This window comes from Bacteroides sp. AM37-9, from assembly GCF_003603455.1.
Classification (GTDB): domain Bacteria; phylum Bacteroidota; class Bacteroidia; order Bacteroidales; family Bacteroidaceae; genus Bacteroides; species Bacteroides xylanisolvens.
On sequence record NZ_QTNF01000023.1, the window covers coordinates 1 to 57,671 of the forward strand.

38 protein-coding genes and 4 pseudogenes (1 of these 42 running past the window's edge) are annotated in these 57,671 nt (G+C 44.0%); 13 read left to right on the forward strand and 29 right to left on the reverse strand.

What is annotated here, in order from left to right; all coding sequences use genetic code 11:
• Positions 1 to 112 precede the first annotated feature (112 nt).
• From DW862_RS15940 to DW862_RS15960, 5 genes are all read right to left on the reverse strand, one after another.
• Positions 113 to 1,639, reverse strand: a complete 1,527-nt coding sequence (locus tag DW862_RS15940; protein ID WP_120069370.1) for an arylsulfatase — start codon at positions 1,637 to 1,639, stop codon at positions 113 to 115.
• A gap of 102 nt (positions 1,640 to 1,741) precedes the next feature.
• Positions 1,742 to 3,304, reverse strand: a complete 1,563-nt coding sequence (locus DW862_RS15945) for an arylsulfatase (RefSeq protein WP_120069284.1) — start codon at positions 3,302 to 3,304, stop codon at positions 1,742 to 1,744.
• 82 nt (positions 3,305 to 3,386) lie between these two features.
• Complete coding sequence (locus tag DW862_RS15950; protein WP_120069287.1) at positions 3,387 to 4,550, reverse strand: Xaa-Pro peptidase family protein; 1,164 nt, start codon at positions 4,548 to 4,550, stop codon at positions 3,387 to 3,389.
• Positions 4,551 to 4,782: 232 nt separating this feature from the next.
• Positions 4,783 to 6,120 carry an NADP-specific glutamate dehydrogenase gene (gdhA, locus tag DW862_RS15955; RefSeq protein ID WP_008024724.1) on the reverse strand — a complete coding sequence of 446 codons (1,338 nt, stop codon included), beginning with the start codon at positions 6,118 to 6,120 and terminating at the stop codon, positions 4,783 to 4,785.
• 216 nt (positions 6,121 to 6,336) lie between these two features.
• The gene (locus DW862_RS15960; protein ID WP_120069291.1) at positions 6,337 to 8,448 is read right to left on the reverse strand and encodes a prolyl oligopeptidase family protein; all 2,112 of its coding nucleotides are present in this window, start codon (positions 8,446 to 8,448) and stop codon (positions 6,337 to 6,339) included.
• Positions 8,449 to 8,594: 146 nt separating this feature from the next.
• On the opposite strand from DW862_RS15960, the gene DW862_RS15965 reads away from it, so the two are divergent.
• The 5 genes from DW862_RS15965 (at position 8,595) to DW862_RS15985 (ending at position 16,263) form a co-directional block, all read left to right on the forward strand.
• Positions 8,595 to 9,830 carry an AAA family ATPase gene (locus tag DW862_RS15965; protein ID WP_074910696.1) on the forward strand — a complete coding sequence of 412 codons (1,236 nt, stop codon included), beginning with the start codon at positions 8,595 to 8,597 and terminating at the stop codon, positions 9,828 to 9,830.
• A gap of 5 nt (positions 9,831 to 9,835) precedes the next feature.
• Positions 9,836 to 10,477 (forward strand): HNH endonuclease, encoded by a 642-nt coding sequence (locus DW862_RS15970; RefSeq protein ID WP_008024719.1) that lies wholly within the window; start codon positions 9,836 to 9,838, stop codon positions 10,475 to 10,477.
• Between the two features lie 4 nt (positions 10,478 to 10,481).
• Complete coding sequence (locus DW862_RS15975) at positions 10,482 to 13,451, forward strand: PEP/pyruvate-binding domain-containing protein (protein WP_015531471.1); 2,970 nt, start codon at positions 10,482 to 10,484, stop codon at positions 13,449 to 13,451.
• A gap of 412 nt (positions 13,452 to 13,863) precedes the next feature.
• Positions 13,864 to 14,853, forward strand: coding sequence for a DUF4925 domain-containing protein (locus tag DW862_RS15980; RefSeq protein ID WP_229096982.1), 990 nt, complete (start codon positions 13,864 to 13,866; stop codon positions 14,851 to 14,853).
• Between the two features lie 204 nt (positions 14,854 to 15,057).
• Entirely contained in the window at positions 15,058 to 16,263 is a 1,206-nt protein-coding gene (locus tag DW862_RS15985) for a DUF4925 domain-containing protein (protein ID WP_004317271.1), read from the forward strand.
• Positions 16,264 to 16,371: 108 nt separating this feature from the next.
• On the opposite strand, the gene DW862_RS15990 is transcribed toward DW862_RS15985, so the two are convergent.
• Both DW862_RS15990 and DW862_RS15995 read right to left on the reverse strand, forming a co-directional pair.
• Entirely contained in the window at positions 16,372 to 17,157 is a 786-nt protein-coding gene (locus tag DW862_RS15990; RefSeq protein ID WP_004317272.1) for a porin family protein, read from the reverse strand.
• Between the two features lie 17 nt (positions 17,158 to 17,174).
• Complete coding sequence (locus DW862_RS15995) at positions 17,175 to 18,314, reverse strand: PCMD domain-containing protein (protein WP_004317273.1); 1,140 nt, start codon at positions 18,312 to 18,314, stop codon at positions 17,175 to 17,177.
• Positions 18,315 to 19,272: 958 nt separating this feature from the next.
• Between DW862_RS15995 and ltrA the strand changes: the two genes are divergently transcribed.
• A complete protein-coding gene (gene ltrA / locus DW862_RS16000; protein WP_120069294.1) occupies positions 19,273 to 20,679 on the forward strand; it encodes a group II intron reverse transcriptase/maturase in 1,407 nt (468 codons plus the stop codon).
• Between the two features lie 412 nt (positions 20,680 to 21,091).
• Here the strand turns inward: ltrA and DW862_RS16005 are convergent, their stop codons facing one another.
• The 13 genes and pseudogenes from DW862_RS16005 to DW862_RS16060 form a co-directional block, all read right to left on the reverse strand.
• Entirely contained in the window at positions 21,092 to 22,426 is a 1,335-nt protein-coding gene (locus DW862_RS16005; RefSeq protein WP_004317274.1) for an NADP-specific glutamate dehydrogenase, read from the reverse strand.
• Between the two features lie 247 nt (positions 22,427 to 22,673).
• Positions 22,674 to 22,850 (reverse strand): hypothetical protein, encoded by a 177-nt coding sequence (locus tag DW862_RS16010; protein ID WP_004317275.1) that lies wholly within the window; start codon positions 22,848 to 22,850, stop codon positions 22,674 to 22,676.
• Entirely contained in the window at positions 22,847 to 25,138 is a 2,292-nt protein-coding gene (locus DW862_RS16015; protein ID WP_004317276.1) for an NADP-dependent malic enzyme, read from the reverse strand. Before DW862_RS16015 ends, DW862_RS16010 begins: the two co-directional genes overlap by 4 nt.
• 315 nt (positions 25,139 to 25,453) lie before the next feature.
• The gene (locus tag DW862_RS16020; protein ID WP_120069297.1) at positions 25,454 to 27,064 is read right to left on the reverse strand and encodes a hypothetical protein; all 1,611 of its coding nucleotides are present in this window, start codon (positions 27,062 to 27,064) and stop codon (positions 25,454 to 25,456) included.
• 67 nt (positions 27,065 to 27,131) lie between these two features.
• Positions 27,132 to 28,165: pseudogene (locus tag DW862_RS16025) on the reverse strand (HlyD family secretion protein).
• A gap of 72 nt (positions 28,166 to 28,237) precedes the next feature.
• Entirely contained in the window at positions 28,238 to 29,557 is a 1,320-nt protein-coding gene (locus DW862_RS16030; protein WP_049702147.1) for a TolC family protein, read from the reverse strand.
• A 579-nt stretch (positions 29,558 to 30,136) separates the two neighbouring features.
• Positions 30,137 to 30,649: a GNAT family N-acetyltransferase gene (locus DW862_RS16035; RefSeq protein WP_087317892.1), complete on the reverse strand. Its 513-nt coding sequence runs from the start codon at positions 30,647 to 30,649 to the stop codon at positions 30,137 to 30,139.
• 8 nt (positions 30,650 to 30,657) lie between these two features.
• Positions 30,658 to 30,816 (reverse strand): hypothetical protein, encoded by a 159-nt coding sequence (locus tag DW862_RS25970; RefSeq protein WP_008024688.1) that lies wholly within the window; start codon positions 30,814 to 30,816, stop codon positions 30,658 to 30,660.
• A gap of 109 nt (positions 30,817 to 30,925) precedes the next feature.
• Complete coding sequence (locus DW862_RS16040) at positions 30,926 to 32,362, reverse strand: calcineurin-like phosphoesterase family protein (protein WP_120069301.1); 1,437 nt, start codon at positions 32,360 to 32,362, stop codon at positions 30,926 to 30,928.
• A 3-nt stretch (positions 32,363 to 32,365) separates the two neighbouring features.
• Entirely contained in the window at positions 32,366 to 32,965 is a 600-nt protein-coding gene (locus DW862_RS16045; RefSeq protein WP_170849033.1) for a hypothetical protein, read from the reverse strand.
• A 54-nt stretch (positions 32,966 to 33,019) separates the two neighbouring features.
• Positions 33,020 to 34,506 (reverse strand): annotated as a pseudogene (locus DW862_RS16050) (SusD/RagB family nutrient-binding outer membrane lipoprotein).
• Positions 34,507 to 34,516: 10 nt separating this feature from the next.
• Positions 34,517 to 37,772: pseudogene (locus DW862_RS16055) on the reverse strand (SusC/RagA family TonB-linked outer membrane protein).
• Between the two features lie 171 nt (positions 37,773 to 37,943).
• On the reverse strand, positions 37,944 to 38,792 hold the full coding sequence (locus tag DW862_RS16060; RefSeq protein WP_120069305.1) for an AraC family transcriptional regulator: 849 nt from the start codon (positions 38,790 to 38,792) through the stop codon (positions 37,944 to 37,946).
• A 157-nt stretch (positions 38,793 to 38,949) separates the two neighbouring features.
• On the opposite strand from DW862_RS16060, the gene DW862_RS16065 reads away from it, so the two are divergent.
• From DW862_RS16065 to DW862_RS16075, 3 genes are all read left to right on the forward strand, one after another.
• Positions 38,950 to 40,260, forward strand: coding sequence for an efflux RND transporter periplasmic adaptor subunit (locus DW862_RS16065; protein ID WP_120069308.1), 1,311 nt, complete (start codon positions 38,950 to 38,952; stop codon positions 40,258 to 40,260).
• A gap of 18 nt (positions 40,261 to 40,278) precedes the next feature.
• A complete protein-coding gene (locus DW862_RS16070; protein ID WP_120069311.1) occupies positions 40,279 to 43,476 on the forward strand; it encodes an efflux RND transporter permease subunit in 3,198 nt (1,065 codons plus the stop codon).
• A gap of 385 nt (positions 43,477 to 43,861) precedes the next feature.
• On the forward strand, positions 43,862 to 45,226 hold the full coding sequence (locus DW862_RS16075; RefSeq protein ID WP_120069315.1) for a TolC family protein: 1,365 nt from the start codon (positions 43,862 to 43,864) through the stop codon (positions 45,224 to 45,226).
• A gap of 126 nt (positions 45,227 to 45,352) precedes the next feature.
• Here the strand turns inward: DW862_RS16075 and DW862_RS16080 are convergent, their stop codons facing one another.
• The 8 genes and pseudogenes from DW862_RS16080 to DW862_RS26765 form a co-directional block, all read right to left on the reverse strand.
• On the reverse strand, positions 45,353 to 45,892 hold the full coding sequence (locus DW862_RS16080; RefSeq protein ID WP_227237281.1) for a hypothetical protein: 540 nt from the start codon (positions 45,890 to 45,892) through the stop codon (positions 45,353 to 45,355).
• Between the two features lie 26 nt (positions 45,893 to 45,918).
• Complete coding sequence (locus DW862_RS16085) at positions 45,919 to 46,113, reverse strand: hypothetical protein (protein WP_117684039.1); 195 nt, start codon at positions 46,111 to 46,113, stop codon at positions 45,919 to 45,921.
• Between the two features lie 148 nt (positions 46,114 to 46,261).
• Positions 46,262 to 46,561: pseudogene (locus tag DW862_RS16090) on the reverse strand (hypothetical protein); the annotation flags it as partial.
• Between the two features lie 19 nt (positions 46,562 to 46,580).
• Positions 46,581 to 47,204 (reverse strand): NYN domain-containing protein, encoded by a 624-nt coding sequence (locus DW862_RS16095; protein ID WP_117684065.1) that lies wholly within the window; start codon positions 47,202 to 47,204, stop codon positions 46,581 to 46,583.
• Between the two features lie 316 nt (positions 47,205 to 47,520).
• Positions 47,521 to 48,570 carry a DUF4373 domain-containing protein gene (locus DW862_RS16100; protein WP_117684041.1) on the reverse strand — a complete coding sequence of 350 codons (1,050 nt, stop codon included), beginning with the start codon at positions 48,568 to 48,570 and terminating at the stop codon, positions 47,521 to 47,523.
• 47 nt (positions 48,571 to 48,617) lie between these two features.
• Complete coding sequence (locus DW862_RS16105; RefSeq protein ID WP_004314038.1) at positions 48,618 to 49,061, reverse strand: N-acetylmuramoyl-L-alanine amidase; 444 nt, start codon at positions 49,059 to 49,061, stop codon at positions 48,618 to 48,620.
• Positions 49,058 to 49,813, reverse strand: a complete 756-nt coding sequence (locus tag DW862_RS16110; protein ID WP_117684042.1) for an HNH endonuclease — start codon at positions 49,811 to 49,813, stop codon at positions 49,058 to 49,060. The genes DW862_RS16105 and DW862_RS16110 overlap by 4 nt, the downstream gene beginning before the upstream one ends.
• Before the next feature lie 391 nt (positions 49,814 to 50,204).
• Complete coding sequence (locus DW862_RS26765) at positions 50,205 to 50,549, reverse strand: SH3 beta-barrel fold-containing protein (protein ID WP_008770759.1); 345 nt, start codon at positions 50,547 to 50,549, stop codon at positions 50,205 to 50,207.
• A gap of 296 nt (positions 50,550 to 50,845) precedes the next feature.
• Between DW862_RS26765 and DW862_RS16125 the strand changes: the two genes are divergently transcribed.
• Positions 50,846 to 51,313 carry a hypothetical protein gene (locus DW862_RS16125; RefSeq protein WP_008770760.1) on the forward strand — a complete coding sequence of 156 codons (468 nt, stop codon included), beginning with the start codon at positions 50,846 to 50,848 and terminating at the stop codon, positions 51,311 to 51,313.
• A 42-nt stretch (positions 51,314 to 51,355) separates the two neighbouring features.
• Here DW862_RS16125 and DW862_RS16130 read toward each other — a convergent pair whose 3' ends face one another.
• Positions 51,356 to 51,580 (reverse strand): carboxypeptidase-like regulatory domain-containing protein, encoded by a 225-nt coding sequence (locus tag DW862_RS16130; protein WP_004314034.1) that lies wholly within the window; start codon positions 51,578 to 51,580, stop codon positions 51,356 to 51,358.
• A gap of 584 nt (positions 51,581 to 52,164) precedes the next feature.
• Between DW862_RS16130 and DW862_RS16135 the strand changes: the two genes are divergently transcribed.
• The 3 genes in view from DW862_RS16135 to DW862_RS16145 are tightly spaced (at most 37 nt apart) and all read left to right on the forward strand, a layout consistent with a single transcriptional unit that may run on beyond the window.
• A complete protein-coding gene (locus DW862_RS16135) occupies positions 52,165 to 55,302 on the forward strand; it encodes a SusC/RagA family TonB-linked outer membrane protein (protein ID WP_120069322.1) in 3,138 nt (1,045 codons plus the stop codon).
• Between the two features lie 37 nt (positions 55,303 to 55,339).
• Complete coding sequence (locus DW862_RS16140) at positions 55,340 to 56,893, forward strand: RagB/SusD family nutrient uptake outer membrane protein (RefSeq protein WP_118407732.1); 1,554 nt, start codon at positions 55,340 to 55,342, stop codon at positions 56,891 to 56,893.
• A gap of 20 nt (positions 56,894 to 56,913) precedes the next feature.
• A protein-coding gene (locus DW862_RS16145; RefSeq protein ID WP_118407733.1) for a putative zinc-binding metallopeptidase crosses the window boundary here: on the forward strand, positions 56,914 to 57,671 show its 5' portion. Its footprint extends 154 nt past the window's final position; only the first 758 of its 912 coding nucleotides appear in the window; it begins with the start codon at positions 56,914 to 56,916; its stop codon lies beyond the right edge, outside the window.

Sequence of the window (57,671 nt, forward strand, 5' to 3'; positions counted from 1 at the left end):
GATTTACCACAACGTTTCCAGAATACTCCATTATTTTATTCAAAACGGTACCGAAATGAATGAAACCTTGCTTTCTAACTGCTGATTACTCATTATTTCTTTATCCGTACGTTTACTGTTTGGGTAGCGTCACCGAGAAATATGGATTGGGCGTATGTTGTTCGAAGATGATAGCTTTCATCTTTTCTACAACGTCCGGATGTTGGAGTGCTATGTCAGTATCTTCGTGAATATCCGTTTTTAAGTTGTAGAGGAACGGTGTTCCTTTTTTTACCACCATCTTCCAATCGTCCATGCGTACGGCAATCTGGTCTGTTTCATCAAATTCCCAATACAGGAAATCATGTTTCTTTTGCTTTTTCTTACCCAGCAGTGTGGGAGCAAAAGAAATCCCATCGAAATAATCGACTTCTTTTTCTTTATTGCGATATTTCTTTTCGTAGTCCTTGATGCCGATCACTTCGCAGAATGTAGGCATTAAATCATAAAAAGCACAGATATGATCGTTCACTTTACCTGCTGGTATGTGCCCCGGCCAACGCGCGATAAACGGAATACGTATTCCTCCTTCATGACACTGGCGTTTTAATCCGCGCAGCTTTCCGTCTCTGCCGAAGAAAGTAGGGTCGGCTCCGCCTTCTTCGTGAGGGCCGTTGTCACTGGAGAAAATAACCAATGTGTTTTCGTCCAGCCCTTTCTCTTTCAGCTTTTTCAGGACTTCACCCACGTAATAATCCAGCCGGGTAATCATTCCTGCAAATTGAGCATGGGTGTGCGTAATAGCATTGTATCGTGAGCCTTCGCTTCCTTTAAACTCTTTGTCCGGGTTGAATTTGGCTTTGTATTCATTCAGGATGGAATCTTCCGGTTGAACGAGTTCCGCATGAGGCAAGGTGTAAGTCAATATGCCGAAAAACGGTTGTTGGTCGTCTTGTTGGTCCAGCCACTCCAATGCTTTCTGATGAATCATGTCGGCCGAGTATTGCGGACGTTTCTGGTAGTCGGGACCATACATCGGATATTTGATGTTTTCATCCATCACCACCCGCACCACTCCGGTGTCGCCCAACGCTTTACTATAACGGTTCAGGAAATTGGGGTAGTAAAGATGAGCCTGAAATTGGCAGATGTAACCGTAGTATTCATCTATTCCCCGTTTGTCGGGAGTAGAACGCGAGCCTTCATATCCTCCCGCCCATTTGCCGAACATACCCGTGGTATAGCCATTGTCTTTCATTATTTCCGGTAAGATTACATGGTCGGAATCATAAGGGTGTTGCCCCACTATCGAATATTCTTGGTTTTGCCCATACAACACGATCGGTACATTTTTCCAGTATTCTTTGTTGCCTCGCACCTCGCAGTGACCTGAATGTTGCCCTGTCATAAATGAAGCTCTGGAAGGTGCGCTGACGGGACTGCCGGCGTATGCCTGTGTAAAACGCATACCTTCATTCGCCATCGTGTCTATATGAGGGGTGCGGATAAATGGTTGACCGTAACAGCCTAAATCTCCATATCCCATGTCGTCACAAAGAATGAAAAGAATATTGGGTTGGGTGTTCTTTTTCTGTCCGTTGGCAGTTAAGGTAGATAGAAGCAGCGTGCCGCCTATCAACGAGATTGATTTATAATTCATCATATTATGCAATTAAATAAGGTTAAGCTGGTTAGAATGAAATGCCTCTCTAAGGCTTTGTGGCTGTCTTTATGAGGCATTTCATCATTCTATATCCTGAATCTATTTTCCGATTAAATCTTTTCCTTCACGTACGCTTTGAAGGATATTTTGCAGTTCGGCCACTTTCTCCGGCATATTCTTTGCGTAGTTGGTCACCTCTTTCACTTCTTTCATTTTATAAAGCTGCGGTTCTTTAGAGTTTCCGGTTTCTATCTTCGGTCCCCACTGGATCATTTTCGGTCCGTCATTCGGTTCGATGTACTTCCAGTCTTTGGTGCGGACGGACAGCGTGTGGTTGGAAGCCTGCTCTATTACCCACGGGCGGTCTGTCTTTTCTTTACCTAGCCAACTTCCCAGATAGTTGTAGCTATCCGGTGCAGTGCTTTTAGGCATTGTAGCTCCGGTGAGGGAAGCCAGAGAAGCCAACCAGTCTACTTGCGAAACCAACAGGTCTGAAGTCATGCCTTTTTCTGCTCCCGCAGGCCAGCTGACAATGGCGGGAATACGCGTGCCTCCTTCGAAAGCACTATATTTGTTGCCCCGTAACGGTCCCGCAGGGCTATGACCGTTGAGCAGTTCTTCTGCTTTGTCGTCGTATCCGTCGTCTACCACCGGGCCGTTGTCACTTGAAAGAATGATGAGCGTATTTTCTCTTAAACCCAATTTCTCTAATGTATTCAGAATTTCACCGACACAATAATCGAACTGTACGATAGCGTCGCCTCTTAATCCCATCGGGTTTTTACCTCTGAAACGGTCGTGAGGAAAGCGGGGAACATGTACGTCGTTAGTGGCAAAGTAGAGGAAGAAAGGTTTGTTTTTGTTCTCCTCAATAAACTGAATGGCATGTGTCGTTAATGAATCAGCAATGTTTTCGTCTTTCCAGAGTGCTTTTCCTCCGCCTTTCATGAAACCGATGCGGGAAATTCCGTTGACGATAGACATGTCGTGACCGTGACTTGGCTTGAGGTTGTAAAGTAATTCAGGATTACTTTTTCCGGTAGGTTCGCCCTCGAAGTTCTTTTGATAACTTACTTCGATAGGAGCACTCGGATCGTAGTTGGCAACTTTTCCGTTTTCGATATAGACACAAGGCACGCGGTCGGCTGTAGCTGCCATGATAAAATGATAGTCGAATCCTAAATCACCTAATGCGCAAGGCAACGGAGCATTCCAGTCTTGAGTAGCGGTTTTATCTCCGAGTCCTAAATGCCATTTGCCTACTGCGGCAGTAGCATAACCGACACTTTTGAACATATCTGCCATGGTATATTGCTCGGGGCGGATAATCATCCCGGCATTTCCTGCCGCTACATCCGTTCCTTCTTTGCGCCAGGCATATTCTCCTGTCAGCATGGAATAGCGGGAAGGGGTACTGGTGGCGGCTGTTGCATGAGCGTTGGTGAAAAGAATTCCGGATTTTGCCAGCCGGTTGACATTAGGGGTTTGCACGTTTTTAGCTCCGTAACATTCCAAATCGCCATAACCGAGATCATCAGCGTAGATAAATACGACGTTGGGTGTTTTTGACTTTGTCGGTGTAGTGTTTTCCGGTGCTTTGTTAGTGGCTGTTGCAGTGCAGGCAACAGTGGACATAAGGGTTAGAATGAAAGGTTGTTTCATTGTTTTTGGGGGTTAAGTGTGTTATTATTAGTAGAAAAAGATGTGTCTGTTCTTTGCCGGACACATCTTTTTCATCGTCTGTTTAACTTAATTCAATGATTTCTTCATTGCAGTTCGTCAGCTTTTCTATTCCTTCGTTGGTTACTACCCAAGAGTTTTCAATGCCTACGGGGCCTACACCCGGAATAACGATTTTCGGTTCGAGGGCAAAGACCATGCCCGGTTCTAATTGTTGTTTCATGCGGGGAGCTAATACTGGAGCTTCATTAATTTCGAGTCCGATACCGTGGCCGATAAACTTGGCTTGTTGCCCTGTTCCCATAAATTTGTCGGCAAATCCGGCTTCTTTGGCCATTTCGGCAGCTATGTCGTAAAGCACTTCACAAGCAATGCCCGGTTTGGCGATGGAAGCTATCTTTGTTTGGATATCCAAACAAACCTGATGGGCGGTGTAAGCCTCTTCGGGCAGCTTGCCTATTGAGAATACGCGGCTCATATCGTTCATGTAGCCGTTGAAGTTACCTCCCAAGTCCACCATAACGCTCTGACCTTCCTTTAGCGGAGTTTTATTTGCTCCTCCCGGCAAAGCAGGATCAAGTCCCTGTCCACCTAAAGCAAAATCATAGGGCGAGGGGTATCCGGCATTGTCTCCGGTCAGTACGCTACCCATGAATATTTCCATGCTGCGTCCGAATACCCGGAAAATTCCGAGGCAACCTTGCAGACGCATCAGGCGTTCTATTTCAATGGAAAACTCGATGTCTGTCATACCGGGGCGATATACGCTTGGAATCTGCTCGTATGCCTTGGCGTGGGCAATGCCCGAACGGCGGAACATCTCAATTTCTACAGGTGTTTTTACGCTGCGTGCCTGACGAATCAACGGGGTGCCATTTACAACTTCTGCTTCCGGAAACAGGCTGGCCAGACGGCAATATTCCGTATAAGGGAGCTCGTCACCTTCTAACATCAGTTTGGTTGGCATCGGCAATCCTTGTTCTTTCAACAGGTCAACGATTTGTTCCGGTTTGCGAATCGAGAACGAATGTTCTCCTGTGATATTATTAGGGCGTTTGAAAAATAATAGTGCAGGCGAATGAAGGGGGAGGTAAAGATAGCCACTGACTACACAGCCATACGTGTAAATTAAATTTGCATTACAAGTGATAAGTGCGGCGTCAATGCCCTGTGACACCATCAGACTGCGAATCTTGTCACGGCGAAATTTCAATTCGGGTTGTAGCATTTTTTATTTATTACATGATTATTAATTACAAAACTATCAATGGTAAATTATTAGTTGTGAGTTATTTATCTGATATAACAAATTCACAAACCATTATTTAACCTATCATGCCACAAAGATAATTAATTCCAGCGAAAATAATGTTAATCTCAAAAAAATAGCGCTACCCGCGTCCTGTCACAGGAGGCGAGCAGCGCAAACCACAAATACAAATACAACTAAACAAAGTCTTCTAAATAACGCCTTGTCCCATCATTGCGTGAGCTACTTTCATAAATCCGGCAATGTTGGCACCCTTCACATAATTAATGTATCCGTCGGGTTCCGTGCCGTACTTCACGCATTGTGCATGGATGCCGTGCATGATTGCATGGAGCTTTTCGTCCACTTCGGCAGCACTCCAGCTTAGGTGCATTGCGTTTTGAGACATTTCCAAACCGGAAGTGGCAACACCGCCTGCGTTGACCGCTTTACCCGGAGCATACATTATCTTATGTTCAATAAAGAGGTCGATTGCTTCGGGAGTACATCCCATGTTGGAAATTTCTCCGACGCAAAGTACGTCATTTTTTATGAGATTTTGAGCATCTTCTCCATTTAATTCATTTTGGGTAGCACAAGGAAGTGCGATGTCTGCTTTCACTTCCCACGGGCGCTTGCCTTCTACAAAGGTAGCATTCGGATACTGTTCTGCATAAGGTGCAACAATGTCATTACCCGAAGAACGAAGTTCGAGCATATAGTCTATCTTTTCGCCGCTGATACCATCCGGATCGTAGATATATCCGTCCGGGCCGGAAATTGTAATCACTTTGGCACCCAGTTCGGTAGCTTTGGTAGCTGCTCCCCATGCAACGTTGCCGAAACCGGAAATAGCGACTGTCTTACCTTTTATATCAATACCTTTCGCTTGTAGCATCTGATTTACAAAATACAGACCACCGAAACCGGTAGCTTCCGGGCGAATCAACGAGCCTCCGAATTCTAATCCCTTGCCGGTGAATGTGCCTGTAAATTCACGAGTCAGTTTCTTATACATACCGAACATATAACCTACTTCACGTCCGCCTACGCCGATATCACCGGCTGGTACATCCATATCCGGTCCGAGGTGACGCCATAACTCCAACATAAAGGCTTGGCAGAAACGCATGATTTCAGCATCACTCTTACCGCGCGGAGAGAAATCGGAACCACCTTTTCCACCACCCATAGGCAGCGTGGTCAGTGCATTTTTGAATGTCTGTTCGAAACCGAGGAATTTCAGAATGGAAAGATTGACGGAAGCATGGAAACGGATACCACCTTTATAAGGACCGATCGCATTATTGAATTGTACACGATAACCGAGGTTGGTCTGCACCTCGCCTTTGTCATCCACCCACGTCACACGGAAAGTGAAGATACGGTCGGGTTCTACCAATCTTTCTATGATTTTAGCTTTTTCAAATTCAGGATGTTGATTGTATATATCTTCGATAGAAAGAAGAACTTCCTTCACTGCTTGAAGATATTCAGATTCACCGGGATGCTTAGCCTCCAAAGAGGACATGATTTTCTGGATGTTCATGATACTATATTTTAAAAGGTTAATTCTGATAAAATGTCAACTAACTCACTGCAAATATAGGAAAATTTTTCAAAGTTGCTTGTTTTAATGCGGATATTTTGATTAAATAATGATAAAATGTCAATTTCTTCTGCTGAAAAACACAAAGCCCCGCAGCCTGTAATGTAAAATACAGGTTACGGGGCTTCTATGTGTTTATAAATAGGAAGTGTCGCTTTAGAATTTTGGTTTCATTCCTAAATTATACATGATGAATCCGTAAATATCAGCTTGTTCTTCCAGTACTTTAGCCATTGGTTTGCCTGCGCCATGCCCGGCTTTGCTGTCAATACGGATCAGTGTCGGATTGGTACCGTCGTTGTCGGCTTGCAGGGTAGCGGCAAACTTGAATGAGTGGGCAGGGACTACACGGTCGTCATGGTCGGCGGTAGTGACCAGTGTTGCCGGATATTTCGTGCCCGGTTTCAGGTTGTGCAGTGGAGAGTAGCCTTTGAGGTATTCAAACATCTCTTTGCTGTCTTCGCTTGTGCCGTAATCGCTTGCCCAGTTCCAGCCGATAGTGAATTTATGGTAGCGGAGCATATCCATTACACCTACTTGCGGGATCGCTACACGGAACAGGTCAGGACGCTGTGTCATGCAGGCACCTACCAACAGACCACCGTTGGAACCTCCTACAATGGCGATTTTATCTTTATTCGTATATTTCTGGTCGATCAGATATTCGGCAGCAGAGATGAAATCGTCGAATACGTTCTGTTTCTGCATTTTAGTTCCGGCTACGTGCCAATCTTCACCGTATTCACTACCACCGCGCAGGTTTACTTGTGCGTAGATACCCCCATTTTCGAGGAATGGAATGCGCATGGCGCTGAAGCCCGGGTTGAGGCTGATGCCGAAGCCACCGTATCCGTAGAGGAATACAGGGTTTTTGCCGTCTTTCTTCAAATCTTTCTTATAAGTAAGGAACATCGGAATTTTTACGCCGTCTTTGCTGGCGAAGAATACTTGTTCGGTCACAAAATCGTCCGAGTTGAATTGTACTTTCGGGGCACGATATAGTTCGTAGGTATTCTGATCCATGTCGTATTTGTAGGTAGCACCCGGTATGGTGAATGAAGTGAATCCGAAGAAACATTCTTTGTCGTCTTTGTTGCCGCTAAAGCCTACGGAACCGAGTGACGGCAGTTGGATTTCCTGAATTTGTTTACCGTCGAGACCGTAAACGTATGCGTGGTTCGAGGCATCTTTGTCATAAGTAAGGAACAGTTTGCCACCGATCACTTCCGCATTTGAAAGAACAGCTTCCGATTCGGGTACGAGTTCTTTCCAGTCCTCCAGCTTCGGACGGTTGATGTCAGCTACCATGATCCGGTTTTTCGGTGCACCGTAGTTGGTATAAATATAAATCTGGTCGCCGATAACTTCGATTGGGTAATATTGGTAGTCGAGGTCTGTAGTCAGCTGGATGAAGGGTGAATTCGGCTTTTTCAAATCCCGTATAAACAGGTTGTTACCTCTTCCGGCGCCGGATTCCGTCAGGAAGAGAATCCATTCGTCTTCACTGGTGCTCGATGTATAGAAACGTTTCGGATAAGCAGGATTCTGATAAATCAGTTTATCTTTTGACTGTGGCTCACCGATTTTGTGATAATAGATTTTGTGATTCTCGTTCACGTTGGAGAACTCTTTTCCTTTGGACGGTGCATCATAGGCACTGTAGTAGAAACCGTCTCCCTGCCAGGCAGCACCGGTGAACTTGGCCCATTCGATGTGGTCTTCCAGCAGTTTTCCGCTTTCGGTATCCATTACATAAATTTCAGACCAGTCCGAACCGCTGCGTGAAATACTGTAAGCGGTGTACTTGCCGTCGTTTGAGAAATAAAGACCGGTCAGTGCTACTGTTCCGTCGTCCGATAGTTTGTTCGGATCGAGGAAAACACGCGGTTCGCCGTCCAATGAGTCCTGCACATAGAATACACTCTGGTTCTGCAGACCGTCATTTTTACTGAAATAATACTTTCCATGTTTCTTGATCGGGGCACTGATCTTCTCGTAATCGGCCAGTGTCGTCAATCGTTTCAGAAGGTTTTCGCGGAACGGGATCTGGCTAAGATACTCATTCGTTACTTTGTTTTGTGCTTCTACCCAGGCAGTAGTGGCTGCACTGGTGTCATTTTCCAACCATCTGTAAGGGTCGGGAACTTGTGTGCCGAAGTACACATCTACAGTGTCTACCTTTGCCGTCTCGGGGTAGACCAGCTTTTTTTGTTGGGGAGCGCATGACATCACCATGATTCCACTCATTAATAAAGTTACTTTTTTCATGTGAATAAAAAGTCTTTTTGAATAAACTTAAAGTTACAAATCTACAAAATAATAAGAGATAAACAAGTAAACTTTATAAAGAAGATGATGGAAAATGAGATTTAAAGAATTAACTTTGCAAAAGTAATCATCAAGTATAAAGGACTATGGGTAATTTTATTACGAGTATCAAGGTTAATCATATTTTTCATTTGGAGAACTTTTGTATACCAATCTCTGAAAATGAAAAAAAACATCTGATTATTACGGGAAAGAACGGAAGTGGTAAGACTATTCTGTTGAATGCAATAGTGGAGCATTTAAGTCAGGTTTGTAATGATAAGATGTTGAGTTTCTTAGATTTAAAGAAAAATTTAGAGTCTAATCAAGCATGGTTGCAGCAAGCTGAGACCACTGGTGATTCGAAAAGTATTGCTTCCGGCCAGAATAATGTTGAATATTATAAAAATAGAATTGAAGAATTTTATGGAAAAGTAGAACTTTCATTCCATGATATATACTCCATCTCTAAGGATTTTTTTAGTCAGAACTTTATTATAGCCTACTATGCTGATGAACGTAAGTCTCTTTTTGTAGAACCTAAGAATCCTGTTAAGCCGGATTTGAAGATGAAGACTGATCTGAAACATAATAAAGTAGATCAGTTCTTGAATTTTATGGTTGACTGTAAAGTGCAAGAGGCTTTAGCTCGTAATGAAGGAAAAACAGAGGATGCTGATTATATTCGTCAATGGTTTGTCGGCTTCCGAAATATTCTTCGTCAGATATTTGATGATACAACCTTAGAACTTGATTTCAATTATAAAGATTACTCTTTCCTCATTCAAACACGCGGAAAGTCGTTTAAATTCACCGAACTATCAGCAGGATATTCGGCTGCATTAGACATTGTAGCTGATTTAATTTTAAAAATGCAATCACAGAATAATGTGGTCCGTGCATACGAGAAAGAAGGAATTGTGTTGATTGATGAAATAGAAACGCATCTTCATTTGGAACTACAAAGAGTGATTTTGCCGATATTGACTACTATTTTTCCTAACATACAGTTTGTTGTCACTACTCATTCCCCTTTTATTCTTAATTCTTTAGAGAATGCTGTTGCTTTTGATTTGGAGCATCGTGAACCAATTGAAGACTTAACGGATTATTCTTATGAAGCATTAGCAGAAGGTTACTTTGGTGTTCGTACAGACTCCAGTGAGATTCAAATGCGTTTACAACGGATGGAAGAATTGATTCGTTCTGATCGGCTTTCTATTTCGGATAAAAGTGAGTTGGAAATGTATCTACAGGATTTTGATAAGATTCCGGAAGCAGTTGCTCCTGCTATTAAAGCTAAATATTATGATCTGAAAAGAGAGTGGCAAAATAAGAATTAATTAAGATGATTAGAATTTGTAAAAATGCAGATAAGCCACAAACTTTAGATAAGAGTTATAATACGGACGAGGTCTGCAAACAATTACTGATGGATCAGAATGATAAATGTTATCTATGCGAACGGCGTTTGACAACTGATTATCAAGTAGAGCATTTTAAATCGCAAGCCAATAATGGAGACTTGAAGCAAACATGGGAAAACTTATTTGTAGCTTGTGGATACTGTAACAATAAAAAGTCGAATAAGTATGATGATATCTTAGATCCGACTCAATATGATATCGAAACTATAATAGAACATTCAAATGATTTTGTTAATCAGAAAGCAATATTTGATAGTGATAATAGAACTTCTGAAGTACTTTCAACGATAAAGTTATTGAATTTATTATTTAATGGAAAACTATCTTATAGGAATTGTCGTGAGCAACGATTTTATGATGAATTTATTCAAAAAATGAATTTCTTTTCTTATGTTGTTGATGAATATATGTCAGGTAAGAAAGAATATTATTATCCGGTTATAAAAGAACAGTTGGATATTCGTAGTGAATATTTGGGATTTAAATATGCAATTATTCATAGTAACGATTTGCTGAAACATGATTTTGGAGATATGACGATTTGGAATAAGAAAGGAGAATGACTTTATGCTTAGTAAATATAAATTAAACCAGCTTTACTTCAAAGATACACAGTTCGCCAACCTGATGACAAGGCGAATTTTTAACGTGTTGTTAATCGCCAACCCTTATGACGCTTTTATGCTGGAAGATGACGGGCGCATTGATGAGAAGATTTTCAATGAATACACCTCTTTATCTTTGCGTTATCCGCCTCGTTTCTCGCAGGTATCCACAGAGGAGGAAGCATTGGCGCAGTTGGAAAATATGTCGTTCGACCTGGTGATTTGTATGCCGAGCACGGGGGATAATGACAGTTTTGATATCGGTCGTCATATAAAAGAGAAATATGAGCATATTCCTATCGTGATCCTGACTCCTTTCAGCCATGGTATTACCAAACGGATTATCAATGAAGATTTGAGTGCGTTTGAATATGTGTTCTGTTGGTTGGGCAATACCGACCTGCTGGTGTCTATTATCAAATTGATAGAAGACAAGATGAATCTGGAACACGATGTGCAGGAAGTCGGTGTGCAGTTGATTCTTTTGGTGGAGGATGGTATTCGTTTCTATTCTTCTATTTTGCCGAATCTGTATAAGTTCGTGTTGAAGCAGAGTCAGGAGTTCTCTACTGAAGCCTTGAATGCGCACCAGCGTACACTTCGTATGCGCGGGCGGCCTAAGATTGTACTGGCACGTACGTATCAGGAGGCAATGGAAATTTATCATAAGTATCAAAATAATATATTAGGAGTAATCACCGACGTCCGTTTCCCGAAAGTGGAGCGGGGGGAGAAAGACGGTCTGGCAGGTATCAAGCTGTGTGCCGAGATACGCAAGAACGATCCGTTTGTTCCGTTGATTATCCAGTCGTCCGAATCGGAAAATTCGTCTTATGCCGCTAAGTACGGCGCTAGCTTTATTGATAAGAACTCAAAAAAGATGGATGTCGATTTGCGTCGTATCGTTTCCGATGATTTTGGTTTTGGTGATTTTATATTCCGTAACCCGGCTACCGGGGAAGAGATTGCCCGTGTCCGGAATCTGAAAGAACTGCAAAACATTCTTTTTGCCGTACCTGCGGAGTCTTTCTTATATCATATCAGCCGGAATCATGTGTCGCGTTGGTTCTATTCTCGTGCCATGTTCCCGGTAGCCGAGTTTTTAAAACCGATTACCTGGAATAGTCTTCAAGATGTGGATGCTCACCGGAAAATCATCTTTGAGGCGATTGTGAAGTATCGTAAGATGAAGAACCAGGGAGTCGTGGCTGTGTTTAAGCGAGACCGTTTCGACCGTTATTCTAACTTTGCCCGTATCGGGGATGGTTCTTTGGGCGGAAAAGGGCGTGGACTGGCGTTTATTGATAATATGGTGAAGCGTCATCCGGAGTTTGAAGAGTTTGAGAACGCACGTATTGCTATTCCTAAAACGGTGGTGCTTTGTACGGATGTGTTTGATGAATTTATGGACACTAATAATCTGTATCAGATTGCGCTGTCAGATGCGGATGATGCTACGATTCTGAAATACTTTCTGAAGGCAAAGTTGCCTGACCGCTTGGTGGAGGACTTCTTTACTTTCTTCGATGTAGTGAAATCTCCGATTGCCATCCGTTCCTCATCTTTGCTTGAAGATTCTCATTATCAGCCGTTTGCAGGAATCTATAACACATACATGATTCCTTATCTGGATGATCGGTATGAAATGTTGCGCATGCTTTCGGATGCCATCAAAGGGGTGTATGCATCAGTCTATTTCCGTGACAGCAAAGCGTATATGCAGGCTACTTCGAATGTGATCGATCAGGAAAAGATGGCTGTTATCTTGCAGGAGGTAGTTGGCAATCAATATGGCGACCGTTATTATCCGTCTATGTCGGGTGTGGCTCGTTCACTGAATTATTATCCTTTAGGAGATGAAAAAGCCGAAGAAGGAACGGTTAATCTGGCTTTGGGATTAGGGAAATATATTGTAGACGGTGGTATGACCCTTCGTTTTTCTCCCTATCATCCCAATCAGGTGTTGCAAACCAGTGAAATGGAAATCGCTCTGAAAGAGACCCAGACCCGTTTCTATGCTTTGGATTTAAAAAATGCCGGACATGATTTTTCTATTGACGATGGTTTCAATTTACTGAAACTCCATGTCAAAGAGGCGGAAAACGATGGTGCCCTGCGTTATATTGCCTCTACGTATGATCCGTACGATCAGATTATCCGAGATGGTCTGTATCCTGGGGGGCGCAAGGTGATTACTTTTGCCAATATCCTGCAACATGATGTTTTCCCGTTGGCTCGTATTCTGCAGTTGGTCTTGAAATATGGTGAACAGGAGATGCGCCGTCCGGTTGAAATTGAATTTGCAGCAACGTTAAGTCGCGAACATGATAAATCCGGAACCTTCTATCTGTTACAGATACGTCCTATCGTAGACAGTAAAGAAATGCTGGACGAAGATTTGAACGAGATACCGGATGAAGATGTGATTCTCCGCTCATATAATTCGTTGGGACACGGTATCATGAATGATATTTATGATGTGGTCTATGTAAAAACCGATAATTATAGTGCCTCTAACAATCAGGCAATTGCTTGGGAGATAGAAAAGATCAACCAACAGTTCTTGAATGAAGGAAAGAATTATGTGCTTGTCGGTCCGGGACGTTGGGGAAGCAGTGATACATGGCTCGGTATTCCTGTGAAGTGGCCTCATATCTCGGCTGCCCGTGTGATTGTGGAAGCCGGACTGACCAACTATCGGGTAGATCCCAGTCAAGGAACACATTTCTTTCAGAATCTGACTTCGTTCGGGGTTGGATATTTCACTATCAATGCCTTTATGAATGATGGTGTGTATAATCAGGACTTCCTCAATGCGCAACCTGCGGTGGAAGAAACGAAATATCTTCGTCATGTCCGCTTTGAGAAACCGATGGTGGTCAAGATGGATGGAAAGAAGAAGCAGGGTGTGGTTTTGATGCCGGAGGCTTAAGGTGGAATAGGGGCCAGTTGTAAATCGTGAGAGAGATTTGGGGTGTAGCAACTGCATTTCCCTTGATAACAATTTTATAATATATGGTGTTAGAATGAAAGTGATATCCTTACATGTTCCTACCTATTAAGAAAAACTAACTATTGCTTACGAATAGACTCTATTGATATATTTATATGTGAAATTTGAATGGTAACTTTCCGCTGATTATTAAAAACAGAATATAATCAGCGGAAAGTTTTGTTTTTCATGGTTGATGTTAGATGTATTTCCTTAAAAATAGAACAGAAACATGAAATATAGACCTTGTGGATATCTGAAAATAATAGTTATTTTGCAACCGTTTAAATATTATTATCTGTGTGATGGGAATATCACACAGATGTGTTTATTAATTAAAAGCAGAATAGAAATGAGAAAGAATTTATTTTATTACTTATTTACCGTATTGTGTACAGCAACTTTGTTTATTTCTTGTAGTGATGATGAGGACACTCCCAATCCTGTAAATCCTTTGGTAGGTGTGTATAGCTTGAGTGATTATGAAACAGCAGATTTTGTGGTGGCAGAAGGAGATGACCCTATTAAAAATTTTCCGAAGGCAGGTCCTTTGTATGCAAAATGGGATGCAAAGAAAGAAGATCCGTTTACAGTAGCAGCAAGTGGAATGTTTCGTATGATGGGGGCGACTATGCTTCCTCAGGTGTTGAATACGATTGAGATGAGTGAGGACGGAAATATTATTGCTTCCTATGTGGATAAACCGACTTTGCAGGGTACAGATAAATTGATGAATTGGGCTATGGCGGGACTAATGGGTGGAATGTTTCCAGAAAAATCTGAGATTACTTCATTGGCTGCCACTTCGGGATTTGTGAATTCACCTGCCGGACTTGCTACATGGTCTGAAAGTAATGGTAAAGTAGTAGTAAAACTAAATATTACTAATATTTTGGGTGCTGCTCTTGGAGGTCAGGATGCAAGCAGTTTGGAAACCATCATCAATCAGGTACTGACAGGAGAACCTGCTGTGTTGAAAGAATTATTGAAAAGTTTGTTTCAGATTGATTTGGCGAATGTAACTGATGCTTCTATTCGTCAGTTGCAGGGATGGGCATTAAATGGTATTCCGATGAATAAGAAAGAAGAAAGTGGAAAAACTTATTTGTATTTGGATAAATCGGCTTTTGATACTTTTATGATACTCCGTGACACAGGAGAAAAAGATGATTATGGAGCCCCAATTATGAAAAATGATTTGCTTTATGTATGGGAGGCGTTGGTTAGTGCTAATTTGATTCCAGCAGAGGCTGCTCAAGCGGTTATACTGATACAAATAATTTCAGGTTACTGGAGTGAGACAAAGACCTTTGATATTGGTTTGGATTTGGTGAAACAATAATAGTAGGATTTATGTGATAATTAAAAAGGTTGGAAACGCCATTAGTCTTCCAACCTTTTTCGTTTTTAGGTATATTATGGAATGTATTGACAACTATTGATAAAAATAAGATTTGTGTAGGTAAATTAAAATTAGTTACTTTGTAAAATGAATGTTTGGTGAGGAAAATTGTTTATTATTAATCCTTTAGTAAGATAGAAATAAATGAAAAAAGAATTATTTTGCTATTTGACTTTTCTTTTATGCGTGGCAATATGTTTTGTATCTTGTAGCGATAAAGACGAAACTATAGTGTGTCCAATAAAGAATTTCACATTTACAGATGTAAGTGGTTTGGCTTTGACTTATAGTGGGAAGCCTATGTTAGGGAAGAAGGTAGAATTTATTCCGGATGCAGCAGATGCAACCAAAGCCCGATTGATATTGTCAGGAGCCTTGGTGGATTTATCTGATATTTTAGGTTCAGTGGCTATGAATAGCAGAGCCGGTATAACAGATCTGTTGAAGTTTGCGAGTCCGGGAGTTATCCCGGGAGAAAAGACAACTGAACTTCATGTTACTCTGAATATAGATGGTGACATGGTGACTTTTTCCGGAGAAGAGGAGCAGAACGGAGGTATTATTCGGTATAACGGTTCAGCGACAAAGAGCTTTTTGAAATTGGACTTGAACGTGGCATTGCCTGAAAATGGCTTTGCTGATACTTCATGGAATCTGGTGCCACAGAAGAGTGTCGAACCTGTATATTATGTTTGGAAGACTTCAGCAAATCCGATATGGGGGAGTATTTTGGTTAGAGCTATTTTTACCGCTAAAGTGGTTGATAATAAATCAATCCCCCAATTGTTATCAGCTATATTGAAGGAAGTACGTTTCCTGCCCGATGGAAATATACAGGCAGTTTATAAAAATGGTATTGCTGATGCGGAATGGAATGATTCAGATTTGAATTTGGCTATGTATAGAATGGGAGAACAGGAGAATCAGATTAAACTCTTTTTAAATCTGTCGCAAATAATGGATACGGCTATGTCAGTTACAACTTTAAGTCGAGCATCGGGAATATCTTCTGTAGACATTAAAGAGTTACTGAAATTGATTCCGATGTTGAGTGAAGGAATTCCTCTTTATTATGAGCAAGATGGAAATGGAGGTATGAAAGTCTATGTTGGAGAAGACGTGTTATTGCCTCTATTGAAAGCTGTAAAACCGTTGTTTGAGGATGAAGAGTTTGTAAACGGACTATTGGAAATGCTAGAGGCTCAAGCTGGTGATATGGCATCTTTAGTTAAAGCTTTGAAGCCAGTATTAAAAAGTCTTCCGAAGGTAATAGATGGTACAACAGAAGTTAAGTTTGGAATAATGTTTACCGCTCTGCAACCATCAGCAGAAACAAATATCTTGAAATAAAGATATAATAATAATTTCTTTTGTACAAAAATAGCATCATAAAAAGGGCAGTCCTCAAAAATGGACTGCCCTTTCTCATGGTGCTATAAAACAGGATGATATTTTTCGTTAGAATGCATACGCAAATCCTATATTCAGATAAATAGGATACATAGCGAAGCTTATCGTTGTGAAGTCTTTTTTGAAAATGTCATTCAATCCCCACGTGAGATCGGCATACACTTTTAGATGCTTGAAAGCCAACCAATCCGCTCCTGCCTGAACTCCCCATTGAAAGTGGCGAAGCTCTTCCGAGAAATCATACTTTGCGCTTTTATCGCCCTCAATTGATACTTTGTCACCAGTGGGATTTTCTTCACGCAGATATCCGTCGTACACATTTCCTGAAAATTCTCTTTCCAATATGTATGATGCATATACACCAGCTTTCATGTGCCAACGGTCGTTTATTTTGTAAGCGGCTAATACTGGCAATGTGAGATATGAATTATTTACATTCGTACTAACTTTTCCTGTCCAATTCCCTTTTAAACGTCCGCCATCGCTAGCAATGATTTCCATATTATAATTCTTTACTGTAGCATCTGTCTTCATCTTGCGGCTTTCCAAGCGAATTCCGGTAACGATACCCCACTTCTTCGTTGGCTCTATCCATTTAGTCATATTTCCTTCCAAACTGATGGCTAATGAAGGATTATAAGAGTTGATAGATCGTATTTCTGCTGGCAAAGGAATAGGAGAAGTTCCGCCGATACTGAATCCGGCTCTAACTTCATACTCCCAACCGTGAAGTGCTGCATTAATTAAGGTTTTGGTCCGGTTGGTCTGTGCAGAGACAGAATACACGCTAATAATTGTAAATATAAAAGCTATATATAGGTTTCTTTGTGTCATATTTTTCTGTTTTTAGGTTATTCTTCACAAACTAATTCTAGGTCATCTACATAAAGAGTGCTCCCTATTGCCCCTTTGAAACGATCTCCGTCTTTACTGGCAGAAAGTACGATGCTTATCTTATACTCTCCGCGTGATAAAGCTTCCATGTCTACTTCTTTTCCATATTTGTTGTAATCGAATGGTATGTTGAACTCGGTCCATTGATCAGTTTCTTTTCTTTCTTTTTCTGGAAGAAGTGCCAATGCTATCATGCGTGGATCTTTGAATTCATTGATGGCTAGATATCCGTCCATGGTACGAAGTGTTTCATCAGTTTTGTAAAAGATGCCATACACAATGAAATTGTCTTTTTGTTCTGGTATTTCGTTTGTACCATCCATATATGTGCTACCTGCCTTGTATTTGTAATATCCTTTTAGACGGAGCGGTTTTTTGTGGAATATTCTTCCGAAAGCGGTTGATTTTAAAGGATCGCTGACAGAAGAATTGAAATTGAATGTTCCGATGAAAAGATTTCCTGCTGCCAAGGGAGCGCCAACAAGGCTTCCTAATCCTCCGGTTGATTTAGTTACCAGTTTGGCACATTTACTGTTCTCAATTCCTCCGTCGGCTTGTGATGTGGGGTATTCTGTAGCAGGACTATTTCCGGATACTAGCATATATCCTTGATTGGCACTTGCCCATTCCATAAATTCACCTTTTGCTTTGTTCTCTTCATAGAAAATGTGGTATTTGCTGCTTTTGGAACTCAGTTTATCAAAATGAAACTGCTCGGGGATAATTTGCAAATCATCTGAAATACTGACGGAATAGGTGCGATGCCATTTACCATCGGCTGAGGTAACGGTATAACGTACGGGATGAGTGAAGTCTTGGATACTTCCACTTGCAGGTTCGATAGTGGCACCTTCTGTTAATACAAATTCTGGAGCCAATTGTGTAAGGGTAGCTTTGCTATTTACACTGATATAAAGGGGATAAGCATTTATGGATTCATCGTAAGGTTCGTAATAGTTTGTATTGTCATATTCGAATATTTCTTTGGGTAGAATACATTTTAAAATGTCTGCTTCGGTATTCGGTTCTTCGTTTTGTATGCATGCAGTACTCAACAAAGATAACAGGGTTGTGGCTAATACATTTGTAAATTTCATCTTATATATTATGAATTAGTAAATTATGAGGAGCAAAGATACGGATTTTGAATGAACTTCAGGTGATTTTTGATAAAAAACTCCCGCACTTCCTTTCGGAAGGAGAGGAAAGGAATGATTAAATATTCAATTAATAGGCTCAAGTTTCGTATCTTTTCATAGTATTTGGCTTGTATTTGGTTTTTTGAAGTAGATGAATCAACTGGGAGAAGTACAAGAGTTGAAGAAAATAGGTACTTGTACTGCTGTAATAAAGTACATGGAACAGATGGAAGAAGTACTTAAAATCTGCTTTTTCAGTACTAAAACGCTCCACTAAATATTTATTGTTTATTTCAAAGACATTCAAACCATAGATAATTCATTTGTAAGAATAGCGAATTTAACTGATATTGTAAATAAAGTTCTTAATTATTTTACTATATAACTGTGAAAAGATAAAGCGCTGTTATACAACAAGATGTGCCACCTGTTTTTTCCTTTAAAACAAATGCCCCGTTTCATTTAAAGGAACGGGGCGTTTCTCGGGTTCGCCCGACATGGGCATAGTCTAACGGGTGCAAGTCCCTAACGCAGCTTAATAGCGGCAAGCGTACAGCCAAAGGCAAGGGTGTTCGTAGCGATGCGGAATCTGAAGGAAGCCGTAGGCAAATCACTGACTTGACGAACAGAAACTTGATATTAAGGCACATGCTCGTGGGTAAGGTCGCACGACGGACTAAAGCCCTATAGCTATTCGGAACGAGTGGTGTAAATCAAGCAAGTATAAGTGAGAAAGATTATGTTCTTAATCGGGGAGGTCTCACGGACACAGCAAATAGTTTTTTTTTACGAAAGTTGTGGAGTAAAGCTTGCCGTGAGAAGTCAGCAGACGCCATAGTAGTGGGAAAAAAAAAGTCAATACAACCCACGAAGGGCAGAACCTAATAATTAAGCGAAAGTAATTGAAACGTACTGTATGAAAGTAAGAATGCAGAAAACATCAGCCCAAGCTAATGACTGCCCTCAAAGAGATAGGTCTGCAACCAAAAGGTATGAGGGAGTGCAGACTTTCATGTGGATATGTGAAGACAACTTCGCGGAAGTACCATTCGACAAGGCACATTTATTGGAACTCATTCTCAGTCCCGATAATCTTAACCGCGCGTACAAGGCAGTGGTAGGCAATAAGGGCAGTGGCGGTATTGACAAGATGTCGTGTGAGCAATTGCTACCGTGGCTCTTGGCCAACAAGAATGAGTTGACAAGTTCCTTGCAACAAGGGACATACCGTCCCAATCCTGTCCGCAGGGTAGAGATACCCAAAGACAACGGAAAGAAGCGGCTATTGGGAATCCCCACTGTAGTAGACCGATTAGTCCAGCAAGCCATCAACCAAGCACTGACCCCAATCTATGAGCGACAGTTCTCTCGGACTAGCTACGGCTTCCGTCCCAATCGGAGCTGCCATAGTGCGCTACGAAAGGCGCAAGAGATAATTGAGATCGGCTACCGATATGTGGTCGACCTCGACCTTGAACGCTTCTTCGATACCGTAAATCACAGCAAGCTCATAGAAATCCTCAGCCGCACGGTAACAGACGGCAGAGTAGTCAGTCTAATACACAGATATCTAAGCAGCGGAGTAATCACCCGAGGACTTTTTGAAGCGAGTGAAGAGGGCACACCGCAAGGTGGACCTCTAAGTCCGCTGTTGAGTAACATAATGCTCAACGAATTGGATAAGGAACTCGAACTCCGAGGACACCCCTTTGTCCGATATGCCGATGATGTCCTGATATTCTGTAAATCCAAACGAGCCGCACAGCGTGTAAAGTCAAGCATCACACGATTTATCGAGGGGAAACTCTTTCTGAAAGTAAATCGGGAGAAAACCGTAGTGTCCTATGTACGAGGAGTTAAATTCCTCGGCTACTCCTTTTATGTAAACAAAGGCAAATGTCTGCTTGCTGTACATCCCAAAACCAAAACCAAGATGAAAGCCAAGCTCAAAGAGTTGACGAGTCGCAGTAATGGTTGGGGCTATGAACGCAGGAAACAGAAGCTGAAAGAGTACATACGGGGTTGGATAGGGTACTATCATCTTGCTCAGATAAAACGGCTTTGTCTTGAAACCGATGAATGGTTAAGGCGACGGATACGAATGTGTATATGGAAAGCATGGAAGAAACCCAAGACGAGGGTAATCAACCTCAAACGATGTGGCATAGCCGCCCGGCAAGCCTATCAATGGGGGAACACACGTCTTGGTAATTGGCGTATAGCCGACAGCCCGATTTTGACACGAGCCCTATCAAATGAGAATCTGAAAAAGGCAGGGTATATCACGCTGACGGATAGTTATCTCGAATGGTATCCAAAATAGGAACCGCCGTATGCCGAACGGCACGTACGGTGGTGTGAGAGGTCGGAAAATGAAAGTAGGAAGAAAGCTTTCGTTTTCCTCCTACTCGATTGTGCATCGGGGCGTTCCTTTAAAAGGAACGGTGACCCGGTTTTTGCCTATGGACAAAATATAAATATATTTTCTTTTATTCATTCCGAATTTTGCTCATAACGCGGAAGAACACAATGAAGAAATAAGACTCAACTTCAACTAAGTAGCCAAATATGTGTTAAATCCCCAAGAATAATGACTGAGCCCATATTATACCCTTTTGGGTATAAATATAATGTAATTTTTCTGTTTTACACCCTTTAGGGTATAAAAACTCCCGCACTTCCTTTCGGAAGGCGGAAGCCTTTAAATAAACTATAGCTTATATATCTTTCGCTGATTATACGATACCTTGTGCCATCATTGCTTTAGCAACCTTCATGAATCCGGCTACGTTAGCACCCTTCACATAGTTTACGTATCCGTCGGCTTCTGTACCGTACTGAACGCAAGCTTCGTGGATATTCTTCATGATGCTCTTCAGCTTTTCGTCTACTTCTTCAGCGCTCCAGCTCAATTTGATAGAGTTTTGAGTCATTTCAAGACCTGATACTGACACACCACCGGCATTAGCAGCTTTACCCGGAGCGTAAAGGATCTTAGCATCCTGGAACACTTTGATAGCTTCCGGAGTAGAAGGCATGTTAGCTCCTTCAGATACGGCGATACAGCCGTTTGCTACCAGTTGACGAGCGTGGTCGCCATTCAATTCATTTTGAGTAGCAGAAGGAAGAGCGATATCACATTTTTCACCCCAAGGTTTAGCTCCTTCTACATATTTGCAACCATATTTTTCTGCGTATTCACGGATACGGCCACGGTACAGATTCTTCAGTTCCATGATGTAGTCCAGTTTTTCGCGGTCGATACCATCCGGATCGTAGATATAACCGTCAGAGTCAGAGCAAGTAACTACCTTACCACCCAGTTCGATTACTTTTTCGATTGTATATTGAGCAACGTTACCAGAACCGGAAACCAGACAAACTTTACCTTTCAGGTCAGTGCCTTTTGTTTTCAGCATTTCCATCAGGAAGTAGATGTTACCATAACCGGTAGCTTCCGGACGAATCAGTGAACCACCGAATTCGCGGCCTTTACCTGTAAATGTTCCGGTAAATTCATGAGCCAGTTTTTTGTACATACCGAACATGAAACCTACTTCACGGCCACCAACACCGATGTCACCGGCAGGAACGTCAGTTTCAGGACCGATGTGACGCCACAGTTCCAGCATGAATGCTTGTACGAAGCGCATTACTTCGGCATTTGACTTTCCACGAGGAGAGAAGTCGGAACCACCTTTACCACCACCCATCGGCAGCGTAGTCAGTGAGTTTTTGAATGTTTGTTCAAAGGCAAGGAACTTCAAGATAGAAAGGTTTACAGATGCATGGAAACGGATACCGCCTTTGTAAGGACCGATCGCGTTGTTGTGCTGAACACGGTAACCCATGTTGGTCTGAATATTACCTTTATCATCCATCCAAGTCACGCGGAACTGATATACTCTATCAGGAATACACAAACGTTCGATCAAGTTTACTTTATCAAACTCCGGGTGTTTGTTGTATTCTTCTTCAATAGTAGAAAGTACTTCTTCTACTGCTTGATGATACTCCGGTTCATTGGGAAATCTTCTTTTCAGATCGTCTAATACCTTTGCTGCATTCATAATCTTTTTTTCTTTAATTGGTTGATATAAAAATAATGTGCTAATTTGACAATTTGCTTATGTGCCGCTCGACTATGTGCTTTTCTGCCGTATAGCAATTTGCACACTTGTATATGGGTACATCGGAATTTTATTTCCGGTTGCAAAAGTAAAGATAAAAATTGAACTGGCAAACATTTTATAAAGAAAAATGCGATAAAACATCAAATTTGATATTTTATCGCATTAAAAAAAGGAAAAAAGATATTTATTTGTTCTTTTTGATCGACTTATAAACAGGAATAAATACTAATGCTGCCGAAATGACAAGCATTACTATCGTCATCCCGTCAATTCGTTCGGCTTTTGTCAGAACTAAATAGCAAAGCGCCAACCAAAGCAGGCTGATGCAAACTATTTGTGATTTGGATAACGGGCGTTTCATTTCACTCCTCTTTTCTTTTTGTCAACAATGGCGTCGATCACGGCTACGGCTGTGATATTCACAATGTCACGGACAGAACTTTCGAAATCGGTGAAGTGGATAGGTTTGTTCAATCCCATCTGGATAGGGCCGATGAATTCTGTATCCGGGTCCATTGCCTGCAACAGTTTGTAACCGGCGTTTGCTGAACTTAGATTCGGGAAAATCAATGTATTTACGTCTTTACCTTTCAAGCGGGTAAACGGATATTTGGTATCACGCAATTCGCGGTTCATGGCAAAATTAACCTGCATTTCACCGTCGATAGCCAATTCCGGATATTCTTCCTGCATGTGAGCAACTGCTTCGTGCACTTTCACTGGGCTACCTGCGGTATCAGCGCCGAAGTTAGAGTATGACAACATAGAGATAACCGGTGTGTGATTGAAGAAACGAACTGTTTTATCGGACAGTTTGGCGATATCAATCAATGTTTCCGTATCGGGGTGGCGGTTAATCAATGTGTCTGCCAGAAAGTAAGTACCTTTCTTGGAGTTCAGGATATGCATGGTACCGAAGTGTTTGAAGCCCGGTTGGATGCCGATCACTTCTTTTGCCACTTTGATCGTATTGCTATATCTTGTATAAAGTCCGGTGATGAATGCGTCTGCATCTCCTGTTTCCACCATCATCATACCGAAGTAGTTGCGTTCGAACATCTTGTCGTTGGCTTCTTCGTAGGTAAATCCTTCGCGTGCACGTTTTTCTGCAAGGATGCGGGAGTAACGCTCGCGACGATCTGATTCGTCCGGGTGACGAAGATTGACGATTTCAATACCTTCCAGACTAAGCTCCATTTCTTCTGCCAGTTTTCCGATAGCTTCGTCGTTTCCTAATAAGATAGGATGACAGATACCTTCGGCTTTTGCTTCAACGGCAGCTTTCAGCATATTCGGGTGGATACCTTCGGCAAATACGACACGTTGCGGTGAGCGGCGGGCAGTATCATACAGTTGGCGGGTCAGTTTGGATTCGTAGCCCATCAATTCGCGCAGGTGAACACAGTAAGCGTCCCAGTCTTTGATTTCTGTGCGAGCCACTCCGCTTTCCATAGCAGCTTTTGCCACTGCGCAGGAAACTTCGGTGATGAGGCGTGGATCTACCGGTTTCGGGATAAAGTATTCCGCACCGAAAGAAAGGTTGTTTACGTGGTAGGCTGCGTTGACTACATCAGGCACCGGCTGTTTTGCCAGGTTGGCAATGGCGTGTACGGCCGCAATTTTCATTTCTTCGTTGATTGCTTTAGCTTGAGTGTCCAAAGCACCGCGGAAGATATATGGGAAACCGATTACATTATTAATCTGGTTCGGATAGTCGGAACGTCCGGTAGCCATCAGTACGTCAGGACGTGCTGCCATGGCATCTTCGTAAGAGATTTCCGGTGTCGGGTTGGCCAATGCGAATACGATGGGCATCGGAGCCATGCTGCGTACCATATCTTGACTCAACACATTTCCTTTTGACAGGCCGAGGAATACATCCGCGCCCTTGATTGCTTCTTCCAGTGTGTGGATATCTGTGCGGTCAGTTGCAAAATATCTTTTCTGTTCGTTCAGATCGGTACGTGTCTTGCTGATAACGCCTTTACTATCCAGCATGACAATATTTTCGAGGCGCGCGCCCAAAGATACATATAATTTAGTACAAGATACTGCGGATGCACCGGCACCGTTCACGACGATTTTCACATCCTCGATTTTCTTTCCTGCCACCTGCAAGGCATTTACCAAACCGGCGCTGGAGATAATAGCAGTACCGTGCTGGTCGTCGTGCATTACAGGAATGTCTAATTCTTCTTTCAGGCGACGTTCGATTTCAAAACATTCGGGCGCCTTGATGTCTTCCAGGTTGATACCTCCAAAGGTAGGAGCGATTGCTTTCACTGCCGCAATGAACTTCTCCGGATCTTTCTCGTCTACTTCGATGTCGAAAACGTCGATACCGGCATAGATTTTGAAAAGCAGCCCTTTACCTTCCATTACAGGTTTGCCGCTTAATGCGCCTATATCGCCCAGTCCGAGTACGGCTGTACCGTTAGAAATAACAGCTACAAGATTTCCTTTAGCTGTATACTTGTATGCATCCTGCGGGTTCTTCTCAATTTCGAGACAAGGTTCTGCTACACCGGGGGAATATGCGAGTGATAAGTCGGTTTGTGTACTATAAGGTTTGGTAGGCACTACCTCAATCTTGCCGGGTTTGCCCTGGGAGTGATAGAGCAAAGCGGCTTCTTTCGTTATTTTAGCCATGGTATATATGTAATTTGTTAATAAGTTATCAATTGGCTGCAAATGTAGGAATAAAAGTTAGAAATTGTAGTATTTCGGAGATAATTTCTATTAATTTTATAGCAAAATGACTAAAATAATGGGTATATATGTAATTTAGCTGTAATTGTGTCTCATTTGTGAAAGGAAGGTGTGTTAAAATACTCTTATCACTTTCATTTAGGCACGGATTACACGGATTAATACGGTTCCATTAAACTAAAACTGTGTAATTCGTGCCTAAATAATATCAATCTAATAGATGATTTTACTTTTGACCCATTCTGATCCTGTTGCTTATTCTTTTTCTGACGGTGTATGCGTTGTCCGCCAAAATGTATTCTTTACTTCGCGGGCTACCTCTCTCCAACTTGGCATGCTTTTTAATGAACGGCGAACCGGAAAATCATAAAGCAATAATAATAGGAAAAGGAAGATGCAGGCATAAGCCACCCATCCATAAATTTGCTTGATGCTTATTTCCATCATCTGATTGATAAATTCTTCCATATAATGACCTATGTTGAACGGGCTGCTGCTGAAAGACACATGGTCGATGGCCGAACCGTAACGTGCCAGATTGTCGGGAACATAATAAGCCAATCCCTGCGCATAGACCGCACAGCCTAATACACCGCCAACTACCATGTGCAGCATATTGAATACACTTAATCCCTGGAAGAAATGCTGGAACGTCATGGTTTCTTCCAGACACACCATGAAGGTGGCACTCAAGACGGCATAGGCAAATCCCCTGCACACCGTTGGCAGGTAGAGCTGTGAAATATGTATATCAGTAGATAGAGTCAGGTAAAAACCGATCAGATAGCCGATCAGCCCAACGAAGCCGACAATAATCAAGCGCACATAGTTGTATTGTTTGATGTGCATCCACCAATAAGAGAATACACAACCACAAACGATACCGATAATGGCAAACCAGTCGAGTTGTGAACTGACCAGTTCTTCATATTTCATCACTTCTTCGTAAAAGACTTCTTCTAATACATGCTCGGTTGCAAGAAACGCTTCCACTAATGTGACTAGTCCTAATAAGGACCAAAAGTGGCGATAAGTCCACATTTTCGGTTCGAGAAAAGGATGGCGGATTGTCATCATACGCCAAATACAAATAGCTAGAGTGATGAAAATCACGATAGTCAGTTGGCGGATTACCGGGCTGTTCCACCAGTCGTACCAGTCTCCGTAGTTGAAGAGGAAGGCGATTTCCGCTAATAAGGCGGCCCAGAGCACTCCACCCAGCCAGTCGATACCGAACAGGGGAAATTTGCGCATGAACCTGAAATGTTTCACACAGGTAAACTGAATCAGCAGGACGATTAGCATTAATCCGGCGATGAACAGATTCATATATGTCCAGTGGTAGTGGTACATTAAATAAGTCGTAATCAGGTCGGACTGCTGAATACTTCCCAGAATTACAATATGAAGCCAAGGAAAGAAAACCGTGAAATCCCGTTTGGGAGTCATCCATAACTGAATGTTGGACATACATTCAAAAGTTCCCTGTATTTTGCACATTCCTTCGATGAAACAGATCAGCCACAACAGTGGGAGGAAGGTGATATGTGGAGCTATCAAGTTACAGAGTAAGACTCCCAGTGCTGCCGATGTGAGTAGGGTTTTATTGGTAAAACGAAACTTCATGCGAAACAATAACGGGAAATAGATTGCCATACCTGCCAGATTAGCGTACATGCACATTAAAATATCCTCACGCATCAGTGCCATGCTGCCGATCATCTGATTCAATGCACCCAGATAGACACCGCCCGATAACTGGAAGGTGACGGCAATGAAAAGATAAATCCACGGCTGCATCCTCCGTGGTACGAAGCTGCGGAACATTGGCATAACGAAAGGACCGTTCAGAACAGGAGCGCTCATAAAAATTAAAGATTAGAAATTAAAAATTAAAGCAATTGATAATTAAAACGATAAAGGGTTGAAGCGGTTAGTACTTCACTTCACATTCTACGTTGAAGCCTGCACGCATACGTTTCAAATTTTCCGGTTTGTTTCCTTTCAGACTGATGCGTACGGGAATACGTTGTCCACTTTGACGAAATTACCGGTGGCGTTATCTTGTGGAATCATAGAGAAAGCTGCTCCTGTTGCGTCGGAAATAGATTCTACTACTCCTTTGAATGTTATGTTTGGCACAGCATCCGCTGTAATTTCCACTTCTGCGCCTTCCTTGATATTCGGAAGCTGGGTTTCGCGATAATTGGCGATTATCCACAGGTCGCTGCTGTCTACGATGTCGACCATTGTTTGTCCCGGCTGTACCAGCTGACCTTCCAAAATTTCTTTCTTTCCTGTGGTACCGTCACATGGAGCAATGATGATTGTATAAGAAAGATTCAGACGGGCAAGCTCTAATGCAGCTTCTGCCAGGCGGACACCTGCCTCATTTTGTCCTAAACGATGGGTTTGCTCGCTTTTCACTAAAGATGTAGACAATTTAGCTCGTGACACCTGTTCATAACGGGCTTTGGCAGCTTCGTAAGCTGTATGCACGTTGTCATATTGTTGTTTTGTCACTGCATCTTCCTGCAATAATTTTTCGAAACGATTCAGTTCGCGTCTTGCATTTTCCATTTGTACACGCACCTCTTCAATGCTTGCGTCGCTCACGCTCAAGTTGTTTTGAGTAGTGGCGATGCCGACGGTAGTGGCCTGCCGTCCTGCGGTAGCATTAGCTAAATCAGCTTCTGCCTGTGCCACACGGAGGCGGAATTCAGTATCTTCGATGATAAGGAGCGTGTCGCCTTTGTGTACTTGTTGATACTCGTCGAAACAGATTTTTTTGATGAACCCCGGAACACGAGTGTTGATTGGCGTGATATGTTGTCTCACCTGCGCATTATCAGTATATTCAATGTTTCCAAGGTGAATGAACCGGGAACAAACATAGGTGACACCACCGATAAGAAGACAGATTATCACAATATTATATATAATCTTCTGGGTTTTTCTAGCTATCATAATCATTTATATTTTAAAGAGTAAGTAATTTCATTCTCTTAATTTACAATCCAAATTGTCTAATCGTAAAATCTATAGGGTATGTGTGATATATTTCATTTTATAGTAACTGTATATCAAGTTGATGCGTGCATTGACCAGACCGAGGTCGGCGCTTAGTTTCATGTTGCTGGCGTCGAGCATATCGGTGAGCAGAGCGAGATCATTTTTATAGCGGTTGCTGATAACATTATAATTTTGGTCGGCGAGTTCTACGCTTTTCTCCTGCGTACGTAAGTCAGTAAAAGAAGTGAGGAAGTTGACATAATTTGCCTGAACTCCGTTTTCTATTTGTTCCTGTGCCAATGAATATTCTTCCTGTGCCCTGCGTGCGTTCAATTTTGCCTGACGTACTTTTTTGTTATTTTTGAATAAAGAAGAAAGGTTGTATTTTATGCCGACACCCACATACCAGTAATTGAAGTTGTTGTCTAGTACCGGGACTTCAATCGTGATAGGACCGTCCAAATGCTCTCCGGCTACAAGAGCAATTTTGGGAAGCAGTTCCGAACGTTCCAGTTTTACTTTCTGCTCGCTCATTTGTACAGACAGCTGGGCTTGTTGCAGGCCGACATTACTTTGGGCCGCCATCATTTGCCAGTCGTTTTCTGCCAGTGCTTTTACTTCCTCATCCAACAAGGTAGGATCAGGGACGATTTCTGTTCCGGCGGGCAGGTGTAGCGTAGTCACCAGTTGGTGATTCATAATTTTGCAGGCATCTTGCACCTTTGCCAATTGCAGTTTAAGCGTCTCTTTCTGCAATTCATAACGGGTGATATCATTCTTTAAAGCTGTTCCCTGCGTACGGCGTGATTCCATATTGCGGATCACCTGTTCCGTCAGGTCCAGATTTTTTTGTAACACTTGCAACTGGTTATTCAATTTATATAAATCCAGATAATAACCGGTCAGAAGAAAGCGGATCTCCTGACGGTTCTTTTGCCAGTCTAATGCAGCCATTTGTTGCCCGAGTTCTGCCAAAGTAATGCTGCTGTTGATGGCTCCACCGGCATAAATCACTTGCTGCGCCTCCAAAGCAAAGTTATTGCCGAAGTGCGGCATAGGAATGTTTTGCCCGTTTTTGAAATCACGGTCCCACAAATATCCGTCACCCAGGTAACTGAATGAGAGTGAAGCCCCTATGTCCGGTAAACGTTGTGACTTGGCAGCTTTCAAAGCTTCTTTGGCTGCCTCTTCCCCCGTTTTATACGTTTGAATACTCTGACTGTTCTCGTCTGCCAGACGGAACATTTCGTTAATGCCCAAAACTCTCCTGTCAAGCGTCTGGGCAAACAGTCTTTGGCTACATAGCACGGCGTATAGCAGCACTATGAGCCATCTTTTTTTGCTCATAAAGTGAAATGAAATTTAATTAATAGTAGAAGTTTGAATTTTCTATGGTAAATTCTCTGTAGTGAAGACCGAATTATCAAATTTGCACTGCCACACCCCAACCGTGAAAGTCATGCATTTTGTTCTTGTAACGAATGTCGATTTGATAATATCTTAGTTTCATCTTAATACCTGTTTTCTATTTTGGATTTGCGAAATTATGAAAAAAAACAGGTAAGTTGTAACCTTATAGATGTCTAAATATAATGTTTTTTAACGATTATCGAATGGTATGTTGGGTAGAGGAAAGTAGCCTCATCCCATGGACGTAAGTTCATATATGCATGCCCTGCTATTCATGATTGTCAAGGTTATGGAACTTTAATACAAAGAAAAGAGAGGGTTGTTCTGAAAAGAGCCGGTTTTGTTCTGATTAAGTCTACTGGTAAGCCATAGAAAACGTGTACCTTTGCCCCCGAATTTAAATGATTGATTATAAATGTATAGTAAATACCCTCATATCTACCGGAGTAGTTTTGAAGGTCTACCAATGCTCCGGTTAGGTGTTTCTGATAGGAGAAACTTGGAGAGAATATGAGGTTATTCGATAAGTTGTATAAGGTCGAAATACATAGGAAGAGTGTCCTCACAAGGTTGATTTATAAGGGGATGAAAGCCGTTTTTCTCATAAAAAGAAACAGCTGACAGATATGCATCTACTGTAAGAAAACGAGTTGCTGATACAGACTGGCGATTGATAAGCATCTGTTTTACTGCAGAAATAATATCGGTACCAATTCCTTCACCACGATGGGAAGTTGCTACACCTAATCTACCGATTTTCACAGCGGGATAACTTCCAAGGTGCTTTCTGTGCGGAAATGCCTTGCGAAGTTTTCTCCAATAGTTTTTATCTATAGTTGTCTGGGATATTTTATCATTCAGCAAACTGAAGAAAGCAATTGTCTCATCATCATCTTCCATAATAAAGGTATTGGCAATTAACTTCTCTCGGTAAAAGCGGGCGTCTTCCAACAAAAAGCCATTCAAATCGTCGTTTCCGCAATTGAATGGCTTTATATTCTCTGTGTCTTCAATCTTAATCAGTCTCATCAAGGAAGTCACATCATAAACGTTGCTATTTTCTTTAATTTCTCATATGCAGCTTTGACCCGCTGCTTTTCTTGTTGGGAAGCAGGTTTAACATTCTGCATTGATGCCAGGAAACGTTTGGCATCTTCACCAAAGAGTATCGGGGTTTCTTTAATTGGTCTTGCCATATTACTTTTTCCTTTTTTACGTGAATACTCTTGCAAAGATAGTCCATTTCTTCCTTAGTTCCAAATAGTTTCTGCCAAAGAATGCTTATTTATGTTTCTCCGGAAAAACCTACAATCTTACCTCTTTCGTGAATACTTCTCCGAAACGATTCTTAACCACCACTTTGACAGACTTCGTACCTTTAGCAGGCTGTGCCCGGAAAAGATGCCGTGTATGATAGCCGGTTTTCTTCCCTTTCACCATGTTGATGTAGTCCTGATCTTCATCATCAAAAGCCTGCATGGCCCCTTTCAATACTCCGTCTTCGTACCAGTTTACCGTATACGTTCTGTCCCAATCCCAGATGTTGGCTACCACATAGTCTTTCTGGCTTTCAAATTCTCCCGGCTTGTAGAGCCGGAACTGATAATCGGGAGAACAGCCTGTCGCTTTGTAACGCCACTTCACATCGTCACCTTTCACTTCTACCACCAGATAACCGTTCGGCGCTCCGCAACGGTTCACGTGTCCTGCCCACCATGCACCGCAGGCAGCTCCGATATTATGTTCATAAATAGTAGGCGCAGGTTGCTGATTCTCATAGAAATGTGTGTGTCCCGAAAAAATATGAACCTGATACGGTCTTAATAGTTGGAAAAGCGCGTTGGCGTTGCGTGCATTTCCACCGGCCGATACCGTGTTGTTGGCTACCGGAGCGTGTACGTTCAGGAATACGGTGCTTCCTTCGGGCACATAACTTAAATCTTTTCTCAACCAGTCCAGATCTTCCGGTGTGAATCGTTCCGTGTATTTCTTATTACCATCGTAGTCGATGTCTTTCATTGCGATTACATGGATTTTTCCAATGTTGAATGAATAGTTGGCCGGACCAAACGACTGGTAATAATTCTGTTCCCCATATCCGTCTGCCGGATGATCCGTCTGTGTCATGGACTTGTAGAGCAGGTTGAAATCATGGTTTCCCATTAGTTGGAACATTGTGATACCTAAATTAGAGACGGCTTGCCGGTAAGGAGCATATAAGTTCATGGCATCCCACACAAGGTCGCCCAGTCCCATACCAACGATTTCGAAGTTCTTTAGCGAGTCGGCAGTCTGTTTCAGGTCGGGCACTGTTTCTGTGCGGAAGCGGTCCAGTTGCTTCTCGTTCCTCACTTGCGGATCGGAAATGGCGATATATACAAATTCATCCGCCGGCTTCTGCCGTTTGGTCAGAACGAAGTTGCACTGATTTTCGCTTTTCTTCGCATCCAAATATTGATAGAAGCCGTCGGCTACACCCTCTTTGGAAGGAAGCTCATAGTCTGCCGGAGTAGAGATGTAAACCATCGGATAACGTGTCGGATCGGTGTTCAAAACATAGTTTCCTTGCGCGTCGGTCGTTTTAAAATGCGCACCGTCAGTTACTACTACACCGCTGACAGGCTTACCTGTGTTATCTTTCACACTGCCTTTCACAACAGTCTGACCAAAAGCGGCAACAACATTTAGCTGGAGACATAAGATTGCCGCAAACAGCATATTTCTATTACATACTTTTTTCATTGCTTATAACTTTCTTAGAGTGACTTGATTGAATAGTGCGATAATCTCTTCCGGTTCGTCTGCCGACTTTACAGCCTCTTCGAAAGACTTGCTGTTATCGTCGAAACACATCACATTGGCACAATCCAGAATGTGTGCCATGTTGGATGTGGCAACTTCCCGGCTCACTTCTTCCTTTTTCAGTGCCTTTTTATAATATTTGTTCACCTTGTTGACTGCCTTGTAAATGGAAGGCTTCAAAATCTCAACGGAAGAATCAGTGAATCCGATCGTTACATCATACTCGTGCGTGTAATTCTGGATGAAAGTATTCCATTTTCCGGTAATGTCACTACCTAGATAATGTTCCGTTTCAAACACCGGTTTAGTTGTCGGAATCTCTCCATATACGTCGAATATAAATGTAGCTTTTGGTTTCTTCCCTACGGGAGTCGCTTCTTTCTCTGCTCTATTTTCTGCTGTATTTCCTACCGTATTCTCCGCAACGTTTCTTGAAACATTTTCCTTTCCGCGGATATTTTCGTTCATGGCAAGTTCTCCTTTCTGTGCCATTGCTGTCATTGTTATATATAACATGACAGCCATACTGATAATTTTCTTCATACACATTGAATTTTAAATTTATGGTTGATACATTTCTTTATTTGCCATATTCCGTTATTGTTGCCACATTAATCGAATATTAAAATCATCACCTCCCATATTCTGCTTGGCAGCCTGATAGTTTTTCAGGTTGGTGCGTTGCAGGGCAGCCGGATATTTGAAACGTTTGGGCATTTGGTTGTTGGCATTCGCGATGCCGGGTCCTACGGGCAACACAGGAAAGCCGGTACGGTTATATTCGAACCACTGCTGATAGTCGCAGAAGAACAGTGCGACGAATTTCTGGTTCATGATACGTTCCAAAGTATCGTCATAAGCTGCTTCCGGATTCTCAAAGTAATTGTCGGGCAATACCTGTCCCCACTGTTCGATAGCTGCCTGCACTCCTTTCTGATACGCTTCTTTGGCAGCGTTGCTTCCTCCGTCGATCACCCCTTTCTTCAGTAGTTCCGCTTTGATAAATTCAACTTCGGCATAAGGCATCATGGCAAGTTTCATGGGAGCTTTCGCCATTTCTTGATTCAGTCCCGAAGCCGTGATGGAGGGCAACGTCTGATAACCGCTGGGCAAGCCTACATAATCCTTTGTCTGGTCGGGCAGAGTGACCTGCGTTGCATACACTTGCAGACGAGGGTCGTTCCATCCTTTTAGCAGGTCGACAAAGAACTCGGAAATCTGAACGTATGAAGTGAAATCCTGTGGCCGGGTGAGCGGAGCTTCCTGCGGATAAGTTCCGCTGATGGCAAGCAGGGCGGCGTCATCGTTCGATTCGAATACCGGATAGGTGGCGGGATCGGTTAGCATCGTGCGCAATTCCTGTTTCGCGTTGAACTCCGGAACGTCGATCACGCGGAGCAATGCACGCAGGCGGAGCGAGTTGCAGAACTTCTTCCATTTCTTTATACCGGTTGCATCTCCTTTAGACGTGTTGTACAACATTTCGCCCGATTGGTTGTAGATCAGTCCGTTAGCTTCGTCAAACAGTTCGTTTGCCGTTTTCAGGTTGTCGATAATTTGTCGGTACACTTGTTGTTGGGTGTCGAACTTCGGCGCGAGTATTCCTTCATCGGCAGAGCAGGCTTCACTCATCGGGACGTCACCGAAAGCATCGGTTAGAATCTGGTACAGCCAACTTTGCAGTGTGAGTGAGATGGCGTCATAATTGGGTTGTTTGGAAGCCTCCGGGAGTTTTTCGGTGAGACGCGTCATCTCTTTGGCGTTATTGATCCATTTATAAATTTATAAAAGGTAGTCCATGTGCCGTCTCCCTGGCTGTCCGTCATATACCACCATCCGACACCGTTAGTGCTGGAAGTAGATACAGCGCATTGCATCAGGTCGTAGGTGTAGTTGTTGTAGAGTTTCCAGTTGTAGACAGACGTTTCGTAGAGAATCGGGTTGAGCAGCGTGCCGGGATTCACCTCGTCCATGCGGGTGGGGTCCGTATTCAGTTCGTCGAAGCTGGTACAGGAGGTTGTACAGAGTGTTCCGCACACTATTATTCCTCCTGCTATATTCTTTAAAAAATTACAGGTTTTCATGAGTCAGTGTTTAAAAAGATAAGTTAATATTCAATCCGAAAGTACGTGCCGTAGGCAGTGAACCTGTTTCTACACCCGTTACCATCGAACTTCCGTTGAGGGCGGCAGATTCGGGGTCAAATAAAGGATAATCCGTGATGCAGAACAAGTTGCGTGCATAAAACGCTATCGATGCTTTGCTGAAAGGAGTTTTCTTCAGTGTGCTGCCCGGTAATTTATATTCCAGTCTCATTTCACGCAGTTTGAGGAAATCGGTGCTGAAAGTGTTCGTCTCCACGTTTGCCATCCGATAGTACTCTTTATAATAGCTTTCCACGGTTACCACTTTAGTGTTTTTCGAGAAGCTACCGTCGTCGTTTTTCACTACACCCGGGGCAATCATATACATTCCGTCCTGTGGTGAAAGTCCGGCGGTGGCAATGCGCGGATCATCTTTCGACATATAAAATTCCGTTCCCGGCAGACGTCCGTTCAGGGTATGTGCCAGTTTTCCCTGTTCCGTCATTTTGTGGTGAGAGTGCGAATACATTTTTCCTCCCACTTGTCCGTCGAGCAGGACGCTAAGAGTAAAGTTTTTGTAGGAAAATTCGTTATACAGTCCGGCTTTCCATTTCGGATAGGCTGTGGCTACGTATTCAATCTCTCCCGAACGTTCGGGCAGTCCGTTGTCATTGATGACAACGTTTCCTTCCGGGTCGCGCACCAGTTTGTAGCCCCAGAGGTCGCCTGTCGTACCTCCCACGCGTCCGATGATGGAGACGTTGCCGATACTGCTGATTAACTGATTCTCGTCTGCCCCTTCCGCCAGCGAGATAATCTTGTTTTCGTTTTTAGACCAGGTAAAAGTGGCGTTCCCGGAAATCTCTGCTGACTACCGGGGTAACGTCCAATTGGATTTCATAACCACGGTTGCGGACACATCCCGAATTGATAGTCGCTTTGCTGTAACCTGTAGTCGGGTCCATCGGAGCATCCAGAATTTGGTTTTTGGTGCGGTTGTAATAGAATGTGAAATCGAGTCCGATGCGGTTTTGGAACATACGCAGGTCGAAACCGGCTTCGTAGTTGGTTGAAATTTCCGGTTTGAAGTCCTGATTGTACAGTGTGGAAGCAACGACAGCCGATCCGGGGAAATCGCTCGTGCCGTAGTAGGGCGATGTTTTGTAAGGGTCTGTGTCGTTACCCACCTGGGCGAAAGAACCTCTTACTTTCAACAAATTGATTGGTTCCGGCATTAGGAACAGTTCGTTCATCACTGCGCTGACGCTGACCGACGGATAGAAGAAGGAACGGTTGCTCTTCGGTAGGGTAGACGACCAGTCGTTACGTCCGGTGACGTCGAGAAACAGTTTATCCTTATATGCGAAGTTGGCTGTGAAATAGAGACTGTTCAATGCTTTCTTTTTGATGACAGTCTGCACGTTCGGGTTGGAGACACCGTTTGCCAGTTTGTAGACTCCCGGCGTAATTAGTCCCACCACCGAGGCGGCGAGCATATCATAGCTTTGTTGCATCATGTTTCCTCCCGCCGAAGCATTGACGTGCAATCCGTTAGCGAAGGAATCATGGTACGTAAATAAAGCGTCGCTGTTTAATTCATAATCGAACACATTCTGTTTTTTGAAGAATCCGTTGCCAAATACCACATCGCTGATAGGACGGTGTTGTTCGCGCTGGTCGGTGGACAGTTGGATACCGGACCGGATCATGAAATCGAACTTGCTGTTGATACGCAGGTTGGCGGAAACGGAGGAGACGTTACTATGTTTCTCTGACGGATTTTCAGATTCGTATAGAATGACATACGGGTTTCCGATGAAGGAACTGTAAGGCTGGAGCTGTTTCACATTTTCCTGTCCGGTACGCCACATCGGGCGCAGCCAGTCGAGGTTGACATTCGGATTCTGGAAGATGAGGAAGTAAGAGATGGAGTTGCTGTTATACCCCAGGGCAGGCGTATTGTTGAGTTTGCGGTAGGTATAGCTCGATTTAAAATTGATGCGCAACGCCCGCGAAATCTGTTGTTGGGCGGAAATCATGGCAGTGATGCGCTGGAAACCTGTATTGGGAAGAATCCATTCGTTTTTGGTGTGGGTGATGGAAGCCCGCACGCTGCCCCGGTCGGATTTTCCGGTCAGGGCTACGGAGTTGGTAATTGTGTAGCCCGTCTGGAACAAATCCTTGCGGTTGTTTTTATACGCTACCCAGGGAGTCGCTTCGGAGGCACGTCCCTGTGTCACCGGATCATATTGGTAGAATTTCCTGTTGGCATCGAAACGTGCTCCGTATGCGCTACTCGTTCCGCTGGTGCTTGCGTAGCTGCCGTCTTCCGCTTTTCCGTAGGAGTAGTATGGTTCGCCCTCATAGATGGACCCTGCCGGACCGATGTTACTCGGCAGTCCTTGTCCGAATTCATACTGATAATCCGGCCACCTCATCACATCGTCTATGCTGAAGTTACCGCTATAAGATACGCCGATACCTTTGGGTGCGCCGGCTCCCGATTTCGTAGTCACCATAATCACGCCGTTGGCTGCACGCGTACCGTACAGAGCCGTCGCGCTGGCTCCTTTCAATACTTGTATGCTTTCGATATCATCCGGATTGATGTCGGAAAATCCGTTACCGTAGTCCACGGAAAGCTCACTGTTGGAACCTGCACCGTAGGCGACTCCCGGATTGGTCATCGGGCTACTCATCGGTACACCGTCCACTACCACTAATGCATCGTTCCCGTTCTGATTCAGCGAGACGTCGCCCCGCAGGGAGATGCGGCTCGAATTGAGCGGACCGCCGGAAGAGATAACGCTCAATCCGGCTACCTTACCGTTGAGTGCCGTCGACCAGTTGGAAGGCAGAGCGCTGGTAATTTTGTCTCCTTTCACGGTTTCCGTGGCGTATCCCAGCCCTTTTTCTTCACGTTTGATGCCCAGGGCGGTCACTACCACATCATTCAGTTGTTGCGACTCTTCCGCCAGTTTTACGTTCATCGTATTGCCCGTATAGTTTTTTTGTAGCGTTTTATATCCTACATAACTAAATAGGAGCAAATCTTTGGAACTTAATGTTTTCTTAGTTTTCAGGGAGTAGTTACCGTCAATGTCGGTCACCGTACCGTCTGTCGAGTTTTTTACAGCGATGGTAGCCCCGATTAACGGTTCTCCGCTTTCACTCGTTATTTTCCCTTTCACTGTTGTCTGTGCGTATGCAGAACCACAGCACAGAAATCCAACTGCCAGAGAAAGCAGCCATTTGTTACTTTTCATAATCTTTTTACCTTGCTTCTTTTAATTTATTAAATGCAATAAAGTCGTTAACACCAGTGTTTTTGTTTCACGGTGCAAAGGAAGACAAGGCAGATTAAGATAGTATTACAGATCTGTTAACAAATTGTGTTGTGCGATAAATATAAATTAATAAAAGATTATTTTACTTGATTAGATAGAATATTTGCTCTGATACTCCTTCGGCGACATTCCCTCATGCCGTTTGAAATACCTGCCTAGATACGACTGATCGGGAAAACCGAGCCGGTCGGCTATTTCCTGAATTGTCAGTCCGGTGGATTGAAGCAGCACTTTTATCTCCAAGATGGCGAAGTCGTCAATAAGCTTTTTGGCAGCTTCACCCGTCACGCTTTTACAGATACCTGTCAGATATTTGGTGGAGATACAGAGCTTGTTGGCGTAGAAGGTTACTTCCCTTTCAGCGATACAGTTTTCGTGCACCAGTGCGATGAAATTCTTGAAGATTTCATCCTGCCGGCTTCCTCCTTCTATTTCCTGCCGGTCGAAGTAGCGGTAACACTTATCGTAAATATCCAGCATAAACGACTGGAGGTGATTTTTAGCAATTTGGTTGCGGAAACGGTTGGCACGGTCGTTATATATGGCGGTCGTGGCACGTATTAATCCATTAATAGCTCCGGTATTTTCTTCCGGAAGTACGTAACACGGCTTTTCTTTGATGAACCGGAAGAAGATCGGCTCGAAACGCAGGCAGGCTTCACGAAACATTTCTTTGGGGAATCCGAAGAAAGAAGCTGTGAAATCACTGCTGCTGCCGTTGACACGAATAATCGTTCCCGGCAAGAGCACGATTTGAGTATTTTCGACAATTTCATAGTCTTTCAAGTCGATCGTGACGTGTGCCCATCCGCTTCGGCAAAAATAGATGGCACCCCCTTCCAGTTTCCACAGACGTTGCATAATTGGAGACAGGTTTTCGTCCATTCCGGCTACGAACGGTTCACGAAATATGGCTAGGCTAGAGTTTTTTGATTCCATTGTTATTCTTATTTTGGGTACAAAAATAGCACTTTTTCACTAAATATCGGTTTTAATGTTCCTAAAATGAACAAAACTGAAGATACTAAGCCCAGTTTTCAATGAAGAAAACAGTCTACCTTTGCCGCGTTCAAAAATATTTAATAGGTAACAGAAAATGAGTAGAAAGGTATGTAAAATGAAGCAGGGATTATTGTTGCTCTGCTGTATGATTGCTGCGACAGGCTGTAAACAGGCTCCCCCGGCACAAATGGAAACAGAATACGGAGTGATGACCGTTGTTCCGGTCGACCGGATGATTTCAAGCGCCTACTCGGCAACCATCCGCGGACGCCAAGATATTGATATTTATCCCCAGGTGAGTGGTACGCTGACTAAAGTCTGTGTGACGGAAGGTCAACGCGTGAAGAACGGACAGACGTTGTTCGTCATCGATCAGGTGCCGTATGAAGCTGCTTTGCAAACGGCAGTGGCAAACGTTGAGTCGGCAAAAGCCTCTCTGGCTACGGCACAACTGACGTATGACAGTAAAGAGGAACTGTATAAAGCGAACGTAGTTTCCTCTTTCGATTTGAGTACCGCGAAAAACTCCCTACTGGCTGCCAAGGCACAGTTGGCGCAGGCAAAAGCGCAGGAAGTGAGTGCCCGCAACAATCTTTCTTATACGGTTGTGAAAAGTCCGGCAGACGGTGTGGTGGGTACATTGCCTTACCGCGTAGGTGCTTTGGTAAGTTCCGCTCTTGCCCAACCGCTGACAACGGTTTCCGACAATTCGGATATGTATGTTTACTTCTCCATGACGGAAAACCAGTTGCTGGGACTCATCCGCCAATACGGTTCCAAAGAAGAGGTGCTGAAAAATATGCCTGCCATCAATCTGCAACTGAACGATAAATCGGCTTATTCCGAACAAGGACAGATCGAGTCGATTAGTGGAGTGATCGATCGTTCGACGGGTACGGTCAGTCTGCGTGCTGTTTTTCCGAATAAGGAAGGATTGTTGCATAGCGGTGGTGCGGGCAACGTGATTGTTCCTGTGCAGAAAACGGGAGCATTGACCATTCCGCAGGTTGCCACTTTCGAAATACAGGATAAGAGATATGTGTATAAGGTAGTGGACGGTAAAGCTCAATCAAACCCGGTACAGGTGACTCGCGTCAACGGCGGTCGGGAATTTATTGTAGATGAAGGCTTGGCACCGGGCGATGTGATTGTGGCCGAAGGCGTAGGATTGCTTCGTGAAGGTACTCCGGTCAAGGCGAAGGCTGCTCAAACTCCAGTGGCAGGAGTGACAAAGGCTAATCAATCCTCATCAGCAGAGACAATCAATCAATCCTCATCAGCAGAGGCAATCAACCAATCCTCATTAGCAGAGGCAATCAACCAATCCTCATTAGCGGAGACGACCGCTCAATCTCTGTCGGCAGAGACAGCCACAGCGTCTTCGGCCACAACTACTGAAAATTAAACCAAGGAGGAATCATTCATGAATTTAAGAACCTTTATAGAACGCCCCGTATTATCGGCAGTCATTTCTATTACGATTGTTGTAGTGGGTATCATCGGGCTGTTCAGTCTGCCTGTTGAGCAGTACCCCGATATTGCTCCGCCTACCATTATGGTGAGTACCACCTATTATGGCGCCAGTGCGGAAACGTTGCAGAAGAGTGTAATCGCGCCTTTGGAAGAGGCGATCAATGGGGTGGAGGACATGACCTACATGACATCTTCCGCCACCAATGCCGGTTCGGTGAGCATCACCGTCTATTTTAAGCAGGGCACTGATCCTGATATGGCGGCTGTCAACGTGCAAAACCGTGTGTCGCGCGCTACGGGACAGCTTCCGGCGGAAGTAACCCAAGTCGGTGTGACCACTTCCAAGCGGCAGACGAGTATCTTGCAGATGTTCTCCTTGTCCAGTCCGGACGAGAGTTATGACGAGAACTTCCTGTCCAACTATATCAGTATCAACCTGAAACCACAGATTCTCCGTATCTCCGGTGTGGGCGATATGATGATTATGGGTGGTGAATATAGTATGCGTGTATGGATGAAGCCGGATGTGATGGCACAGTACAAACTGATTCCGTCCGACATCACCGGCGTGCTTGCCGAGCAGAATATCGAATCGGCAACCGGTTCGTTTGGCGAGAACTCGAATGAAACGTACCAATATACGATGAAGTATAAGGGACGTCTGATTACTCCCGAAGAATTTGGCGACATCGTCATCCGTTCTAGCGATACTGGCGAGGTGTTGAAACTGAAAGATATTGCCGACATACAACTGGGACAGGACAGCTACGCTTACCACGGCGGTATGGACGGCCATCCGGGTGTGTCTTGTATGGTGTTTCAGACGGCAGGATCCAATGCGACGGAAGTAAACCAGAACATCGACAAATTTCTCGATGAGGCACGCAAGGATCTTCCGAAAGGAGTGGAGCTGACACAGATGATGAGCTCCAACGACTTCCTGTTTGCTTCCATTCATGAGGTGGTGAAGACGTTGATCGAGGCAATTATCCTCGTGATCCTTGTGGTGTACGTTTTCTTGCAGGACTTCCGTTCCACATTGATTCCTTTGGTCGGAATCGTTGTGTCGCTGGTAGGTACGTTCGCTTTCATGGCGATAGCTGGATTCAGTATCAATCTGTTGACACTGTTTGCGCTCGTGCTGGTGATCGGTACGGTGGTGGATGATGCCATTATTGTCGTCGAGGCGGTGCAGGCGCGGTTCGATGTGGGGTACAGGTCGTCCTATATGGCAAGTATCGACGCGATGAAAGGTATTAGTAATGCTGTTATCACTTCTTCACTGGTGTTTATGGCGGTATTTATTCCGGTGTCCTTTATGGGCGGCACTTCCGGTACGTTTTATACACAGTTCGGGTTGACGATGGCGGTGGCAGTAGGTATTTCGGCCATCAATGCGTTGACCTTGAGTCCGGCTTTGTGCGCATTGCTGCTCAAGCCTTACATCAATGAAGACGGAACGCAGAAGAACAACTTTGCGGCACGTTTCCGTAAGTCTTTCAATTCGGCTTTCGATGTGATGGTGGATAAATATAAGACGATTGTATTGCTCTTTATCAAGCGCAGATGGCTCACATGGTCGCTGCTGGCTTGTTCCGTAGTGTTGCTTGTGTTCCTGATGAATACGACAAAGACCAGTCTGGTGCCCGACGAGGATCAGGGCGTGATCTTCGTCAATGTAAGTACGGCGGCAGGCAGTTCGCTCACTACGACGGATGAGGTGATGGAACGTATCGAAAAACGCCTGATGGCGATTCCCCAACTGAAGCACGTGCAGAAAGTGGCCGGTTACGGTTTGCTGGCCGGACAGGGAAGTTCGTTCGGTATGTTGATTCTCAAGCTGAAACCGTGGGACGAACGACCGGATGACGCGGATAATGTGCAGTCGGTGATCGGACAGGTGTATGCCCTTACGGCCGATATTAAAGATGCCAGTGTGTTCGCCATCTCACCGGGTATGATTCCGGGCTACGGTATGGGTAATGCGCTCGAGCTCCACATGCAGGACAAGATGGGCGGTGATATCAATGAGTTCTTTACCACTACCCAGCAATATTTGGGCGCGTTGAACCAACGGCCTGAAATAGCAATGGCTTATTCGACGTTCGACGTGCGCTATCCGCAATGGACGGTAGAGGTGGATGCGGCTAAATGCAAGCGTGCAGGTATCACGCCCGACGCTGTGTTGAGTACGCTGTCCGGCTACTACGGTGGTCAGTATGTGTCCAACTTCAACCGTTTCTCTAAAGTGTACCGCGTTATGATTCAGGCCGATCCGATGTTCCGTCTGGACGAGACTTCGCTCGACAACGCTTTTGTGCGTATGTCCAATGGTGAGATGGCTCCGTTAAGCCAGTTCGTTACGCTGACCCGAAGCTATGGTGCCGAGTCGTTGAGCCGTTTCAATATGTATAACTCCATTGCGGTGAACGCGATGCCGGCCGATGGATACAGTACGGGAGACGCGATCAAAGCTGTGCAGGAAACGGCGGAACAGTCTCTTCCGAAAGGTTACGGCTATGACTACGGAGGTATCACCCGTGAGGAAAACCAGCAAAGCGGCACGACGATGATTATTTTCGGTATTTGCTTCCTGATGATTTATCTCATTCTAAGTGCGCTCTACGAAAGCTTCATTATTCCGTTCGCCGTTCTTTTGAGTGTGCCTTGCGGATTGATGGGTAGCTTCCTTTTCGCCCGGATGTTCGGACTGGAGAATAATATTTACCTGCAAACGGGTCTGATTATGTTGATCGGTCTGCTGGCAAAAACGGCTATCTTGCTGACGGAATATGCTGCCGAACGCCGTAAGGCCGGTATGGGACTGATTGCTTCTGCTGTCAGTGCGGCCAAAGCCCGTCTGCGCCCGATTCTGATGACGGCTTTGACGATGATTTTCGGTCTGTTCCCGCTGATGATGTCTAGTGGAGTAGGAGCTAACGGTAACCGTTCATTGGGTACGGGAGTAGTTGGCGGTATGACTATCGGTACGCTGGCACTGCTCTTTATCGTGCCGACTTTGTTCATTGCTTTTCAATGGTTGCAGGAACGTCTCCGTCCCGTACAGAGTGCCCCTACGCATGATTGGCAGATTGAAGAGGAAATCAAAGTGAGCGAGGAAGAAAAGTCCAGGGCTGGAAAAGAGTAATTCTGATTTTTAGACAGAAGAACATAAGTACAAAAGATAAAGTCGGTGTAGTCATATAATTAATGTAATCATATAATCGATGTAATTAATATAAGTATATCACCATCATTAGTTTATATCATAAATTCAGGTACAGATTAGACAGTTGCTTAATAACAGCCATCATTCGGGGAGCCATGTAATCCGCGTAATCCGTGCCTGATAATATAAGATGAGTATGCAAGAATACTTAGTTGATATAATGCATACAATCATTGTAATAGAACGTTGACAATGACTCAATATTTGTTCTTTTGTTCTTCTGTCTGAAAGATAAAATAAGCATTTAATTAGGATACAGTGAATCTGTCCTCCTCATTAGTTTATATCATAAATTTATAGTTGAATGAGAAAAATAATAATTCTGTCCGCGGCAACACTCGTTTTGAGCAGTTGCGGTATCTATAATAAATACAAACCGGTATCGGAAGTCCCCGAAGGACTTTACGGTAGCGAATCAGTTGCCGCCGCCGATACTGCAAACTTCGGCAACCTCTCGTGGCGGGAGGTCTTTACCGATCCGTCTTTGCAAAACCTGATTGATTCGGCACTCGTGCGCAACACCGATATGCAGACTGCCCACTTGCGTGTGAAAGAAGCGGAAGCTACCTTGTTGACGTCCAAACTGTCTTATCTGCCTTCTTTATTCCTTGCGCCGGAAGGAGCTGCCAGCAGCTTCGACCGTGGAAAGGCGACGCAGACTTACTCTCTGCCCGTGACCGCTTCGTGGGAGCTGGATATTTTTGGAAAAGTGACCACCGCAAAACGTCGTGCGAAAGCCGCTTACGAGCAGAGCAAGGAATATGAACAAGCCGTAAAGACACAATTGGTGGCATCCGTTGCCAACACCTATTACACTTTGTTGATGCTCGATTCGCAATATGAGATAGCCGTTGCCACCGAAGCTGCGTGGAAGGAAAGCGTGAACGCCACCCGTGCCATGAAAAAAGCCGGTATGGTGAACGAGGCGGGACTGGCGCAGACGGAGGCCACTTATTATAATATATGTACCACCGTGCTCGACCTGAAAGAGCAAATCAACCAGGCGGAGAATTCACTGGCGTTGTTGCTGGCTGAAACTCCCCATGAGATACAGCGTGGCAAACTGGGAAACCAGCAGTTGCCGGAAAACTTCTCCGTAGGTGTTCCCTTGCAGATGCTTTCCAACCGTCCCGATGTGCGTAGCGCAGAATTCTCGTTGGCGCAGGCTTTCTACACCACAAATGCCACCCGTGCCGCTTTCTATCCTTCCATCACGTTGAGTGGCAGCGCAGGCTGGACCAACAGTGCGGGTAGCATGATTGTCAATCCGGGTAAGTTTCTGGCTTCCGCCGTAGCTTCTCTGACGCAGCCTCTATTTAATAAAGGCGCCAACATCGCCCAACTGAAAATAGCGAAAGCCCAACAGGAGGAAGCCCGCCTTAGCTTTGAGCAAACCTTGCTGAATGCAGGTGTGGAAGTGAACGAGGCACTGGTACAGTATCAGACTGCCCGCGAGAAAGCCGACTACTATGACAAGCAGGTAGCCTCTTTGCAAACAGCCGCCAAGAGCACAAGCCTGTTGATGAAGCATGGCAACACCACTTATCTGGAAGTGCTGACGGCACAACAGACGTTGCTCAACGCGCAACTGTCACAAGTGGCGAACCGCTTTACCGAAATTCAGGGTGTGATTACGTTGTATCAGGCTTTGGGTGGCGGCCGTATGTAGGGAGATATGTTTAAAATAGATGGCATCCGTTACATTGACTAACATCTGGTACCTGATCATTTGAATGTTTGTGTATGAAGAGAAAGAGGTGGGCTACCCTGTGAAGGGGAACTCACCTCTTTTGTTTTAGCTGTCTATGTCATATAGGTTAAGAAGGGTTTCTTTAATTCTGTCTTTTTTTCTCTCTATATCAGAACACTCTTTTTTGTTTACCATCAGGTAAGAACTGATTTCTATAAATTCGTAATGTTCAAAACGTTCTTTACCAAATAATTGGGTAGCCATGTTTTTGTATAATCTGAACCTTTGATCGTTGGCTCTTCCTTCTATTTTGTTAGATTCTAAATCTAAACTTTGAGCACCATTTATCACAAATGAAGCTAGTGGGAATTTTTGTAAAATGAGAGGGACAATGCTGGCACAAGTCATAAATATACGTAGAGTTTCTGTATAGTTGTGCATTTTGAGAATTCGGTTATATTTATTATCGAGCTTTTTGTCTCTGGCAGCATAAAACTTGATGGCAAAAATATCATTGGTAACTTCAACCCTGACAATGTATTTTAGTCTTTGACAGATATCTTTTCTGTTTGAGTAGAACTTATAAATATATGCAAAATCAAAAGCGTCACCAACATTTGGTGACGCTTTTTGAATAAATATCATCTTATAAGGCCTTATATTATCCAGCATTACGGTACAAGTCTTATACTTGTATTTACAGGAATATTTGTTTCGTTTACACGATTCCCGTTTCCGACAATTTCTTTGAGAGACACAGTTTTATATTCGCTTATTGATTTCCATCCAAGTCTCTCACCTTTGCTCTTTTTGGTGTTGTTAGCAGCCAATGAAGCTTCTTTCTGTTTTTTTAAACTGTTTCCCATAATTAATGTCTCCTTTAGAGCTATGCCCCAAATATCTGTTTTGGAACGTAATAATGTTATTACTCCGCAAAAATAACAAATATATTTGCAAGAGAGGGTGGCTGATTGTGGATTGATGAGTGCTTTTAACTTCTTTTGTCTAATTACTCTATAACTCTTCGATCATGCTTAAAGGTAAATCAGTACATTCGGCAATAGATTGGTTGTCTATCCCTTTGGCTTTCATATTCCGCGCTATTTGTAGTTGGGCTTTTTGGGCGCCTTCTTTTATCCCTTTCTCCATCCCTTCTTTCATCCCTTTTTGTTCAGCTGCATCCATTGTCACCAAATAATCGCGGTACACCTTGACGCTATTGTCGTATCGCTCCCTGTCTTCCGGAGACATGGAAGCCACATCAGCGATATCTTCCAATTTCTCGAAGACAGCTTTTCGTGCCTTCAACGGCAAGATAGGTCGATCTGAAATCTTATTTCCACTCATTCGGGCGTTCTATTACATATCCGTTTGGTAGCTGCACTTTTTGGGGCAATATATGTTTCTTGAATATATTAAAAGCGCCATCAAGTTTACGTGTGCCATCACTTAGGTTCGATAAATTAGATGAATATCTGTTAGGAGGAAAATATACATAGACCTTTTGTAACGGGTTAAATTCTCTTATCAGCTCTACAGGTGGTATTAAATCGCTGTCTGCTGATACAATGATAGCAATGTCACAGCGCTTTTTATAGGCGTCCGACAGAATCTTTGTAGCTATTCGTACATCTGTCTCTTTTTCTTCAAAAGAATGAATGATACCACCACAATAACGGCATTTAATCTCTTTTTTGAGGTATTTACCCAATATCAAGTTAAATTTAGGGTTGCATTTGTTTGCTTGAAATAGTTTATCTTGCCTATCGTGTTTGCCTGCATCTGTTGGACGAGCTGAAAAATAATTGACTTCTACCAATTCTTGATAGGGCTTTAGAAAACTATTAAAGAAGCTGACTAAATCCAGCCAATAACACATTTTCCATTTTTTGGACTTCAGCCCGTAATAGAAATTAAAACCGTCTACATAGACTATTACTTTCTTTTTGTCTTCCATAGCGTTATATATAAAAAAACCCATCTTTAATTGATGGGTCAGCCTTAGTATTTCTCAACTAAGGGGGGTAATTTGTACCACAAAGGTACAAATCTTTTTTAGAATAACAAATTGATAGGTTCTTTTTCTTCCTTTTTATGATTTACTTTATTCTTTGGTTTCTCGAGTTACAAATACTGGCTCTACAAGTCGAGGCCTTTTCCTTGTATGATAAAGATGCGATAGTTCTTGGTTTTCTATCTTTCTTTGCCTGAATTTATGATATAAACGAATGATGATGGCATGTTTCGTTTTTATATTCAGACTTTTTCCCGGTTTATCTTCCCCTGATTAGCTTTTTCAGTGTCCCGTTGTATGTGTTTTCAAATTCCGTCGGATGATTGAGCGCCCAAAGAATGTAATCACCCGGTTCGTTCTTTTTGAGCAGGGTAGGGCGGTATTGGGAACTAAGGATTTTCCATAAAATCCCGCCGGGACCTCCCAGTTCTTTACGTCGGGCAAGGGCGGCAATCGCTTTCACTGTCTGTTCGTTCCGGATACCGATTGTTTGCATATTTAGTAGAAGTATAGCTTCCGATCCCCCTCCCGTTTGCATCCCTTCCGAAATCGTTTTCGGAGCTGTTTCTAAGACCGTTTTCGGAGCTGTTCCCGGAGCTGTTTCAGAAATTGTTTCAGAAACCGTCTCCGCAATAGATTCCGTTTTTTCTCTTCCAATCGATTTATCCAAAGACAAACCCTCTACAACGACAGGCGAAGCCTGAAAAACGCTGTTTGACGGAACGGGCGGCATTATCCTCTCATTCTCTTTTTGGCATTTTCCTTGTCTCTCTGTCTCTTTGTCTTTTTTGATTTCAGATTTGATCTCATTTTCCATATCCATTTCCTGTTTACCTTTGATATCTGTATCCGTTTCCTCTTTTGTTTGTGGCATTGTTGTAGCAAAATCATGGGATTCTGTTACATCTTTAAAATCTTCCTTGATAAGCCAGAAATGTTCCAGAGGTAATTTGTATTTTCTCCGGCTGTCGGTGATGATTTTATGATATTGTTCCTGAATGGCCTGTGAGGTCAATACACCGTACTCCTTATATATAAGATCGTCGAACAGCCCCACCGCCAGGCAATCATCAATGATGGCCTGCATTTCCTCCTCCTCGCAACACGCTTCCTGGGCGATGTCGAAGAGCGTGTCTTTGTTCCACGAAATATAATAACCTTTCTCTTTATAAATGAGGCAAAGCAGTGAAGTGAGCGCAGCAATCCCTGCCGCATGGTGGCGACAGGAGATGCGGCGTACTTTTCTGTCCTGCAAAAAATTGACATCGAGGGGAAAATAATCTAATCCGGGTTTGGAAATGCGGGCCATGATGATAAATTACTGATTGTAAATAATTGATAATAAATAACTGATAATTATTGAATAAACTCCGCTTTTACATCGAAGCAGGGGCAGGATTTTATATACTCGTTCGGTGAGATAATACCGTCTCCATTAAGATCGGGACTGGTGTCCCGATGTCCTATCACCTGTTGCAGAGAAGGGAAGACAAGGCGCAAATCTTCTACCAGCCGGACAAGTGCTTCACGCTGCGCTTCCGTTCGTGTGTCGGCAGGCCGACCGTTCTTGTCCAGTCCGCCAATGTAGCAGATACCGATAGACCGATGATTCCATCCCGTGCAATGCGCTCCGTCGAGGGCAACATCCCTTCCCGGTTCAACCGTGCCGTCGAGACGAACGACGAAGTGATAACCGATAGAACGGAAGCCGCGTTGACGATGCCAGCGGTCGATGTCGGCAGCGGTAAAATCCTGTCCCGCACGAGTGGCGGAACAGTGGATGATGATGGTGTCTCTCATTGTGAAATCCTCCTTTCTTGTTTGCGTATAGTAGGGGAGGTGAATCCGAAGGCGGCAGCCTCCTCTGCAGACAGTTGACGGTAATATTGCTTTGTCACCGAGTGGTGCACCGGAGTGAAGGGAGCGTGAATCGGTGGTACAGCCGTATCCGTTATTGCCAATGAGTTTAAAAAGACAGGCAGTTGTGATAAAGCCGATGAATTGGCAAAGGGAACTTTCATGAAATCGTTTCCCCGATGTTGCCTTGCACGTAGGTTATGTAGCCATACACGATCCGGATGTTTCAGTTGCAGGATGAGCCAGTGTTGGTGTGACGGTTTCAGACGTTCCTCTCTGCCCATTTCTTTCATAGACGGATAGGCACGTAAAATGATTCCTTTCGCATCCGTTACGGCGCAGGGAGTTTTGCGGGAACCTGTTCCGGTGGGGCGTAATCCTGTGCGGATGGCGTGCATCGTGTTGGTGTATGCATCGCACCATTCAAGGTTTGACACGTGGTTGTTCATCGTGTTTCCGTCAAGGTGGTTTATTTGCGGCAGATGTTTCGGGTTCGGAATAAATGCTTTGGCAATTAAGCGGTGGACGTTGTAATCGGTACAAATTCCTTTATTCAGGAGTGATACCGTTTCATAACCGGTTCCGATGATTTTAGTGCAAAGAATTAACTTCGATTTGCCCTTGAAACTCAATACCCGCCCATGATCTGAAATCATATAGTCGGGGTTTTCTTCAATAAATCTCCAATTTTCCATACTTGATACTGATAAATGTTAATAAAATTATACTCTGTTAAAAAATAGTCGCTTCTCTGAATTTGGCAAGGAGAAACGGCGTTTCCTGCATCTGTTAAACGGCGCTTCCTAGTGTGGAAAAGCGGCGTTTCTTGTATGTGTTAAACGGCGTTTCTTGCTGTCTTCATCTTGCTCTGTACGAGGTTCGAGCCGTTCGGCACAGTGAATGAGAAATTCTAATTCTTCTCGGCAACCTTGAATCGCTTCTTGCAGGGAGTCTACATTATACTGTCTGCAAAGAGCTTCCCACTCTTTTCGTTCTTACTGATTCATTCCTTTTTCTTGTAGGTTCATTTTCTTTTTCAGTAGATTCATTCTTTTTCCTGCAGGTTCATCCTTTTTTCCTGTAGATTCATTCCACTTCGATATCCAGAAAATTTTCAGCATGAAAGGTGCGCCAGCCTTTGGCATCGATGTCGTAATAGACGACAAATGTGTTCTCCGGTTTTGGTGTGTACGGGCGGCGGAAACTATGTTCGTAGCCGATGAGTGTGCCGGTGGCACGACGGATGGTTCCATCCTGCTTGGTATATCGGAAACAGACGTTTCCGTGATGCATTTGTCGGATAAGCTTTCCTATCCGGTGAGCCGTGACGAGTGCATCGTGCCGGCTCATGCCATTACTTTGCCGGATGACAGCGGCCTGCTTCATAAGCCGTATCCGTTGAAGTGAATGATTCTTTTTGATTTCAGTCATTTTTTTTATTCGGTTTATTTTTGATTACGGTGGCAAAGGTAGAAGATGAGTTGCGTAAAGGTTGTCCAAGCTTGACGCATAAAAAAAGAATGGATACGAATGTGTCATGCTTGAATGAGTCGATGCATTAAAAGATTCGACCTGTTTTTTTTGATTATGTCAGTTGGGTAGAAAATGGGTACCTCCAAATCTATCCATATTTAAATTTATTCATGGAATAAGAACGAATGTGTCATGCTTGAACACAAATGTTAAAAGAAATATCGGACTTTTGTGGAATAATATAAAAATAAATTATGAAAAAGGAAAGCAAGAAATTTAAAGTAAAAAGTAGAGATAAACAGAGTAAAACAACCGGTGTCCGTCATAGTGACGACGATGTGAAGAAAGCGGTGGTGGATCGTATTTTTAAGATAGAACAGTTGAATAATATTCCGGAAAGATATGTGGCGAACCATTCGAATTGTTCGCGCTCTTCAATAGGACGTATGTGTAAATGTAAATTTGACGGTCAGAGTCCTATCCCCGATTGGACAACTATTCATAATTATTCTGCTTGTATCATTGGAAAGTCTGAATTTATTCCCGGATTTCCCGAAGTGTTGTGTCATGTTTTAAATCTAATTGTTGACGATTCGGCAGATATAGACTGCACGGTGGATAATGACTGCCATATAGACATTGAAATTCGATTTCATACCTCCAAAAAACTGGTTAAGGATCCTATGGAAAAGGAAGGAGATAGGGAGAAAGAGGAACAATAAAAAGTAGAATTAAAGACGAAAATAGAAGGAATGGACTAATGATTACCAAGTTCTTGATGAACTTGGTACATTACTAATCACGAACTTTCCATCAAGGTCAGTGGTAGTTCCGATAGATGTACCTTTAATTACAACAGATGCCCCTATGACAGGTTGATTGTCTTCCTCGGAGAAGACAACGCCTGTTACCTTTTTAGAGGTTTGGGCAATTGTCAGGCTAATGCTTGCTAATAAGCAAGTTAATAACAGCGTTAGTTTTCTTTTCATATAGTTTTTATATAGTAGAATAGTCTGTTTTGTTATTTAATTATTTGCAAAAGTAAGCACATTTTTAGAAAAACAAAGAAAAATATGAAAAAAAATGCGAAATTGAACTGTATAGACAAAATACTATTGATGAAAAAGAAATGCAGATGAAACGAGTGTGTAAAAGTGAATTTCTATGCCTTTGTGATGGTTGATAATTCAAAAGAAGTTTCTTTTTGATATTTAAATGTGATAAAATAGCCTGATAAGATGTTTAATAACACATGAAAAATCATTAATTAGCATCTATCGGTAGAAAAAGGATAGTTTTCGGGAAGATTATGAATTTCGTGACCGTTATCTTTTATATTGTCACTTGGAGTTCAGGATAAAAGCTATTTGGGAACTGGAAAGGTCATTATATAAAAGATATTTTCTACCTCTTCAGTAAACCGGTAAAAGACGAAAAAAGTAGATTAAAGGCAAAAAAAGAAGATTATTTTTATCTTATAGTTCCGCATTTGTTTGCTTGTATTCTCTTTAGGTATCTTCTTTTTTATGTTTATTAAAGACTTTATATTTAGATATTTGCGGAGGAATGGGCTATGAAACGTATAAGTTCATCAAGAACTTTGCGAATCACCTATGTCGGCATGAAGCCGCAGGATGTTCCTATTAAGCCGGGGACAATCAAGGTGATGATGAAATCCGACTCCGAAGTATTGCAGGAAGTGGTGGTGACCGGTATGCAAAAGATGGACAAACGCCTGTTTACGGGAGCCACCAAACAATTGGATGCCGATAATGTGAAACTGGACGGTCTGCCCGACATCAGTCGCGGCTTGGAAGGTCGTGCGGCAGGAGTTTCCGTTCAGAACGTTTCGGGTACTTTCGGTACCGCTCCTAAGATTCGTGTGCGCGGTGCTACTTCCATTTACGGAAGTTCCAAGCCCCTTTGGGTAGTAGACGGAGTGATTCTTGAAGATGTCATCGACGTAGGTCCTGACGATCTTTCCTCCGGTGATGCGGAGACATTAATCAGTTCCGCCATAGCCGGGTTGAATTCCGACGACATCGAGAGCTTTCAGATATTGAAAGACGGATCGGCGACTTCCATTTACGGTGCACGTGCGATGGCAGGCGTGATTGTGGTCACCACCAAAAAAGGCCGTGCCGGAGTCAGCAAAATCAGTTATACCGGTGAGTTTACCACCCGTGCCATACCCAGTTACAAAGAATTCAATATCATGAATTCGCAGGAACAGATGGGTATCTATAAAGAGATGGAGCAGAAAGGCTGGCTGAACAGTGCCGACCTTTTCCGTACCAAAGACACGGGAGTGTACGGTCGTATGTATCGTCTCATCGACGAGTATAATAACAGCAACGGCCAGCGCGGACTTCTCAACACCCCCGAATCCCGCAATGCTTATCTCCGTGAAGCGGAAATGCGTAACACCGACTGGTTCGACGTGCTTTTCACCAATGCCATTTCGCAGAATCATTCCGTCAGCGTCACCGCCGGAACGGAAAAATCATCCTTCTATGCCTCGTTGAGCGCTATGCTCGATCCGGGCTGGTACAAGCAGAGCAAAGTGAAGCGTTACACAGCCAACGTAAACACCACCTATAATCTTTATAAAAACCTGTCGATCAACCTGATTTCTAACGCTTCCTACCGCCAGCAAAACGCACCGGGAACGATGAGCTCTACCCTCGACATCGCTTCCGGAAAGATGTCACGCGGGTTCGATATCAACCCTTATTCTTACGCGCTCAATACGAGCCGTACGCTCGACCCGTCTGCGGATTATATCAGTAACTATGCTCCATTCAACATTCTTCACGAATTGGATAATAACTACATCGAAATCAATATGGTAGATGTGAAATTTCAAGGCGAGCTGAAATGGAAAGTGATTCAAGGGCTTGAATTGAGTGCCCTCGGAGCGGTGAGATACCAGACCTCGTCGCAGGAACACAACGTGCTCGACGATGCCAACCAAGCCGTTGCCTACCGTACCGGTATGGACGACGCCACCATCCGCGAACAAAACGGATTGCTTTATAAAGACCCCGACAATCCATACGCCCTGCCTATCACCCTGCTGCCCGAGGGGGGAATCTACCAGCGTCAGGACCGCCGTATGTTGGGGCTCGATTTCCGCGGAACCCTCTCATGGAATCACCTTTTTGCCGAAAAACACATCACTAACTTCTTTGCCGGTATGGAAGTGAACAGTCTTAAAAAGGCATATTCTTCCTTTCAGGGCTGGGGAATGCAATATTCGATGGGGGAAATTCCTTCCTACGTCTATCAGTTTTTCAAGAACGGAATAGAGTCCGGTTCGCGTTATTACAGTCTGGGGCACTCCGAAACCCGCAGCATTGCGAGCTTTCTCAACGCTACCTATTCTTATGACGGGCGTTACACGCTCAACGGAACTTTTCGTTATGAAGGAACCAACCGCATGGGGCGCAGCCGTTCGTCACGCTGGCTGCCCACGTGGAACTTGTCCGGTGCGTGGAACGTGCATGAGGAAGCTTTTTTTAAAGCGCTCCAACCCACTCTTTCCAACCTGACTCTGAAAGCTTCTTACTCTCTTACTGCCGATCGCGGTCCGGCGGAAGTAACCAATTCGCAAGCCATCATCCGCAGTTTCTCTCCCTATCGTCCTTTTACCGATATTCAGGAAACGGGACTTTACATCGAGGACATCGAGAACAGCGAACTCACCTACGAGAAAAAGCATGAACTGAACATCGGCATCGACCTCGGTTTGCTCGAAAACCGGATCAATTTCTCTGCCGACTGGTATCAGCGCAACAACTATGACCTGATCGGTGTAGTTCCCACGCAGGGAGTGGGCGGTTTCATCAACAAATATGCCAACGTAGCCACGATGAAATCCCACGGTGTGGAGTTCACCCTTTCCACCCGCAACATTCGCACGAAAGATTTTTCGTGGAATACGGACTTTATCTTCTCCTACGCCAAAAATGAAGTGACCCAACTGAAAGGACTCACCAGCATGATGGAACTGGTATCCGGCAACGGTTTCGCCCGTGAAGGCTATCCCGTGCGCGGACTGTTTTCCATCCCTTTTGCAGGGCTCGACGCGGACGGTATTCCACAGTATCTGATTGACGGAAAACTGACCACTACCGGTGTCAACTTTCAGGAACGGGAGAAACTTGATTATCTGAAATATGAAGGTCCTACCGACCCTACTGTCACAGGAAGTTTCGGTAACGTATTCACTTACAAAGGCTTCAAACTGAATGTCTTTATGACCTATTCTTTCGGCAACGTAGTTCGACTGGACCCTGTGTTCAACTATAAATACTCCGACCTCACCGCCATGCCGCGTGAGTTTAAGAATCGTTGGACGGTTTCCGGCGATGAGGCGAAAACCAATATACCAGTGATTATAAGCGACCCGCAATATCAGGCGAATACCTCGCTCTATCTTGCTTACAATGCTTACAACTACTCTACGGAGCGTATTGCCAAAGGCGATTTCATCCGTATGAAGGAAATATCACTGATGTATGAGTTCCCGAAAAGCTGGATTGCTCCTGCCAAAATCTCCAACTTGTCGCTCAAGTTGCAGGCCACCAACCTCTTCCTGATTTATGCCGACAAGAAACTAAACGGGCAGGACCCGGAATTTGTGAATACCGGCGGTGTAGCATCGCCCGTACCCCGCCAGTTCACCCTCACCCTGCGCCTGGGACTGTAAGTAAAGAATAGAGAATCAACCTAAAAACATACGAGAGATGAAGAAAAAGATAAACCATATACTCCCTGCACTGGTACTGACCGCAAGTTTAGGTCTGACCACCGTCTCCTGCAACGGCTTTCTGGACGAAATGCCGGACAACCGTACGGAGTTGAACACCGACCAGAAAATAGCCAAACTGCTTGTATCGGCGTATGCCGACGTGTCGCCCAACGAACTGTTCGAGCTTTACAGCGATAACTCTGATGATAGTGGCCCTACCTACGGTTACTACAAGCTTTCCGAACAAGAGTGCTACCACTGGCAAGACACCAAGGAAGAATATCAGGACACGCCCAATTCTCTTTGGGGAGGTTACTACAGCGCAATAGCCGCCGCCAATATGGCGCTCAATGCCATCGAAGAAAAAGGAAATCCGGCGTCACTCGACCCACAGAGAGGTGAAGCGCTCGTGTGCCGTGCCTACTGTCATTTCATGTTGGCGAATATCTTCTGCAACGCCTACGACACTCATGCCTCCCAATCTTTAGGAGTGCCTTATATGGAAGAGGTAGAAACCACCGTATCTCCCCGTTACGAACGAGGCACGTTGGAAGAAGTGTACCGAAAAGTGGAGCGTGACCTCCTCGAAGGGATCGACTTGATTTCGGACGACAGCTACTCTGTACCCAAATATCACTTTACCCGTAAAGCCGCTTATGCCTTTGCCGCCCGTTTCTACCTTTATTATATGAAGCCCGATTTTTCCAATTGCGACCGTGTGATTGATTTTGCCACCCGTGTATTGGGGACTAATCCTGCCGATCTGCTGCGCAACTGGGAAGCGTTGGGTAATCTTTCCGTGAACGGAAACGTGCAGGCAGATGCCTATATCGCCTCTTCCAATGAAGCCAACCTGTTGATAAGCAGCACCGTTTCCAACTGGGGAGCAATCGGGAGTGACTATCTGATAGGTCCGCGTTACTTCCACAACCAGACGCTCGCTACCAGCGAAACCTGTCTGTCTTCAGGATTGTGGGGCAGTTCGGATTATTTCTATCTGAAACCTTTCTCCACCAACGGGTTTGTTGCCAGTATCCTGCGCAAGAGCGGGCTTTATGAGGGCACATACCTTTATTATATGCCGGTTTTGTTTTCTACGGACGAAACCTTGCTTTGTCGTGCCGAAGCATACGCGCTGAAGAAAATGTATGCCCAGTCGGCAGCCGACATCACGAGTTGGCAACGTGCCTATACCCGCAACAAATCGGTGCTGACACCCGAACAGATCAACACCTATTATGATAGGATGAGTTTTTATACTCCCTTCACGCAACAAACACCGAAAAAGAAACTGGCCCCCGACTTTACGATTGAAGAGGGAATGCAGGAAAACTTCATCCATTGTATTCTGCATATCCGTCGTATCACCACCCTGCACGAAGGGATGCGCTGGCCCGACATCAAGCGATATGGCATCCTGATTTATCGCCGTGACATGGCCAACCAGCGTGTCACCGACGAAATGCCTCCGAACGACTTGCGTTATGCAATCCAAATTCCGCGGAGTGTGATCGTGGCGGGTATACAACCTAACCCGAGAAGAAATTAACAAAGAAAAAAGTGGAAGTTATGAAAAAACAGCTCATTTATTTTTTGCTTGCCCTTACCGCAGTCTGCCTGGGAGCTTGCAACAATGACGACGAAATAGATACTGCGCACAGCATTTTCTCCACCGAGCCGGTGGAGAGGAACGCTTTCGACGATTGGTTGCTCGACAACTACACATATCCCTACAACATCGATTTCATGTATCGCATGAAGGACATCGAAAGCGACCATAAATACAATCTTGTACCTGCCGATTATGATAAAGCGGTGGCACTGTCCAAAATCATCAAGCACGTCTGGATGGACGCTTATGTAGAACTGGCTGGAATCGATTTTCTCCGCGTATACGTGCCTAAAACCTTTCATCTCATCGGATCGCCTGCTTACGAAAGTAGCGGGAATATGGTACTCGGTACGGCAGAAGGCGGAAAGAAAATCACGCTTTACAACGTGAACGACCTCAACGTGAAGAAAATCAATATCGAAAAACTGAACAACTATTACTTTGAAACGATGCACCATGAATTCGCTCATATCCTGCACCAGAAACGGAACTTCGACCCTTCTTTCAACCGGATCTCGGAGGGGAAATATGTGGGAGCCGACTGGTACTACTACATGACTGCAGAGGGAGCCATGCCCCGTACAAACGATATAGCGTGGCCCGACGGCTTCGTGACCGCCTATGCCATGAATCAGGCGAACGAGGATTTCGTGGAAAACATAGCCATGTACGTCACCCACACGCAGACCTACTGGGATAATATGTTGAGGGCTGC

Bases quoted from the DNA above. Each gene is read 5' to 3' on its own strand.
- DW862_RS15940 (WP_120069370.1), bottom strand. From the start codon at position 1,639: ATGAATTATAAATCAATCTCGTTGATAGGCGGCACGCTGCTTCTATCT.
- DW862_RS15945 (WP_120069284.1), bottom strand. From the start codon at position 3,304: ATGAAACAACCTTTCATTCTAACCCTTATGTCCACTGTTGCCTGCACT.
- DW862_RS15950 (WP_120069287.1), bottom strand. From the start codon at position 4,550: ATGCTACAACCCGAATTGAAATTTCGCCGTGACAAGATTCGCAGTCTG.
- gdhA (WP_008024724.1), bottom strand. From the start codon at position 6,120: ATGAACATCCAGAAAATCATGTCCTCTTTGGAGGCTAAGCATCCCGGT.
- DW862_RS15960 (WP_120069291.1), bottom strand. From the start codon at position 8,448: ATGAAAAAAGTAACTTTATTAATGAGTGGAATCATGGTGATGTCATGC.
- DW862_RS15965 (WP_074910696.1), top strand. From the start codon at position 8,595: ATGGGTAATTTTATTACGAGTATCAAGGTTAATCATATTTTTCATTTG.
- DW862_RS15970 (WP_008024719.1), top strand. From the start codon at position 9,836: ATGATTAGAATTTGTAAAAATGCAGATAAGCCACAAACTTTAGATAAG.
- DW862_RS15975 (WP_015531471.1), top strand. From the start codon at position 10,482: ATGCTTAGTAAATATAAATTAAACCAGCTTTACTTCAAAGATACACAG.
- DW862_RS15980 (WP_229096982.1), top strand. From the start codon at position 13,864: ATGAGAAAGAATTTATTTTATTACTTATTTACCGTATTGTGTACAGCA.
- DW862_RS15985 (WP_004317271.1), top strand. From the start codon at position 15,058: ATGAAAAAAGAATTATTTTGCTATTTGACTTTTCTTTTATGCGTGGCA.
- DW862_RS15990 (WP_004317272.1), bottom strand. From the start codon at position 17,157: ATGACACAAAGAAACCTATATATAGCTTTTATATTTACAATTATTAGC.
- DW862_RS15995 (WP_004317273.1), bottom strand. From the start codon at position 18,314: ATGAAATTTACAAATGTATTAGCCACAACCCTGTTATCTTTGTTGAGT.
- ltrA (WP_120069294.1), top strand. From the start codon at position 19,273: ATGAAAGTAAGAATGCAGAAAACATCAGCCCAAGCTAATGACTGCCCT.
- DW862_RS16005 (WP_004317274.1), bottom strand. From the start codon at position 22,426: ATGAATGCAGCAAAGGTATTAGACGATCTGAAAAGAAGATTTCCCAAT.
- DW862_RS16010 (WP_004317275.1), bottom strand. From the start codon at position 22,850: ATGAAACGCCCGTTATCCAAATCACAAATAGTTTGCATCAGCCTGCTT.
- DW862_RS16015 (WP_004317276.1), bottom strand. From the start codon at position 25,138: ATGGCTAAAATAACGAAAGAAGCCGCTTTGCTCTATCACTCCCAGGGC.
- DW862_RS16020 (WP_120069297.1), bottom strand. From the start codon at position 27,064: ATGAGCGCTCCTGTTCTGAACGGTCCTTTCGTTATGCCAATGTTCCGC.
- DW862_RS16030 (WP_049702147.1), bottom strand. From the start codon at position 29,557: ATGAGCAAAAAAAGATGGCTCATAGTGCTGCTATACGCCGTGCTATGT.
- DW862_RS16035 (WP_087317892.1), bottom strand. From the start codon at position 30,649: ATGAGACTGATTAAGATTGAAGACACAGAGAATATAAAGCCATTCAAT.
- DW862_RS25970 (WP_008024688.1), bottom strand. From the start codon at position 30,816: ATGGCAAGACCAATTAAAGAAACCCCGATACTCTTTGGTGAAGATGCC.
- DW862_RS16040 (WP_120069301.1), bottom strand. From the start codon at position 32,362: ATGAAAAAAGTATGTAATAGAAATATGCTGTTTGCGGCAATCTTATGT.
- DW862_RS16045 (WP_170849033.1), bottom strand. From the start codon at position 32,965: ATGAAGAAAATTATCAGTATGGCTGTCATGTTATATATAACAATGACA.
- DW862_RS16060 (WP_120069305.1), bottom strand. From the start codon at position 38,792: ATGGAATCAAAAAACTCTAGCCTAGCCATATTTCGTGAACCGTTCGTA.
- DW862_RS16065 (WP_120069308.1), top strand. From the start codon at position 38,950: ATGAGTAGAAAGGTATGTAAAATGAAGCAGGGATTATTGTTGCTCTGC.
- DW862_RS16070 (WP_120069311.1), top strand. From the start codon at position 40,279: ATGAATTTAAGAACCTTTATAGAACGCCCCGTATTATCGGCAGTCATT.
- DW862_RS16075 (WP_120069315.1), top strand. From the start codon at position 43,862: ATGAGAAAAATAATAATTCTGTCCGCGGCAACACTCGTTTTGAGCAGT.
- DW862_RS16080 (WP_227237281.1), bottom strand. From the start codon at position 45,892: ATGATATTTATTCAAAAAGCGTCACCAAATGTTGGTGACGCTTTTGAT.
- DW862_RS16085 (WP_117684039.1), bottom strand. From the start codon at position 46,113: ATGGGAAACAGTTTAAAAAAACAGAAAGAAGCTTCATTGGCTGCTAAC.
- DW862_RS16095 (WP_117684065.1), bottom strand. From the start codon at position 47,204: ATGGAAGACAAAAAGAAAGTAATAGTCTATGTAGACGGTTTTAATTTC.
- DW862_RS16100 (WP_117684041.1), bottom strand. From the start codon at position 48,570: ATGGCCCGCATTTCCAAACCCGGATTAGATTATTTTCCCCTCGATGTC.
- DW862_RS16105 (WP_004314038.1), bottom strand. From the start codon at position 49,061: ATGAGAGACACCATCATCATCCACTGTTCCGCCACTCGTGCGGGACAG.
- DW862_RS16110 (WP_117684042.1), bottom strand. From the start codon at position 49,813: ATGGAAAATTGGAGATTTATTGAAGAAAACCCCGACTATATGATTTCA.
- DW862_RS26765 (WP_008770759.1), bottom strand. From the start codon at position 50,549: ATGACTGAAATCAAAAAGAATCATTCACTTCAACGGATACGGCTTATG.
- DW862_RS16125 (WP_008770760.1), top strand. From the start codon at position 50,846: ATGAAAAAGGAAAGCAAGAAATTTAAAGTAAAAAGTAGAGATAAACAG.
- DW862_RS16130 (WP_004314034.1), bottom strand. From the start codon at position 51,580: ATGAAAAGAAAACTAACGCTGTTATTAACTTGCTTATTAGCAAGCATT.
- DW862_RS16135 (WP_120069322.1), top strand. From the start codon at position 52,165: ATGAAACGTATAAGTTCATCAAGAACTTTGCGAATCACCTATGTCGGC.
- DW862_RS16140 (WP_118407732.1), top strand. From the start codon at position 55,340: ATGAAGAAAAAGATAAACCATATACTCCCTGCACTGGTACTGACCGCA.